Origin of the sequence: Cupriavidus agavae, from assembly GCF_004217045.1 — a bacterium.
Lineage (GTDB): Bacteria > Pseudomonadota > Gammaproteobacteria > Burkholderiales > Burkholderiaceae > Cupriavidus > Cupriavidus agavae.
On sequence record NZ_SGXM01000001.1, the window covers coordinates 2,345,795 to 2,400,589 of the forward strand.

58 protein-coding genes and 1 other RNA gene (2 of these 59 only partly in view) are annotated in these 54,795 nt (G+C 67.2%); 29 read left to right on the forward strand and 30 right to left on the reverse strand.

The window, feature by feature from the left end; translation table 11 throughout:
- From gmhB to EV147_RS10630, 5 genes are all read left to right on the forward strand, one after another.
- A protein-coding gene (gene gmhB, locus EV147_RS10610) for a D-glycero-beta-D-manno-heptose 1,7-bisphosphate 7-phosphatase (protein ID WP_130391032.1) crosses the window boundary here: on the forward strand, positions 1-506 show its 3' portion. It extends 106 nt beyond the left edge of the window; 506 of the gene's 612 nt are visible here — the last part of the coding sequence; the start codon falls outside the window, past its left edge; the stop codon is at positions 504-506.
- Positions 507-523: 17 nt separating this feature from the next.
- The gene (locus tag EV147_RS10615; protein WP_130391033.1) at positions 524-1,285 is read left to right on the forward strand and encodes a lysophospholipid acyltransferase family protein; all 762 of its coding nucleotides are present in this window, start codon (positions 524-526) and stop codon (positions 1,283-1,285) included.
- On the forward strand, positions 1,282-2,163 hold the full coding sequence (locus tag EV147_RS10620) for a M48 family metallopeptidase (RefSeq protein ID WP_130391034.1): 882 nt from the start codon (positions 1,282-1,284) through the stop codon (positions 2,161-2,163). The genes EV147_RS10615 and EV147_RS10620 overlap by 4 nt, the downstream gene beginning before the upstream one ends.
- Before the next feature lie 90 nt (positions 2,164-2,253).
- Positions 2,254-2,661 carry a lactoylglutathione lyase gene (gloA, locus tag EV147_RS10625; protein WP_130391035.1) on the forward strand — a complete coding sequence of 136 codons (408 nt, stop codon included), beginning with the start codon at positions 2,254-2,256 and terminating at the stop codon, positions 2,659-2,661.
- A 12-nt stretch (positions 2,662-2,673) separates the two neighbouring features.
- Complete coding sequence (locus tag EV147_RS10630) at positions 2,674-3,579, forward strand: DMT family transporter (protein WP_130391036.1); 906 nt, start codon at positions 2,674-2,676, stop codon at positions 3,577-3,579.
- Between the two features lie 72 nt (positions 3,580-3,651).
- On the opposite strand, the gene trpS is transcribed toward EV147_RS10630, so the two are convergent.
- Genes trpS through EV147_RS10655 form a run of 5 tightly spaced genes read right to left on the reverse strand, consistent with a single transcriptional unit; the run spans position 3,652 to position 10,649 of the window.
- On the reverse strand, positions 3,652-4,680 hold the full coding sequence (gene trpS / locus EV147_RS10635; RefSeq protein WP_130391037.1) for a tryptophan--tRNA ligase: 1,029 nt from the start codon (positions 4,678-4,680) through the stop codon (positions 3,652-3,654).
- 51 nt (positions 4,681-4,731) lie between these two features.
- Entirely contained in the window at positions 4,732-5,574 is an 843-nt protein-coding gene (gene rsmA / locus EV147_RS10640) for a 16S rRNA (adenine(1518)-N(6)/adenine(1519)-N(6))-dimethyltransferase RsmA (RefSeq protein WP_130391038.1), read from the reverse strand.
- A 3-nt stretch (positions 5,575-5,577) separates the two neighbouring features.
- Positions 5,578-6,672 carry a 4-hydroxythreonine-4-phosphate dehydrogenase PdxA gene (pdxA, locus tag EV147_RS10645; RefSeq protein WP_130391039.1) on the reverse strand — a complete coding sequence of 365 codons (1,095 nt, stop codon included), beginning with the start codon at positions 6,670-6,672 and terminating at the stop codon, positions 5,578-5,580.
- A 20-nt stretch (positions 6,673-6,692) separates the two neighbouring features.
- Positions 6,693-8,162, reverse strand: a complete 1,470-nt coding sequence (locus EV147_RS10650; RefSeq protein WP_130391040.1) for a peptidylprolyl isomerase — start codon at positions 8,160-8,162, stop codon at positions 6,693-6,695.
- Positions 8,163-8,171: 9 nt separating this feature from the next.
- Positions 8,172-10,649 (reverse strand): LPS-assembly protein LptD, encoded by a 2,478-nt coding sequence (locus EV147_RS10655; RefSeq protein ID WP_130391041.1) that lies wholly within the window; start codon positions 10,647-10,649, stop codon positions 8,172-8,174.
- A 180-nt stretch (positions 10,650-10,829) separates the two neighbouring features.
- On the opposite strand from EV147_RS10655, the gene EV147_RS10660 reads away from it, so the two are divergent.
- The 17 genes from EV147_RS10660 (at position 10,830) to EV147_RS10740 (ending at position 25,964) form a co-directional block, all read left to right on the forward strand.
- Positions 10,830-11,888, forward strand: a complete 1,059-nt coding sequence (locus tag EV147_RS10660) for an aminoglycoside phosphotransferase family protein (protein WP_130391042.1) — start codon at positions 10,830-10,832, stop codon at positions 11,886-11,888.
- An 87-nt stretch (positions 11,889-11,975) separates the two neighbouring features.
- Entirely contained in the window at positions 11,976-12,662 is a 687-nt protein-coding gene (locus EV147_RS10665; protein ID WP_235844682.1) for an AzlC family ABC transporter permease, read from the forward strand.
- Positions 12,659-12,982 carry an AzlD domain-containing protein gene (locus EV147_RS10670; protein WP_130391044.1) on the forward strand — a complete coding sequence of 108 codons (324 nt, stop codon included), beginning with the start codon at positions 12,659-12,661 and terminating at the stop codon, positions 12,980-12,982. Before EV147_RS10665 ends, EV147_RS10670 begins: the two co-directional genes overlap by 4 nt.
- Entirely contained in the window at positions 12,979-13,692 is a 714-nt protein-coding gene (gene murU, locus EV147_RS10675; protein ID WP_130391045.1) for an N-acetylmuramate alpha-1-phosphate uridylyltransferase MurU, read from the forward strand. Before EV147_RS10670 ends, murU begins: the two co-directional genes overlap by 4 nt.
- Before the next feature lie 104 nt (positions 13,693-13,796).
- Entirely contained in the window at positions 13,797-15,194 is a 1,398-nt protein-coding gene (locus EV147_RS10680) for an aminopeptidase P N-terminal domain-containing protein (protein ID WP_130391046.1), read from the forward strand.
- A complete protein-coding gene (locus EV147_RS10685) occupies positions 15,191-15,664 on the forward strand; it encodes a hypothetical protein (RefSeq protein WP_130391047.1) in 474 nt (157 codons plus the stop codon). Before EV147_RS10680 ends, EV147_RS10685 begins: the two co-directional genes overlap by 4 nt.
- Positions 15,642-16,886, forward strand: a complete 1,245-nt coding sequence (locus EV147_RS10690; RefSeq protein ID WP_130391048.1) for a UbiH/UbiF/VisC/COQ6 family ubiquinone biosynthesis hydroxylase — start codon at positions 15,642-15,644, stop codon at positions 16,884-16,886. Before EV147_RS10685 ends, EV147_RS10690 begins: the two co-directional genes overlap by 23 nt.
- Positions 16,887-17,107: 221 nt before the next feature.
- Positions 17,108-18,172, forward strand: a complete 1,065-nt coding sequence (dusB, locus tag EV147_RS10695) for a tRNA dihydrouridine synthase DusB (protein WP_130391049.1) — start codon at positions 17,108-17,110, stop codon at positions 18,170-18,172.
- Complete coding sequence (locus EV147_RS10700) at positions 18,169-18,402, forward strand: Fis family transcriptional regulator (protein WP_092291917.1); 234 nt, start codon at positions 18,169-18,171, stop codon at positions 18,400-18,402. Before dusB ends, EV147_RS10700 begins: the two co-directional genes overlap by 4 nt.
- 16 nt (positions 18,403-18,418) lie before the next feature.
- On the forward strand, positions 18,419-19,990 hold the full coding sequence (purH, locus tag EV147_RS10705) for a bifunctional phosphoribosylaminoimidazolecarboxamide formyltransferase/IMP cyclohydrolase (RefSeq protein ID WP_130391050.1): 1,572 nt from the start codon (positions 18,419-18,421) through the stop codon (positions 19,988-19,990).
- 147 nt (positions 19,991-20,137) lie between these two features.
- On the forward strand, positions 20,138-20,683 hold the full coding sequence (ruvC, locus tag EV147_RS10710) for a crossover junction endodeoxyribonuclease RuvC (RefSeq protein WP_130391051.1): 546 nt from the start codon (positions 20,138-20,140) through the stop codon (positions 20,681-20,683).
- Between the two features lie 46 nt (positions 20,684-20,729).
- Positions 20,730-21,902 carry a glycerophosphodiester phosphodiesterase gene (locus tag EV147_RS10715; RefSeq protein WP_130391052.1) on the forward strand — a complete coding sequence of 391 codons (1,173 nt, stop codon included), beginning with the start codon at positions 20,730-20,732 and terminating at the stop codon, positions 21,900-21,902.
- A gap of 58 nt (positions 21,903-21,960) precedes the next feature.
- Positions 21,961-22,542 carry a Holliday junction branch migration protein RuvA gene (ruvA, locus tag EV147_RS10720; protein ID WP_130391053.1) on the forward strand — a complete coding sequence of 194 codons (582 nt, stop codon included), beginning with the start codon at positions 21,961-21,963 and terminating at the stop codon, positions 22,540-22,542.
- Positions 22,543-22,593: 51 nt separating this feature from the next.
- The gene (gene ruvB, locus EV147_RS10725) at positions 22,594-23,661 is read left to right on the forward strand and encodes a Holliday junction branch migration DNA helicase RuvB (protein WP_130391054.1); all 1,068 of its coding nucleotides are present in this window, start codon (positions 22,594-22,596) and stop codon (positions 23,659-23,661) included.
- A 166-nt stretch (positions 23,662-23,827) separates the two neighbouring features.
- Positions 23,828-24,430 carry a hypothetical protein gene (locus EV147_RS10730; RefSeq protein ID WP_130391055.1) on the forward strand — a complete coding sequence of 201 codons (603 nt, stop codon included), beginning with the start codon at positions 23,828-23,830 and terminating at the stop codon, positions 24,428-24,430.
- Positions 24,431-24,497: 67 nt separating this feature from the next.
- On the forward strand, positions 24,498-25,085 hold the full coding sequence (locus tag EV147_RS10735; protein ID WP_130391056.1) for a BPSL1445 family SYLF domain-containing lipoprotein: 588 nt from the start codon (positions 24,498-24,500) through the stop codon (positions 25,083-25,085).
- Positions 25,086-25,220: 135 nt separating this feature from the next.
- Entirely contained in the window at positions 25,221-25,964 is a 744-nt protein-coding gene (locus tag EV147_RS10740) for a queuosine precursor transporter (protein WP_130391057.1), read from the forward strand.
- Between the two features lie 6 nt (positions 25,965-25,970).
- Here EV147_RS10740 and EV147_RS10745 read toward each other — a convergent pair whose 3' ends face one another.
- From EV147_RS10745 to tyrS, 4 genes are all read right to left on the reverse strand, one after another.
- Positions 25,971-26,645 (reverse strand): histidine phosphatase family protein, encoded by a 675-nt coding sequence (locus EV147_RS10745; RefSeq protein WP_130391058.1) that lies wholly within the window; start codon positions 26,643-26,645, stop codon positions 25,971-25,973.
- Between the two features lie 38 nt (positions 26,646-26,683).
- The gene (locus tag EV147_RS10750) at positions 26,684-27,331 is read right to left on the reverse strand and encodes a YbhB/YbcL family Raf kinase inhibitor-like protein (RefSeq protein ID WP_130391059.1); all 648 of its coding nucleotides are present in this window, start codon (positions 27,329-27,331) and stop codon (positions 26,684-26,686) included.
- 67 nt (positions 27,332-27,398) lie between these two features.
- The gene (dtd, locus tag EV147_RS10755; protein ID WP_130391060.1) at positions 27,399-27,869 is read right to left on the reverse strand and encodes a D-aminoacyl-tRNA deacylase; all 471 of its coding nucleotides are present in this window, start codon (positions 27,867-27,869) and stop codon (positions 27,399-27,401) included.
- A gap of 7 nt (positions 27,870-27,876) precedes the next feature.
- Entirely contained in the window at positions 27,877-29,118 is a 1,242-nt protein-coding gene (gene tyrS / locus EV147_RS10760) for a tyrosine--tRNA ligase (RefSeq protein WP_130391061.1), read from the reverse strand.
- Between the two features lie 215 nt (positions 29,119-29,333).
- On the opposite strand from tyrS, the gene EV147_RS10765 reads away from it, so the two are divergent.
- Both EV147_RS10765 and EV147_RS10770 read left to right on the forward strand, forming a co-directional pair.
- The gene (locus tag EV147_RS10765; protein WP_130391062.1) at positions 29,334-30,728 is read left to right on the forward strand and encodes a M23 family metallopeptidase; all 1,395 of its coding nucleotides are present in this window, start codon (positions 29,334-29,336) and stop codon (positions 30,726-30,728) included.
- An 11-nt stretch (positions 30,729-30,739) separates the two neighbouring features.
- A complete protein-coding gene (locus EV147_RS10770) occupies positions 30,740-31,879 on the forward strand; it encodes an anhydro-N-acetylmuramic acid kinase (protein WP_407923211.1) in 1,140 nt (379 codons plus the stop codon).
- 70 nt (positions 31,880-31,949) lie between these two features.
- On the opposite strand, the gene erpA is transcribed toward EV147_RS10770, so the two are convergent.
- The 4 genes from erpA to rplM all read right to left on the reverse strand — a co-directional run bounded on the left by erpA (position 31,950) and on the right by rplM (position 34,031).
- Complete coding sequence (gene erpA, locus EV147_RS10775) at positions 31,950-32,318, reverse strand: iron-sulfur cluster insertion protein ErpA (protein ID WP_130391063.1); 369 nt, start codon at positions 32,316-32,318, stop codon at positions 31,950-31,952.
- Positions 32,319-32,442: 124 nt separating this feature from the next.
- Positions 32,443-32,970 (reverse strand): bactofilin family protein, encoded by a 528-nt coding sequence (locus tag EV147_RS10780; RefSeq protein WP_130391064.1) that lies wholly within the window; start codon positions 32,968-32,970, stop codon positions 32,443-32,445.
- Positions 32,971-33,194: 224 nt separating this feature from the next.
- A complete protein-coding gene (gene rpsI / locus EV147_RS10785) occupies positions 33,195-33,587 on the reverse strand; it encodes a 30S ribosomal protein S9 (RefSeq protein WP_092135941.1) in 393 nt (130 codons plus the stop codon).
- A gap of 15 nt (positions 33,588-33,602) precedes the next feature.
- Positions 33,603-34,031, reverse strand: coding sequence for a 50S ribosomal protein L13 (gene rplM / locus EV147_RS10790; protein WP_130391065.1), 429 nt, complete (start codon positions 34,029-34,031; stop codon positions 33,603-33,605).
- 723 nt (positions 34,032-34,754) lie between these two features.
- Between rplM and EV147_RS10795 the strand changes: the two genes are divergently transcribed.
- Positions 34,755-35,177 (forward strand): OsmC family protein, encoded by a 423-nt coding sequence (locus EV147_RS10795; protein ID WP_130391066.1) that lies wholly within the window; start codon positions 34,755-34,757, stop codon positions 35,175-35,177.
- A 69-nt stretch (positions 35,178-35,246) separates the two neighbouring features.
- Here the strand turns inward: EV147_RS10795 and rnpB are convergent.
- The 4 genes from rnpB to EV147_RS10815 form a co-directional block, all read right to left on the reverse strand.
- Positions 35,247-35,591, reverse strand: an RNA gene (gene rnpB, locus EV147_RS10800) — RNase P RNA component class A.
- A 36-nt stretch (positions 35,592-35,627) separates the two neighbouring features.
- Entirely contained in the window at positions 35,628-36,407 is a 780-nt protein-coding gene (locus tag EV147_RS10805; RefSeq protein WP_130391067.1) for a DUF3025 domain-containing protein, read from the reverse strand.
- 17 nt (positions 36,408-36,424) lie between these two features.
- Complete coding sequence (pyrC, locus tag EV147_RS10810) at positions 36,425-37,459, reverse strand: dihydroorotase (RefSeq protein ID WP_130391068.1); 1,035 nt, start codon at positions 37,457-37,459, stop codon at positions 36,425-36,427.
- Positions 37,460-37,474: 15 nt separating this feature from the next.
- On the reverse strand, positions 37,475-38,770 hold the full coding sequence (locus EV147_RS10815; RefSeq protein WP_130391069.1) for a glycerate kinase type-2 family protein: 1,296 nt from the start codon (positions 38,768-38,770) through the stop codon (positions 37,475-37,477).
- Positions 38,771-38,957: 187 nt separating this feature from the next.
- Between EV147_RS10815 and EV147_RS10820 the strand changes: the two genes are divergently transcribed.
- Positions 38,958-39,788 (forward strand): class II glutamine amidotransferase, encoded by an 831-nt coding sequence (locus tag EV147_RS10820; protein WP_130391070.1) that lies wholly within the window; start codon positions 38,958-38,960, stop codon positions 39,786-39,788.
- Positions 39,789-39,830: 42 nt separating this feature from the next.
- Here the strand turns inward: EV147_RS10820 and EV147_RS10825 are convergent, their stop codons facing one another.
- The 6 genes from EV147_RS10825 to EV147_RS10850 form a co-directional block, all read right to left on the reverse strand.
- Complete coding sequence (locus EV147_RS10825) at positions 39,831-40,565, reverse strand: amino acid ABC transporter ATP-binding protein (RefSeq protein WP_130391071.1); 735 nt, start codon at positions 40,563-40,565, stop codon at positions 39,831-39,833.
- A complete protein-coding gene (gene gltK, locus EV147_RS10830) occupies positions 40,562-41,245 on the reverse strand; it encodes a glutamate/aspartate ABC transporter permease GltK (protein WP_130391072.1) in 684 nt (227 codons plus the stop codon). Before gltK ends, EV147_RS10825 begins: the two co-directional genes overlap by 4 nt.
- A gap of 11 nt (positions 41,246-41,256) precedes the next feature.
- Complete coding sequence (locus tag EV147_RS10835) at positions 41,257-41,985, reverse strand: amino acid ABC transporter permease (RefSeq protein WP_130391073.1); 729 nt, start codon at positions 41,983-41,985, stop codon at positions 41,257-41,259.
- Between the two features lie 65 nt (positions 41,986-42,050).
- On the reverse strand, positions 42,051-42,950 hold the full coding sequence (locus tag EV147_RS10840; protein WP_130391074.1) for a glutamate/aspartate ABC transporter substrate-binding protein: 900 nt from the start codon (positions 42,948-42,950) through the stop codon (positions 42,051-42,053).
- Between the two features lie 313 nt (positions 42,951-43,263).
- The gene (locus EV147_RS10845; RefSeq protein WP_130391075.1) at positions 43,264-44,571 is read right to left on the reverse strand and encodes a Glu/Leu/Phe/Val family dehydrogenase; all 1,308 of its coding nucleotides are present in this window, start codon (positions 44,569-44,571) and stop codon (positions 43,264-43,266) included.
- Positions 44,572-44,682: 111 nt separating this feature from the next.
- Positions 44,683-45,636 carry a LysR family transcriptional regulator gene (locus tag EV147_RS10850; protein WP_130391076.1) on the reverse strand — a complete coding sequence of 318 codons (954 nt, stop codon included), beginning with the start codon at positions 45,634-45,636 and terminating at the stop codon, positions 44,683-44,685.
- Positions 45,637-45,818: 182 nt separating this feature from the next.
- Between EV147_RS10850 and EV147_RS10855 the strand changes: the two genes are divergently transcribed.
- Together EV147_RS10855 and EV147_RS10860 are read left to right on the forward strand one after the other, a co-directional pair.
- The gene (locus EV147_RS10855) at positions 45,819-46,376 is read left to right on the forward strand and encodes a cysteine dioxygenase family protein (protein ID WP_130391077.1); all 558 of its coding nucleotides are present in this window, start codon (positions 45,819-45,821) and stop codon (positions 46,374-46,376) included.
- Between the two features lie 54 nt (positions 46,377-46,430).
- Complete coding sequence (locus tag EV147_RS10860) at positions 46,431-46,889, forward strand: Lrp/AsnC family transcriptional regulator (RefSeq protein WP_130391078.1); 459 nt, start codon at positions 46,431-46,433, stop codon at positions 46,887-46,889.
- Between the two features lie 16 nt (positions 46,890-46,905).
- Here the strand turns inward: EV147_RS10860 and EV147_RS10865 are convergent, their stop codons facing one another.
- From EV147_RS10865 to EV147_RS10880, 4 genes are all read right to left on the reverse strand, one after another.
- A complete protein-coding gene (locus tag EV147_RS10865) occupies positions 46,906-47,679 on the reverse strand; it encodes an ABC transporter permease (RefSeq protein WP_130391079.1) in 774 nt (257 codons plus the stop codon).
- Between the two features lie 2 nt (positions 47,680-47,681).
- Positions 47,682-48,557, reverse strand: coding sequence for an ABC transporter ATP-binding protein (locus EV147_RS10870; RefSeq protein ID WP_130391080.1), 876 nt, complete (start codon positions 48,555-48,557; stop codon positions 47,682-47,684).
- Complete coding sequence (locus tag EV147_RS10875; RefSeq protein WP_130391081.1) at positions 48,554-49,612, reverse strand: ABC transporter substrate-binding protein; 1,059 nt, start codon at positions 49,610-49,612, stop codon at positions 48,554-48,556. The genes EV147_RS10870 and EV147_RS10875 overlap by 4 nt, the downstream gene beginning before the upstream one ends.
- Before the next feature lie 196 nt (positions 49,613-49,808).
- Positions 49,809-51,701 carry an ABCB family ABC transporter ATP-binding protein/permease gene (locus EV147_RS10880; protein ID WP_130391082.1) on the reverse strand — a complete coding sequence of 631 codons (1,893 nt, stop codon included), beginning with the start codon at positions 51,699-51,701 and terminating at the stop codon, positions 49,809-49,811.
- 111 nt (positions 51,702-51,812) lie between these two features.
- Here EV147_RS10880 and EV147_RS10885 point away from each other — a divergent pair, with 111 nt between their 5' ends.
- Positions 51,813-52,217 (forward strand): acyl-CoA thioesterase, encoded by a 405-nt coding sequence (locus tag EV147_RS10885; protein ID WP_130391083.1) that lies wholly within the window; start codon positions 51,813-51,815, stop codon positions 52,215-52,217.
- Between the two features lie 71 nt (positions 52,218-52,288).
- Here the strand turns inward: EV147_RS10885 and EV147_RS10890 are convergent, their stop codons facing one another.
- The 3 genes from EV147_RS10890 to EV147_RS10900 all read right to left on the reverse strand — a co-directional run.
- A complete protein-coding gene (locus EV147_RS10890) occupies positions 52,289-53,065 on the reverse strand; it encodes an enoyl-CoA hydratase (RefSeq protein ID WP_130391084.1) in 777 nt (258 codons plus the stop codon).
- A gap of 39 nt (positions 53,066-53,104) precedes the next feature.
- The gene (locus EV147_RS10895; RefSeq protein ID WP_130391085.1) at positions 53,105-54,061 is read right to left on the reverse strand and encodes a DegV family protein; all 957 of its coding nucleotides are present in this window, start codon (positions 54,059-54,061) and stop codon (positions 53,105-53,107) included.
- A 117-nt stretch (positions 54,062-54,178) separates the two neighbouring features.
- Positions 54,179-54,795: the 3' portion of an acetyl-CoA C-acyltransferase gene (locus tag EV147_RS10900; protein ID WP_130391086.1), read on the reverse strand. It continues 583 nt past the right edge of the window; the window shows 617 of its 1,200 coding nt (coding positions 584-1,200); its start codon lies off the right edge, out of view; its stop codon occupies positions 54,179-54,181.

Consider the following 54,795-nt stretch of genomic DNA (forward strand, 5'->3'; position numbering starts at 1 on the left):
GCAGCCTCGAAGCGATTGCCGCGCTGAACCAGGCCGGCTACCGCGTGGTGATCGCCAGCAACCAGTCGGGCATCGGGCGCGGCCTGTTCGAAATGAGCGCGCTCAACGCGATGCACGAGAAGATGTACAAGGCGCTGGCCAACCTGGGCGGGCGCGTCGACGGCATCTTCTTCTGCCCCCACACGGCCGCCGACAACTGCGACTGCCGCAAGCCCAAGCCGGGCCTGTACGAGCAGATCGGCGAGCGCTTCGGCATAGAGCTGCGCAACGTGCCGACCGTGGGCGATTCGCTGCGCGACCTCGAGGCCGGCGTGGCCGTGGGCTGCGTGCCGCACCTGGTGCGCACCGGCAAGGGCCTGCGCACGCTGGACAAGGGCGGCCTGCCTGCCGCCACCCGCGTGCACGACGACCTGGCCGCGTTCGCGCGCTGGCTGGTGGCCGAAGGCGCCCAGTCCGCGCACGGCTCCCACAAGGCTGCCGCCCCGGCGCCGCAGCCTGCTCCCTGAATTTCCGGTTCCCATCGATGCTCTTCATCCGTTCCCTGCTGTTCGCGCTGTACCTGCTGATCATCACGCCGCCGTATGCGTGCGCCTGCTTCATCGTCTTCCCGTTCGTGAATGCCGAGAAGCGTTTCCGCTTCGTGCGCGGCTGGCCGGTGCTGGTCATCGGCGCCGCCCGCGTGATCTGCGGCATCGACTACCGCATCGAGGGCCGGGACAAGATGATGGCGATGCTCGACAAGCCCGTGGTGCTGCTCTCGAAGCACCAGTCCGCCTGGGAGACCATCGCCTACATGGCGCTGATGCCCAAGCCGCTGTGCTTCGTGTTCAAGCGCGAGCTGCTGTTCGTGCCGTTCTTCGGCTGGGCGCTGGGCATGCTCAAGATGGTGCACATCAACCGCAAGGACGGGACGCGCGCCTTTGCCTCGGCCGCGCGCCAGGGCCGCGAGCGCCTGAACGAGGGCGCGTGGATCATCATGTTCCCGGAAGGCACGCGCACGCCGTCGGGCAAGGAAAACCCGCGCTACAAGAGCGGCGGCGCCCGGCTGGCCGTCGAGACCGGCGCGTGGGTGTTCCCGATGGCGGTCAACTCGGGCCGCTGCTGGCCGCGCAACACGTTCATGAAGTACCCGGGCACCATCACGATCTCGGTGGGCGACGCGATCCCCTCGGCCAACAAGACGGCCGACGTGCTGAACCAGGAAGTCGAGGCGTGGATCGAGGCGGAAATGCGCCGCATCGACGCCGACAGCTATCGCCGCAGCGCCGGCCGGGCCGCCGCATGAAGCTGCTGCGGCCGACTCCCGACAACCCCCAGCTCGAACTGCCGCTGGCCGATTCGCTCGTGCCCGGCGTGGTGCACGAGCCGCCGCAGCCCGACATGCCGGGGCAGCCCGCCGCCGAGCGGCAGCCGGACCCCGCCGCGTGGCCGCCGGCCCAGCCCAACGCGCGGATGCTGCGCGTGGGCGAGCGCACGCTGCACTACGCGCTCAAGCGCTCGTCGCGGCGGACCATCGGCTTCACCGTGGACGATCGCGGCCTGTCGATCACGGCGCCGCGCTGGGTCACGCTGGGCGATGTCGAATCGGCCATTCTGGAGAAACAACGATGGATCTTCGCCAAGCTCGGCGAATGGCGCCATCGTGAGACGCGCCGCGTGCTGCCGACCGTGCAGTGGCGCGACGGGGCATCGCTGCCGTTCCTGGGCCAGCCGATCACGCTGCGCCTGGAATCGCCGGCCGCCGTGCTGATGTTCGACGCCGACACCCGCGTGCTGCATCTGGCGCTGCCCGCGCATGCCGACGACCAGCAGATCAAGGACCGCGTGCAAGGCTGGCTGCAGGCCCAGGCGCGCCGCCTGCTGGCCGAACGGCTGGACCTCTACGCGGACAAGCTCGGCGTGCGCCATACCGGCTTTGCACTGACTTCTGCCGCCACGCGCTGGGGCAGCTGCACCGCCGACGGCAAGATCCGGCTGAACTGGCGCCTGATGCATTTCCCGCTGTCGATGATCGACTACGTGGCCGCGCACGAACTGGCCCACCTCAAGGAAATGAACCACGGCCCGCGCTTCTGGGAGACCGTGGAATCGATCTTCCCCGAGTTCCGCGACGCCCGCGCCGAACTGCGCGCCCATCCGCCCGAACTCCTGCCGACGTTCTGAGCCCCGCCCCGGGGCTTTCCGGCGCGATCCGGCCGACGGGTCTAAAATGGCGGCCTTCGCCCTGACTTCAACCTCACACAGAAGGCCCCCATGCGACTCCTCCACACCATGCTGCGCGTTGGCGACTACCAGCGCTCGATCGACTTCTACACCCGCATCCTCGGCATGCAACTGCTGCGCGAGAGCGACAATCCCGAATACAAGTACCGGCTGGCCTTTGTCGGCTACGGCCCCGAGACCGAGACCGCGGTGCTGGAGCTGACCTACAACTACGGCGTCGACAAATACGACCTGGGCTCGGCCTACGGCCATATCGCGCTGGAAACGCCGAACGCGGCCGAAGCCTGCGACCGCATCCGCGCGGCCGGCGGCAAGGTCACGCGCGAGGCGGGTCCGGTCAAGGGCGGCACCACGGTCATCGCCTTCGTGGAAGACCCGGACGGCTACAAGATCGAACTGATCGAGCGCAATTCCACGCGCGACGCCGCCCGCCCGTAAGCGGCGCCGTCGATGGGCACACCAACAACAACAAGGCGCCCGCTGGACAGCACGGCCATCGGCCTGATGGTGCTGCTGTGCGCCGCATGGGGACTCCAGCAGGTGGTGATCAAGGTCACCGCCCCCCTGATGGGCGCCGTGCTTCAGGCCGGCGTCCGCTCCGCCATCGCCGCGCTGCTGGTGTTTGCGTTCGCCGCCTGGCGCCGCACGCCGCTCTGGGAGCGCGACGGCACCCTGCGCGCCGGCATCGTGGCCGGGCTGCTGTTCGGGGCGGAGTTCTTCTGCATCTTCGTCGGCCTGGGGCACACCACGGCCTCGCGCATGGCCGTCTTCCTCTATACGGCACCGATCTTCACCGCGCTGGGCCTGCACCTGTTCGTGCCGGGCGAGCATCTGCAGCGCAGCCAGTGGCTGGGCGTGGTGCTGGCGTTCTGCGGGATGGTGCTGGCGTTCGCCGATGGCATCGTGGCGTCCACGGCCCAGTCGTCGACACTGCTCGGCGACGCGCTGGGCGTGGTGGCCGGGGCGTTGTGGGCGGCCACCACGATCGTCGTGCGCGGCAGCAAGCTGTCTCACGCGCCGGCCAGCAAGACTCTGCTCTACCAGTTGACGGTCTCGGCCGTGCTGCTGCTCGTGATGGCGCTGGCGGCCGGCCAGATGCACCGCGTGGAGATCAGCGGCTTCGTGGTGGCCAGCCTGTTCTACCAGTCCGTCCTCGTGGCGTTTGCCAGCTACCTGATCTGGTTCTGGCTGCTGCGCCAGTACCTGGCCTCGCGGCTGTCAGTCTTCTCGTTCCTGACACCGCTGTTCGGCGTGGCATTTGGCGTGCTGCTGATGCACGACCAGGTGGGCGTGCGATTTGCCGTGGCGGCGGTGCTGGTGCTGGGGGGAATCGTGCTGGTGAACCGGCGGGGGTGATTCACCTTTCGCTGGTCTTGCCCCCCTCTCCCGCGTCGCGGGAGAGGGGAGCAAACCCCCGGCAAGCCGAGATTACTTCGGGAACGAGAACATTCCCACTGCGCTGCGCACTTCCTCCAGCGTCTGCTGGGTCAGTTCGCGGGCTTCGGCGGTACCCTTCCTGAGCACATCGAACACGTAGGCCGGGTCCTGCGCCAGTTGCTCGCGGCGTTCGCGGATCGGGCGCAGCATTTCCTGCAGGACGCCTTCCACGCGGCGCTTGAGCACCATGTCGCCGAGGCCGCCGCGCTGGTAGTGTTCCTTGAGCGCCTGCACTTCCTCCACGTTCGGGTCGAACGCGTCGAGGTACGTGAAGACCACGTTGCCCTCGACCTGGCCCGGATCTGACACCTTGAGGTGGTTCGGATCGGTGTACATGCGGTGCACGGCCTCGCGGATCTGGTCCGGCGACGCGCCGAGCGGAATCGCATTGCCGAGCGACTTGCTCATCTTGGCCTTGCCGTCCACGCCGGGCAGGCGGCCATACTTGGGAATCAGCGCGGCGGCCTCGGGCAGCACCTCGCGGCCCACCTGATGGTTGATGCGGCGCACGATCTCGTTGGTCTGCTCGATCAGCGGTGCCTGGTCCTCGCCCACCGGCACCAGCACGGCCTTGAAGCCGGTGATGTCCGCGGCCTGCGACGCCGGGTAGCACAGGAAGCCCGCCGGAATGTCACGGCCGAAGCCGCGCGCCTGGATCTCCTCCTTGATCGTAGGATTGCGCTCCAGACGCGCAACTGTGACGAAATTGAGGTACATCAGCGTCAGTTCGGCCAGCGCGGGCAGGTGCGATTGCACCGTGATCGTGGTCTTGGCCGGGTCGATGCCCACGGCCAGATAGTCGAGCGCCACTTCCAGCACGTTGCGGCGCACCTTCTCCGGATCGTGCGCGTTATCGGTCATCGCCTGGGTGTCGGCCAGCAGTACGTACTGCTTGTGCGTCTCCTGCAGCGAGACACGGCTCTTCAGGGAGCCGACATAGTGCCCCAGGTGCAGCGGGCCAGTGGGGCGGTCGCCAGTCAGGATGACGGGACGCGGATCGGTCTTGGTCTGTTCGGTCATGAGCGTCGCAAAAACTTCAAATTTGAACGAAAACGGTAAGGTAGCGCGGCGTCAGGCCGTGCCACGCGCGGCTGGCGCGGCGCTGTTGCCGACGATGCGCGCCAGTTCCACATATTCGGCCACGGCCACTTCCTCGGCGCGGCGGCCCAGGTCGAAGCCCAGCGCGTCGAAATCCACCTGGTCGCGCAGGAACGACAGCGTGTTGCGCAGCACCTTGCGGCGCTGCGAGAACGCGGCGGTCACCACGTCGCCAAGCACATTGGCGTCGCAGGCCGGGTACGGCGAGCGCAGCGTGCCATCCTCGGCGCGCGGCCACGGGATCATGCGCACCACGGCCGAATCAACCTTGGGCGGCGGGTTGAACGAGGCCGGCGGTACGTCGAGCACGTGCTCCATGTGGTAGCGCACCTGCAGCATGATCGACAGCCGCCCGAACGCCTTGCTGCCGGGCTCGGCCACCATGCGCTCCACCACTTCCTTCTGCAGCATGAAGTGCTGGTCATGCACGTGGTCGGCAAAATCCATCAGGTGGAACAGCAGCGGGCTCGAAATGTTGTACGGCAGGTTGCCAACGATGCGCAGCGCGCGGCCGGGCTGCTGCAGCTTGCCGAAATCGAACGCCAGCGCGTCGCCGGCATGGACCGTCAGCCGGTCCTCGTAGCGGCGGCGTAGCCGTTCTACGAGATCGCGGTCCAGTTCGACCACCTGCATGCCGGGCAGCCGCTCCAGCAGCGGGTCGGTCAGCGCACCAAGGCCCGGGCCGATCTCGACGACGATGTCGCTCGGCTGTGGATCGATGGCGTTGACGATGCCGTAGATGATGCCGTCGTCGACCAGGAAGTTCTGGCCGAACCGTTTGCGGGCCACATGGCCCTGATGCACGTTTGAACGCATAGGTCAGTGCCGGCCGCCGGCGGACGCGCCGTTGCCGTGGCGTCCGCTGGCGTGGCCAGCCATGTTGATGGCGCATCGGATCGCCTCGATCATGCTGCCGTGCTCGGCCCGGCCGGTGCCGGCCAGGTCGAGCGCGGTGCCATGGTCCACCGATGTGCGGATGAAGGGCAGGCCCAGCGTGACATTGACGCCGTGGCCGAAGGTGCCGTATTTCAGCGGCGCGAGGCCCTGGTCGTGGTACATCGCCAGCACGCAGTCGGCATCGCGCAGGTGGCGGGGCTGGAACAGCGTGTCGGCGGGATAGGGGCCGCGCGCGTCGATATTGGCATCGGCCATCTCGCGCAGCGCGGGCTCGATGACCTCGATCTCCTCGCGGCCCATGTGTCCCGCTTCGCCGGCATGCGGGTTGAGGCCGGTCACCAGGATGCGCGGGCGGGCGATGCCGAAATGGCGGCGCAGGTCGTGGTCGACGATGCGCAGCGTCTCGGCCAGCATCGGCACGGTCAGCGCGTCGGGCACGGCGCGCAGCGGCAGGTGCGTGGTGGCCAACGCCACGCGCAGCATGGCATTGCCATGGGCGGGCTGCGGACCAGCCAGCATCATCACCACGCGCGGCACGCCGGCGCGCTCGGCCAGGTACTCGGTATGGCCGGTGAACGGGATGCCGGCGTCGTTGATCGTGCTCTTCTGCACGGGTGCGGTGATCATGGCCGCATAACGGCCGTCCTGCAGCCCGTCGATGGCGGCATCGAGCAGTGCCAGCACGTAGCGCCCGTTGCGGGCGTCGAGCTGGCCCGGCTCGCAGGCCACGCCCAGCGGGACGTCCCGCACCTCGACATGGCCGTCCGCGATCCGCCGCTGCCAGGCATGGGCCACGCCCAGCGCCTCGGCACGCGCCATCAGCAGGCGTGCATCACCGATCACATGAAACCGGAAGTCGGCCCCGCCGCCGTGGCCTGCCGCCGCGTCCTGGCCGTTGGTGCCGGCCAGCTGCAACAGGGCGCCGATCGTGATATCGGGGCCGATGCCGGCAGGCTCGCCGGTGGTGATCGCCAGCACGGGCGATGCGGAAGACGGGGCAGGTGCAGGGTCGGGCATGGGGCGAGTGGGGGCGCTGACTAGCGCTGGCGGTTGATCCGGTATTCCACGTACGCCGCGCTGCGCAGCTGGCGCACCCAGTCATCATAGGCGGCGCGCATCTTCTGCTCACGCACTTCGGCGCGGGCGAAATCGCGCTGCTTCTCCGGCGATACCTCGGTTTCGCGGCGGTTCTCCACCTGGATCAGGTGCACGCCGAACTGCGACACCACCGGCTCGGAGATCTCGCCCGGACGCAGCCGGCTCATGGCCTGCTCGAATTCCGGCACCAGCTCGCCCGGCGACACCCAGCCCAGTTCACCGCCCTGCTGGGCCGAACCGTCCTGCGAGTAGCGGCGCGCCGCATCGGCAAAATCGCCGCCGTGCGTGATGCGGTCGCGGATCGTCGCCATCTGGCGCTTGGCTTCCGCCTCGGGCATGTTCGGGCCGGTGCGGATCAGGATATGGCGCACCTGGGTCTGCGTGATGCGGTCCGCGGCGGCCGGCTGCGCCTGGCCCATGCGCTTGGACGCCAGCTTCAGCACATGGAAGCCGTTGGCGGATTCCACCACCTCGGGCACCACGCCGCCGGGCTGCAGGTCGACCACGGCGTTGGCGAACAGCGCCGGCAGGCGTCCGATCTCGCGGAAGCCCATCGAGCCGCCCTGTGCCGCCTCGGGCCCCTCGGAATTGGCACGCGCCAGCGCGGCAAAGTCCGCATTGCCCTGGGCCTGCTTGAGCAGCCCCTCGGCCTTGGCCTTGAGCTGGGCCTTCTGCGCCTCGGAGGCGTCCTCGGGAACGCGCACCAGGATCTGCTGCACGTCATACTCGGCCGGGCCGCTGGCGGCGCCCTGCCCGCTGCGCGCGGCGACGAAATTGTCGATCTCGCCGTCGTAGACCTGCACCTTGGAATCGACCTCGCGCTCGCGCAGGCGGATCACCTGCACCTGCTTGCGCAGCTCGTCGCGGTACTTGGTCCAGCTCATGCCGCTGCCTTCCACGCGCAGGCGCAGGTCGCCCGGCGACATCTTGTTCTGCTGCGCCACCGACTCGATGGCACGGTCCACTTCCTGGTCGGTCACCTTGATGCCGGCGTCCTGGGCCGCCTGCGTCTGCACGCGTTCCATTACCAGGCGCTCCAGCACCTCGCCCAGCAGGTCCGCGCGCGGCGGGATCTGGCGGTTGGCGGCGCGCAGCTGGTTCTCGATCTCGTCGGCACGGTCCAGCAGTTCACGGCGCGTGATCACGCTGTTGTTGACGATGGCCACGACCTCGTCCACCAGTTGCGAGCGCTTCTGGCCCGACTGCGGCGACGGCACGCCCATCTGCGGCTGGCTCGGCGCCACGGTGCTGCCGTTCTGCGGCACGAAGATGCCCTGCGTGCGCGAGCCGGCGCCCGGCGCGCGCAGCTGCGCGGCGGCGGGAGCGGCCAGGGTCACGAGGACAGCCGAAACCAGCAGGCGCTGCCAGGGGTTCAGGCGGGACAACACGGAGAAAGCTTGACGTTTCATCTTGGTCCGTCATTCATAGTGATCGTACGGCGACGCAGGCACCGGTCGCGCGGTGGCCGGCTCGTAGCCGGGCACGTTGAGGCGCAGCATGTTCAGCGGGTTCGACCCCACCTTCGACAGGCCACGGAACTCCACCTGCAGGAAGAACCGGCCAGTGTAGCCGTTCGTGGTGTTGCGGAAGCGCTGGTAGACGAAACGCCCCACCCAGCAGTCGGCCGCATATTCCAGGCCGGCCAGCGCGTCCACCAGCTGGCTGGCGGACTGGTCGTAGGCCACCCGGCCAATCCCGTAGGTACGCTGCGTGATCGGCCACTGGCCCGACAGCTCCACCTGGTCGATCGCGGTATTGTCAGTGACTGACGTCGCGCGGCGGTAGCGGTAGCCCACGTTCAGCACCTTGCGCGACTCCGGACGCCACGTGAACGCCACGTTCGAGTAGTTGACGCGGTTGTCCTCGGGGTTCCACTGGATGCCCGCGTCCAGATAATAGCCGCGGAACAGCTGGATGGTGGTGGCGGCCAGCAGGTCCGAATAGCTCGGCTTGGTGTCCGTCAGCGTCCCGCCAATCTGCACGCGCTGGCCGGTGAAGTCCACCCGCTGGGCAATCGTGCCGCGGAACCGCTCGACGCCGGTCTCGGCTTCGATCAGGCGCGTGGTCAGGCCGGCCGTCAGCTTGTTGTTGTCCGCAATGCGGTCGTAGCCGCTGAACGGGTTCTCGGTGAAGATCTGGCCGTAGCTGAAGTCAGACTGCACCGTGTCGAAGACCGGGAACTGGCTCTGGTCGCGGAACGGCGTGTAGACGTAGAACAGGCGCGGTTCCAGCGTCTGGGTGTAGTTCACGCCAAACAGCCGGCTCAGGCCCGGCGCGTCGCGCTCGAACGTCATGCCCGAGTCCAGGCTGACGGTCGGGATGGCGCGGCCCATCGTGTTCGAGACACCGGTGGTATTGGTGCCCACGTCCATGTCGTACTGCGCCGCGTTGAAGATCACCTTCGGCGTCACGTACCAGCCCGGCCGGATGATCGGATAGCTGATCGTCGGCTGGAAGTAGGCGCGGCTGCCCTCCGGCTGCTGCAGGCCCGTGGACGTGAGCGGGATGCGGAAGCGCGTGTAGTCGGTGTCGATCGCAATGTCGAAGCCGCCGAAGTCATAGCGGTTGTACTTCGCATTGAGCTGCGGCTCGCGCTCGTACGACGGCTCGCTGGGGCGCAGCGTCTGGAACTTCTGCACGCGCGCCAGGAACGTCCAGTAGTTCCAGTTGTAGATCACGCCGCCTTCCTGCGTGTACTGGCGCAGCGTGGACTGCGAGACGGTACGCGTCAGGTCATCCGGGTACTGGTCATCCGAGACCTTGCTGATGTTGGCGTACGCCACCATGCCCGGGATGATCTGCTGGTTGTGCTGGAACGAATACGCCCAGCGGTCCCGGCCGGCCTTCTTGTCGTCGGGCAGGAACTCGGCCCGCAGGCGGCCGCTGTAGCCATCGCCCAGGTAGCGGAAATCGCCGCCCAGCTGCACGCCGCGCTCCGACAGCAGGCGCGGGAACAGCGTCAGGTCGCGGTTCGGCGCCAGGTTGAAGTAGTACGGCACCGTCAGGTCGAACCCTGACTTCGAGCTGTACCCCATCAGCGGCGGCAGCACGCCGCTGCGGCGGTCGTCGTTGAGCGGGAACGTGAAGGCCGGGGCGCCCGCCACGGGCACGCCGAAGAAGTGCAGCACGCCGCCATAGGCGGTACCCACCTCGCGGTCGCTGTCGAGATCGAGCTTGCGCGCGCTGAAATACCAGTCCGCGTTGTCGGGCGAACAGGTCGTGTAGGTGGCTTTCTTGAGCGTGCTGCGGTCCGGATCGAGAAAATCGACGCGCTCGGCGCTGCCGGCGCCGCCGGTCTGCTGGAAATAGTAGTCCGGCGACAGCATGTGGCCTTCATTGGCCTCGATCCGCATGCGGGCCTCGGGGCCCACGGCCAGCGTGCCGCCCTGCGACATCCGCACGTTGCCCGTGGCATGGGCCTGGTCGGTGTCCTGGTCGTAGGTCAGCTTGTCGCCCTTGACCACGGCGCCGTCGCGGCGCAGCTCGGCGTTACCTTCCAGTTCGACGCCCTTCTCGTTGTAGCCGGTCATCCGGTCGCCCGAGATATAGGCCGGGGCGTTCGGGTTGGACGGCGTCGAGCCCTGCGTGGCGCCCAGCGGATTGTTGCCGGTCGGCGCGCCCTTGGCGGCCGGCTCGGCCAGGCGCGGCACCAGTTCGCCGGCCTCGGGCGGCGGCGGGGCCTTGTCGGGCGCCTGGGTGAAGGTCGGCTCGGACAGGTCGATGTCCGGAATCGACGACGCGGCGCCATACTGGGCGTGGGCGTTGACCGAAAGGCCGGCCATGGCCAGCACGAGCGGTCGCAGGGCGCCCGCGGGCATGCGGACGCGCCGGTGCTTGCCGTCGCGCGCGGGCGGTCGGGTGGCCGGATGATGCGGTGATCGTCGTTGTTCGGTCATGCAAACGGTTGTCGGTCGGCTCGGCAACGGGCGCGGCGCGGGCTGCCGCAAAGCGGGTCCCGCTCCCTGCAGCCCCAATGCCAGAGCGGGCTGCGGGGCAACAAAGGCCCCTCCCGGGGGCCACCCGGCGCCCGGGTCTGGTCGGGTATTATACGGGGCATCGTATCCTCCCTTTCCGGCATGGCAGCACATATTCCCGACCCGGGCCACGACCCGCGCATCGAACAACTGAAATCGTGGGTAGCCGGGCTTGGCGCGGCATGGTCGATCGACCCCGCCTCGTGCGCGCCGGCATCGGCCGACGCGAGCTTCCGGCGCTATTTCCGCGTGCGGACCGGCCACCCGGCCCACCCGACCGCCATCGTCATGGACGCCCCGCCCGCCCACGAGGACTGCCGCCCGTTCATCCACGTGGCGAAGCTGTTCGGCGACGCCGGCGTGACCGTGCCCACCGTGCTGGCGCAGGATCTCGACCAGGGCTTCCTGCTGCTGGCCGATCTTGGCAGCCAGACCTACCTGTCGCGCCTGGACGCCGCCTCGGCCCGCCCGCTCTACGGCGACGCCGCCGCCGCGCTGGTGCGCATCCAGCTGGCCACGCGCCCGGGCGAACTGCCGGCGTACGACCGCGCGCTGCTGCAGCGCGAGCTGGACCTGTTCCCCGAGTGGTACGTGGCCCGGCACCTCGGCATCACGCTCGACGAGCGCCAGCAGGCCGACCTGCGCGAGGTCTTCGACGCGATCCTGGCCAACAACCTGGCCCAGCCGCAGGTCTACGTGCACCGCGACTACCACTCGCGCAACCTGATGGTCCTGCCCGAGGGGGCGTCCGTGGGCGCCAACCCCGGCATCCTCGATTTCCAGGACGCCGTGATCGGCCCGATCACCTACGACGCCGTGTCGCTGTGGCGCGACGCCTATATCGAATGGGACGAGGAACAGCAGCTGGACTGGCTGATCCGCTACTGGGAGCAGGCACGCAAGGCCGGCCTGCCCGTGGCGCCGGATTTTGGCGATTTCTACCGCGACTACGAATGGATGGGGCTGCAGCGCCACCTCAAGGTGCTCGGCATCTTTGCCCGCCTGTACCACCGCGACGGCAAGGACGGCTACCTGGCCAACCTGCCGCTGGTGCTCAAGTACACCCGCAACGTGGCCGGGCGGTATTCCGAACTGCGCAAGCTGGTGCGGCTGCTCGATGCGTTCGAAGGCACCGAGCGCCCCACCGGCCTGACGTTCTGAGCCGTGGCCCATTCCACTGACCCGGCTGCCGGTCCGGCCATCACGCGCAGCGGCGAATGGTGGGCCGGCGCGCGGGCGCTGGCGCCGATGCTGCTGGGCGTGGTGCCGTTCGGGCTGATCTATGGCGTGCTGGCGGTCAACGCGGGCATGCCGGCGTGGCTGGCCTGCGCGATGAGCGCGATCGTCTTTGGCGGCGCGTCGCAGATGATCCTGACGCAGCTCTGGACCGCCGGCACGCCGGCGCTGGTGATCGCGTTCACCGTGGCCATGGTCAACCTGCGCCACGCGCTGTATTCGGCCACGATCGCCCCGTCGCTGGCACCGCTGCCGCGCCGCTGGAAGGCGCTGGTGGCCTACCTGCTGACCGACGAGGCGTTTGCCGCCATGACGCGCCGGCTCGGCGACACCGGCCCGCGCGCCCGCTATCGCCACTGGTTCTACTTTGGCGCGGGTTTCTCGCTGTGGTCGAGCTGGCAGGTCTCCACGCTGGCCGGCGTGCTGGTGGGGGCCCAGGTGCCGCGCGACTGGCCGCTCGATTTCTTCCTGCCGCTGACCTTCATCGCCATCATCGTGCCCAACCTGAAGCACCGCGCCCAGGTGGCCGCCGCGCTGGTGGCCACGGCGCTGGCCGTGGCCTGCTACGCGATGCCGCACAAGCTCGGCATCATGGCGGCGGCGCTCGGCGGCATTGCCGCCGGCATGCTGCTGCTGGGCCGCGACCGCCACGGGCATGGCGCCGAGGCGCAGCGCGAGCGCCGGGAGCCCGCCGCATGAGCACGACGACCCTGCTGTGGGTATTCATCGTGGCCGGCATGGCCACCTACCTGATCCGCCTGTCGTTCATCGCCGTGGAAGGCCGCGTGCGGCTGCCGGCGTGGTTCCGCACGGCGCTGCAGTTCGTGCCGGCGGCGATGCTGTCGGCGCTGATAGCGCCGGACCTGCTCATGCGCGACGGCAACCTTTACCTGAGCCCGCTCAACGCGCGGCTGGTGGCCGGCCTCGTGGCCATCGTCATCGCCGCCCGCACGCGCAGCGTGGGCTGGACGATCGCCGGCGGCATGGCCGTGCTGATCGCCATGGAGACCCTGATTTGAAAGCCATGATCTTTGCCGCCGGCCGCGGCGAGCGGATGCGTCCGCTGACGGACACCACGCCCAAGCCGCTGCTGCCCGTGGGCGGCAAGCCGCTGATCGTCTGGCAGATCGAGGCGCTCGTCCGCGCCGGCTTCACCGATATCGTCATCAACCACGCGTGGCTGGGCGACCAGCTCGAAGCCGCGCTTGGCGATGGCGCCCGCTTCGGCGTGCGGCTGCACTGGTCGGCCGAGGGTACGGCGCTGGAAACCGCTGGCGGCATTGCCCAGGCGCTGCCGCTGATTACCGGCCCGGAAGGCCCGGACGGCATCTTCCTGGCGGTGTCGGGCGATATCTTCTGCGATTTCGACTACCGCACGCTGCTGCCGCGCGCCGGGGCCATGGCCGGGGCGGAGCGTCCACGGATGCACCTGGTCATGGTGCCGAACCCGCCCTTCCACCCGCGCGGCGATTTCGTGCTGGACGCCGAAGGCCGCCTGGCGCTGCCCGGCCCGGACGCCGGCGGCGAGTCACTGACCTTCGGCAATATCGGCCTCTACGACACGCGGCTGTTCCATGAGATCGTGCCGGGGCAAAAGGTGGCGATGACCCCGTACTACCGCGCCGCGATCGCCGAGGGCCGCGCCACCGGCGAGCGCTTCGACGGGCGCTGGGAGAACATCGGCACGCCCGGACAACTGGCCGCGCTGGACCGCAGCCTGCCGGCCTGAGCGCCTCAAACGGCACGCGCTGCCTACGCAGCACGTGCCGACCGGTTTAGAATCGGCACATTCCCTCAACAGCCCCGCTCCGGCCCCGCGCCGGGCCACCGTTCATGTCCGCACCCGATTCCGCTTTCCTCGGCGCCTGCCGCGAACGCCGCGCCCGAGTGCTGCAACACCTGCGCACCCACGGCGGCGGCGTGGCCATCGTGCCCACCGCGCCGGAAGCCATGCGCAACCGCGACAGCGACTATCCGTACCGGCACGACAGCTATTTCTATTACCTGACCGGTTTCACCGAGCCCGAGGCCGTCCTCGTGCTGGTGGCGGGAGCGCCCGGCCAGGGCGGCGACCGCAGCATCCTGTTCTGCCGCCCGAAGCACGAGGAACGCGAGATCTGGGACGGTTTCCGCTACGGCCCCGAAGGCGCGCTGGCGACATTCGGCTTCGACGAGGCGCATTCGGTCGAGGAAATCGACGCGCTGCTGCCGCCGCTGCTGGCCAACCGCGCACAACTGGCGTACCCGCTGGCGGCGGACACCGATATCGACGTCAACGTGCGCCGCTGGCTCGACGCCGTGCGCATGCAGGGCCGCGCCGGCGTGGCCGCCCCCTCGGTAGCGGTCGATGTCCGCACGCTGCTCGACGAGATGCGCCTGTTCAAGGACGCCGGCGAGGTGGCCACGATGCGCCGCGCGGCCGAGATCTCGGCGCAGGCCCATGTACGGGCCATGCGCGCGTCGCGCGCCGGGCTGCGCGAGTACCACCTCGAAGCCGAACTGCTCTACGAATTCCGCCGCCATGGCGCGCAGAGCGTGGCTTACAACTCGATCGTGGCCACCGGCCCCAACGCCTGCGTGCTGCACTACCGCGCCGGCCCGGCCGAACTGCGCGACGGCGACCTGTGCCTGATCGATGCGGGTTGCGAACTGGACGGCTACGCGTCGGACATCACGCGCACGTTCCCGGTCTCGGGCCGCTTCACGCCGGCCCAGCGCGAACTGTACGACCTGGTGCTGGCGGCGCAGGAAGCCGCCATCGCCCAGACACGCGCCGGCGTGCCCTACAACGTGCCGCACGACGCGGCCGTCAGGGTACTGGCGCAGGGCATGCTCGACACGGGCCTGCTCGACCGCAACAAGGAAGGCACGCTCGATGACGTGCTGGCCAGCGGCAGCTATCGCCGCTTCTACATGCACCGCACCGGCCACTGGCTCGGCATGGACGTCCACGACGTGGGCGAATACCGTGTACCGGGCCCGCTGCCGGCCGGCCAGGAAGGCGAGCGCCCGTGGCGCCCGCTCGAAGCCGGCATGGTGCTGACCATCGAGCCGGGCATCTACGTGCGCCCGGCCGAAGACGTGCCCGAGCGCTACTGGCATATCGGCATCCGCATCGAGGATGACGCCGTGGTGACGGCGGGCGAATGTGAACTGATCACGCGCGGCGTGCCTGTGAAGGCCGACGAGATCGAGGCACTGATGCGCGGCAACGGAGGATCGTCGCGATGAAGGCATTGTTGAGCAGGCTGTTTAACACCGGTACGACCCGGCACCGCACCGCGGTGCCCCAGGTGGACCCGAACCAGCCTTTCGTGGTGAATCTCTACGATGACCGCCTGGTCGTGCACCGGCCGGACGGCCAGCGCGAGGAACTTGCCTGGGACGCGCTCGAACGCGTGGTGATCCGCGTGTCGGACCGCGAGCCCTGGGCCGGCAAGCCGTGGCTGATCCTGGCCGGCGACGCCGAGAGCCAGCAGGGCTGCGTGGTGCCGATGGCCGCGGCCAATTTCGACGCGCTGCTGCAGCGACTGCAGCAACTGCCGGGCTTCCACCAGCAGAAGCTCGATAACGCGATGCGCGACGCCGGTGCCGGCAAGACCCGCACCGACGCCAATCTCTGGAAGCGTGGCGAGGCCGCACCGGCCGCCGCCGCGCCGGCGCAGGAGGCACCCAGCCATGACACCGCAGGCCAGCCCTGACACGCACGCCGGCACGGCTGCCGTGCCGTGCGACATCGCCATCGTCGGCAGCGGGCCCGTGGGGCTGGCGCTGGCGGGGCAACTGCTGCGCTGCACGCCGCTGCGCATCGCGCTGATCGACGCCGCCACGCCCGCGCGTGCGGCACGCGATCCGCGCGCCATTGCGCTGTCGCACGGCAGCCGCCAGTTGCTCGAACAGATCGGCGCCTGGCCGGTGCCGGCGCAGGCCATCGAGCACATCCACGTCTCGCAGCGCGGCCGGTTCGGCCACGTGAAGCTGCACCGCGAGGACTACGACGTGCCGGCGCTCGGCTACGTGGTCAAGTACGGCGACCTGTGCCAGACGCTGGAGCGCGCGCTGGCGCGGGCGTCAGAGGCGGCGCCCGGCCGGCTGCAGCGCGTGTTCGAGACCCGGATCGACAATATCGAACAGGACGCCTCCGACACGGTCACGCTGACCGGAACCTCCCATGCCGACCATGATGGCCTGCCCGTGGCCTACACCGCCTCACTGGCGATCCAGGCCGAAGGCGGCCTGTTCCACCAGCAGGCGCAGCGCCTGGCGCGCGGAACCGAGGCCAGCCGGCGGCGCGACTACGGGCAGACCGCCATCATCTGCCATGTGACGTGTACCCAACCCCAGCCCGGCTGGGCGTGGGAGCGCTTTACCGAGGAAGGCCCACTGGCGCTGCTGCCGCACGAGGAACACGGCGCCACCGGCTATGCGCTGGTGTGGTGCTGCCCGCCGGAGCAGGCCGAGCGGCGGCTGATGCTGTCCGAATCGGATTTCGCCGAGGAACTGGGCCGCGCATTCGGCACTCGCATGGGCCGCTTCACGCTGGCCGGCAAGCGCCACGCGTTTCCGCTCGGGCTCAACGCGGCGCCGGTGACCGTCAGCGGACGCGTGGCGGCCGTCGGCAATGCGGCGCAAACGCTACATCCGGTGGCAGGTCAGGGCCTGAACCTGGGCCTGCGCGACGCCTTCGCACTGGCCGATTCGCTGCGCGCGGGCGGCACGCCCGGGGCATTGCAGGATTTTGCGCGCCGCCACCGCGTGGACCGGGCGATGACGATCGGCATCACGGACCTGCTGCCGCGCGTGTTCGGCGTGGGCGGGTCGCTGGCGGCACATGCGCGCGGCGCCTCGCTGGCGGCGCTGGCCTGCCTGGCACCGGTGCGCCACACGCTGGCACGCCACATGATGTTCGGCGCCCGGCGCTAGACGCGGCACCCGACCGCTCCCGAACCCTGCGTCGAACGCCGCCTCGAACGGTTCCTCGACGATATTTGCTCATTTATTGGGCAACCCGGCCGGTTTGGCGGTAAAATCCCGCCCTCGCACATGACCCCAGGCAGCCGGCAACCAGTCCGGCCGGGGCATGTTTTCGCTTCCCCGCCGCGCGCGCGGCACCGGAAGCCAGCCCTACAGCCCAGCCCGCCGCCGTGCAGATCGGTCCGCATATCCTTCGCAACAACCTCTTCGTCGCCCCCATGGCCGGGGTGACGGACCGGCCGTTCCGCCAGCTGTGCAAGCAGCTCGGGGCCGGCTATGCGGTCTCGGAGATGGTGGCGTCGAACGCCCAGCTCTGGAAGAGCGAGAAGACCATGCGCCGCGCCAATCACTCGGGCGAGGTGGAGCCGATCTCGGTGCAGATTGCCGGGGCGGAGCCGTCGATGATGGCCGAGGCGGCCCGCTACAACGTGGACCGTGGCGCGCAGATCATCGACATCAACATGGGCTGCCCGGCCAAGAAGGTCTGCAACGTGGCGGCCGGCTCGGCGCTGCTGCAGAACGAGCCGCTGGTGGTGCGCATCGTCGAGGCCGTGGTGGGCGCCGTGGGCGACCGCGTGCCCGTGACGCTGAAGATCCGCACCGGCTGGGACCGCGAGCACAAGAATGCCCCGCGCGTGGCGCGCATGGCCGAGGATGCCGGCATCAGCATGCTGACCATCCACGGCCGCACGCGTGCGGACCTGTACCACGGCGACGCCGAATACGAGACCATCGCCGCCGTCAAGGCCGCGCTGCGGATTCCGGTGGTCGCCAACGGCGACATCACGTCGCCGCAGAAGGCGAAGCACGTGCTGGCCGTGACCGGTGCGGACGCCATCATGATCGGCCGCGCGGCGCAGGGACGCCCGTGGCTGTTCCGCGAGATCGAGCACTATCTGAAGACCGGCGAGCTGCTGCCGTCGCCCGAGGTGGCCGAGATCCGCGCGATCATGAATCATCACCTGGCGGACCACTACGCGTTCTACGGCGAGTTCACGGGCGTGCGCACCGCCCGCAAGCACATCGCGTGGTACACGCGGGGGCTCAAGGGCGCAAACCTGTTCCGGCACCGGATGAACACGCTGGAATCTACCGGCGCGCAACTGGAAGCGGTCAACGCATTCTTCGACGAGCAGGCGGCCATTTCCGACCGCCTGGTCTATGACGACGAGAGCGCGCCGGAGGCAGGACAAGACATCGACAACAACAAGAAACGGGAACCGCTTGCCGCATGAGCCGCAACGCTATCGACCAATGTATCCGCGACAGCCTGGATACGTACTTTCGCGACCTGGACGGCGAAGAGCCGTCCAACATGTACAACATGGTGCTGGAGGCCGTGGAACGGCCCCTGCTGGAAGCCGTGATGGCGCGCGCCGAGCGCAACCAGTCGCTGGCGGCCGCCTATCTCGGCATCAACCGCAACACCCTGCGCAAGAAACTGCAGCAACACGGATTACTTTGAAGCGTCTCCCCCAGCCATGATCAAGCAAGCACTCCTCTCCGTTTCCGACAAGACCGGCATCGTCGAATTCGCGCGTGAACTGAACGCGCTCGGCGTCACGCTGCTTTCCACCGGCGGCACCGCCAAACTGCTGGCCGACGCGGGCCTGCCCGTCACGGAAGTGGCCGACTACACCGGCTTCCCCGAAATGCTCGACGGCCGCGTCAAGACGCTGCACCCGAAGGTGCACGGCGGCATCCTGGCCCGCCGCGACCTGCCCGAGCACATGGCCGCGCTGGCCGAGCACAAGATCCCGACGATCGACCTGCTCGTGGTGAACCTGTACCCGTTCCAGCAGACCGTGGCCAAGGACGACTGCACGCTGCCCGACGCGATCGAGAACATCGACATCGGCGGCCCGACCATGCTGCGCTCGGCGGCCAAGAACCACCGCGACGTGACGGTAATCGTCGACCCGGCCGACTACGCCGTGGTGCTCGATGAAATGCGCGCCAACGCCAACAGCGTCGGCTACGACACCAACTTCCGCCTGGCCACCAAGGTCTTTGCCCACACGGCCCAGTACGACGGCGCGATCACGAACTACCTGACCAGCCTCGGCAGCGACAAGTCGCACCAGGGCCGCAGCAGCTACCCGCAGACGCTGAACCTGGCCTTCGAGAAGGTGCAGGAAATGCGCTACGGCGAGAACCCGCACCAGTCGGCCGCCTTCTACCGCGACCTCAAGGCCGTGGACGGCGCGCTGGCCAACTACGTGCAACTGCAGGGCAAGGAACTGTCGTACAACAACATCGCCGACGCGGACGCCGCCTGGGAGTGCGTGAAGTCGTTCGATTCCGCTGCCGCCGCGTGCGTGATCATCAAGCACGCCAACCCGTGCGGCGTGGCCATCGGCGCCAACGCGCTGGAAGCCTACGACAAGGCGTTCAAGACCGATTCGACCTCGGCCTTCGGCGGCATCATCGCCTTCAACGTGGAACTGGACGAAGCCGCCGCGCAGGCCGTGGCCAAGCAGTTCGTGGAAGTGCTGATCGCGCCGTCGTTCAGCACGGCCGCCCGCAATGTGTTCGCGGCCAAGCAGAACGTGCGCCTGCTGGAAATCCCGCTGGGCCGCGGCATGAACCAGTATGACCTGAAGCGCGTGGGCGGCGGCCTGCTGGTGCAGGGTCCGGACGCCCGCAACGTGCAGCCGTCCGAGCTGCGCGTGGTGACGCGCCGCCATCCGACGCCCAAGGAAATGGACGACCTGATGTTCGCCTGGCGCGTGGCCAAGTTCGTCAAGTCCAACGCCATCGTGTTCTGCGGCAACGGCATGACGCTGGGCGTCGGCGCGGGCCAGATGAGCCGCGTGGACTCGGCGCGCATCGCCAGCATCAAGGCCCAGAACGCCGGCCTGACGCTGGCCGGCTCGGCCGTGGCCTCGGACGCCTTCTTCCCGTTCCGTGACGGCCTGGACGTGGTCGTGGACGCCGGCGCCACCGTGGTGATCCAGCCGGGCGGCTCGATGCGCGACGACGAGGTGATCGCCGCCGCCGACGAGCGCGGCATCGCGATGGTGCTGACCGGCACGCGCCACTTCCGGCATTAAGGCGTAGGCAAGTTCCGGCGCGCTCGTGCCGGAACGGCTTGCCCTCTCCCCCAACCCCTCTCCCGCTTGCGGGAGAGGGGAGCAGTTCTCCGCAGTTCAAGCTATTGCGGCGTACACTACGCCCATCCCTCTTTCCTCCCCCGCTTCATGCGTATTCTCGGCATCGACCCCGGTCTGCGGACCACCGGCTTTGGCGTGCTCGAAAAGCACGGCAACAAGCTTGCCTACGTGGCATCGGGCACGATCCGCAGCAATGGCGACGAAAGCCTGCCGCAGCGCCTGAAGACGCTCTATGACGGCATTGCCGAGGTGGCGCGCACCTACGCCCCCGACTGCGCGGCGATCGAGAAGGTGTTCGTCAACGTCAACCCCCAATCCACACTGATGCTCGGCCAGGCCCGGGGCGCCGCGATCTGCGGGCTCGTCGGCCAGGGCCTGCCGGTGTTCGAGTACACCGCGCTGCAGCTCAAGGTGGCCGTGGTCGGTTACGGCCGGGCCAACAAGGAGCAGGTGCAGGAGATGGTGATGCGGCTGCTGGCGCTGTCGGGACGCCCGAGCAGCGATGCGGCCGACGCGCTGGGCATGGCGATCTGCCACGCCAACGGCAGCGACACGCTCGGCACGCTGGCCAACATGGCGCCGGAGCTGGCGCGCAAGGGCATGCGCGTGCGGCGCGGGCGGCTGGTGGGCTGAGCGCCGGGCTTACAATCTGGCTCTTGCCCACGCAGGAAGCCTCCGGATGCCGTCTCTCGCCTCGCTTCGCCTTGCCCTGGCCGTCACCACGGCCGCGTTCATCGCCGGTTGCGCCACCCCGCCGCAAGCGCCGCGTACCGCGGCGCCCTCGCCCGCGCCAGCCGCGCCGGCTCCGTCCGTTGCCACGCCCGCCACGCCGGCGCCGAAGCCGCTCGTGATCGCCCACCGTGGCGCCAGCGCGCTGCGGCCCGAGCACACGCTTGCGGCCTACCAGAAGGCCATCGACGACGGCGCCGACATCATCGAGCCCGACCTGGTCGCCACGAAGGACGGCGTGCTGGTGGCGCGCCACGAAAACGACATCACGGGCACCACCAACGTGGCCGACCTGCCCGAATTTGCCGAGCGCCGCCGCATCAAGGTCATCGACGGCGAGCGCATCGACGGCTGGTTCACCGAGGATTTCACGCTGGCCGAGCTGAAAACGCTGCGCGCCCGCGAACGCATCCCGAAGCTCCGCCCCTACAACGCCAAGCTCGACGGCCAGTTCGAGGTGGCCACGTTCGACGAAATCCTGAAGCTCGCGGACCAGGCGGCGGCCCGGCGCGGCAGCCCGATCGGCCTCTACCCCGAACTGAAGCACCCGAGCTACTTCCGCGGCATCGGCCTGCCGCTCGAAGAAAAGCTCGCCACGGCGCTGCAGGCCAGCGCCTACGCCCGCGCCGCGCCGGTCTACGTGCAGTCGTTCGAGGTTGGCCCGCTGCGCACCATGAAGCGGCTGCTGGGCGCGTCCATGCCGAACGTGCGGATCGTGCAGCTGATCGGCAACCCGCGCGGCCGCCCGGCCGACTGGCGGCTGGCTGGCGACAGCCGCACCTATGCATCGATGCTGACCCCGCTGGGCCTGCGCGAGGTGGCCACCTACGCCAACGGCATCGGCCCCGAGAAAAGCCTGGTGATCCCGCGCGACGCGCAGGGCAACCTGGCCGCTCCCACGGCGCTGGTCACGCACGCCCACGCGGCCGGCCTGACCGTCCACCCCTACACGTTCCGCCCCGAGAACAGCTTCCTGCCGAGATCGCTGCGCGCGCCCGGCGACGACGCCACGCGCAGCCCCGCCGGGCTGGAGCGCGAGATCCAGGCGTTCGCGGCGGCCGGCGTGGACGGCGTGTTCACCGATGACCCCGCGCTGGGCCGCAAGGCCGTGGACGGGCGATAACCCCGGCAAGGCGCGCTACCACGCTACACTTGCGGCCACTCTTTCCCTCGCACCCATCATGATCGGACGCATCGCCGGCACCCTGCTCGAAAAGAATCCCCCGCATCTGCTGGTCGACTGCCATGGCGTCGGCTACGAGATCGATGTGCCGATGAGCACGTTCTACAACCTGCCGGCCGTCGGCCAGCCCGTGACGCTGCTCACGCAGCAGATCATCCGCGAGGACGCGCACCTGCTGTTCGGCTTCGGTACGGCCACCGAGCGCAACACGTTCCGCGAGCTGATCAAGATCACCGGCATCGGCGCGCGCATGGCGCTGGCCGTGCTGTCGGGCCTGTCGGTGCCGGAACTGGCGCAGGCGGTGACGATGCAGGAGACCGGCCGGCTCACGAAAATCCCCGGCATCGGCAAGAAGACGGCCGAGCGGCTGCTGCTCGAACTCAAGGGCAAGCTCGGCGCCGAACTGGGCCACGCGCCGGGCTCCACGCCGGTTGCCGACAACGCCGCCGACATCCTCAACGCGCTGCTGGCGCTGGGCTATTCCGACAAGGAGGCCACGCTCGCCGTCAAGCAGGTACCGGCTGGCACGGGCGTGTCCGAAGGCATCAAGCTGGCGCTCAAGGCGCTGTCGAAGGGCTGAGGCGCCCGCGCCGGGCAGCGTAGAATGGCGCCATTCCGCATCTGACCTGCCATGATCGAAACCGACAAGCTGACTGGTGACCGCCCGCCCGAGCGCGTCATCGCCGCCACCCCCGCCTCGAAACAGGAGGAAGCGTTCGAGCGCGCCCTGCGCCCGAAGCTGCTCGACGAGTACGTGGGCCAGGAGAAAGTGCGCGGTCAGCTCGATATCTTCATGCACGCGGCCCGCAAGCGCCATGAGGCGCTGGACCACGTGCTGCTGTTCGGCCCGCCCGGCCTGGGCAAGACCACGCTGGCCCATATCGTCGCGCGCGAGATGGGCGTGAACCTGCGCCAGACCTCCGGCCCCGTGCTGGAGCGCCCCGGCGACCTGGCCGCGCTGCTGACCAACCTCGAAGCCAACGACGTCCTCTTCATCGACGAAATCCACCGGCTGTCCCCCGTGGTGGAGGAAATCCTGTACCCGGCGCTGGAGGACTACCAGATCGACATCATGATCGGCGAGGGCCCCGCCGCCCGCTCGGTCAAGCTCGACCTGCAGCCGTTCACGCTGGTGGGCGCCACCACGCGCGCCGGCATGCTGACCAACCCGCTGCGCGACCGCTTCGGCATCGTGGCCCGTCTGGAGTTCTACACGCCCGACGAACTGGCGCGCATCGTCACCCGCTCGGCACACCTGCTCAACGCCGTGATCGAGCCGGCCGGGGCGCTGGAGATCGCGCGCCGCGCCCGGGGCACGCCGCGTATCGCCAACCGCCTGCTGCGCCGCGTGCGCGACTTTGCCGAGGTCAAAAGCGACGGTACGATCACACGCGAAATGGCCGATGCCGCCCTGGCGATGCTCGACGTCGATAGCGTCGGCTTCGACCTGATGGACCGCAAGCTGCTCGAAGCGGTGCTGCACAAGTTCGACGGCGGCCCGGTGGGCGTGGACAACCTTGCCGCTGCCATCGGCGAGGCGCGCGACACGATCGAGGACGTGCTGGAGCCGTACATGATCCAGCAAGGTTATCTGCAGCGCACACCACGCGGCCGGGTGGCCACTGCCGCCGCGTACCGCCATTTCGGCCTGGCGTCGCCCACGGCCTCGCGCGACGGCGAGATGTTCGACGCGCCCTGAGCGCGTACGGGCCTCCGGGCGCCTCGCGCTGCACGCGCAGAATCGCCATTTAAACGGTTTCGGCAACCATCAGAAATTTTTTCGAAGTGGATTGCCCCGCTATGGCCCGTTGTCCACAATGACTGCACCCGTTTTTACAATGCGCCACTGCGCGCTAAGGACAGTCATGAACCAGCGAGCCAGCCATCCCCTCTCCCTGCTTTGCGCCGCAGCCTGCCTGGCCTTCGCCATGGCCGGGCCTGCCCACGCCCAGAAGTCCGCGACCGGCCCCGCGCCGATCGGCGTGGCCGAGGAAGCCGTGGTCAGCGGCAAGGTCGTGGAAGTCGATCCCGACGCCAAGGGCGTGCTGGTGCAGGGGCCGCGCGGCAACCTGATCGCGCTGATGGCCGGCGACGAAGCCAAGAACATGGGCAATGTGAAGAAGGGCGACATCGTCACGCTGACACGCGGCGCCGCCGTGGTGGCCGCGCTGGAACCGGTAGGCAGCAAGGATACGGCGCTGATGGAGCAGGTCGAGCGCGTCTCGCGCGCGGCCGAAGGCGGCAAACCCGGCGTGATGCGCGAGGTCACGACCACCGTGACCGCCGAGATCACCAACGTCGACGCCAAGAAGCGCACCCTGACGTTCCGCGGCCCGCGCGAGACGCTGCGCACGGTCAAGGTCAATGACCCGGCGATCGACCTTGCCGGCATCAAGAAGGGCCAGATGGCCAAGATCGTGGTCAAGGAAGTGGTGTCCATCACCGTCAAGTCGCCGACCGCCGGCTGATCCGCACATGGCATGCCGTGGCGGCCGGTTGCCGCCAGCGCAGCACTTGTCCCAAAGAGGAGACTTCATGGATCGACGTCAGTTTGTCACCCGGGTGGCCGGGTCGGGCCTGCTCGTGGCAACCGCCGGCTTTGCGGCCGGCTGCACCACCACGGGCGCCAGCACGCCCACCGACGTGGCCGCCCGGCGCAGGGAAATCGACGAGGGCGCCGACGGCGCGCTGAACCGGCTCTACAGCTCGGTCAACGGCGCCCGGGAGCTGGCCAGCCGCTCGCAGGGCATGCTGGTGTTCCCGCGCGTGCTGGCGGGCGGCCTGGTGATCGGCGGCGAATACGGCGATGGCGCGCTGCGCAGCAAGGGCGCGACGCAGGGGTACTACCGTACCGTATCGGGCACGATCGGCCTGACGGCCGGCGGCCAGTCGCGCTCGGTCATCATCCTGTTCATGACACCCGAGGCATACAACAAGTTCGTGCAGTCCAAGGGCTGGACCATCGGCGCCGACGCCAGCGTGGCACTGGCCAAGATCGGCGCCAATGGCACCATCGATACCGTGACCGCCCAGCAGCCGGTGATCGCGTTCGTGCAGACCAATGCGGGCCTGATGTTCGACGTCTCGCTGAACGGCTCCAAGATCAGCAAGCTCGATCTGTAGCAGGCCGCTCCCAGGCAGCCCCGACCGATCGCAGACGCCCGGCTCCGGCCGGGCGTTTCTTTTGCGGCACACCGGGACCACGCGCTGGCCGTGCCGCTGGCATAATCGCCCGACACCAGCGCCCCGCACCCGTCCATGCCCCCGTCTCCCGCCTCACCCGCCGCGCCGCAGTCCGCGCCCCACACCGGCCGCGTCTACCGCTACTACGACCTTGTCATGGTGGCCTTCGTCACGGTGCTGCTGTGCTCGAACCTGATTGGCGCGGCCAAGGCGGCGCAGGTCACGCTGCCGTGGATCGGCGCGGTGACGTTCGGGGCCGGGGTGCTGTTCTTTCCGGTCTCGTACATCTTTGGCGATGTGCTGACCGAGGTCTACGGCTACGGGCGCGACCGCCGCGTGGTCTGGGCCGGGTTTGCCGCGCTGGCATTTGCGACGTTCATGGCGTTCGTGGTGCTGCGCATGCCCGTGGCGCCGTTCATGAGCGACTACCAGAAGAGCCTGGAAGACGTGTTCGGCAACACCTGGCGCATCGCGCTGGGCTCGCTGGTGGCGTTCTGCTGTGGCAGCTTCACCAACAGCTACGTGCTGGCCAAGATGAAGCTCTGGTCGGGAGGCCGCTGGCTCTGGACACGCACCATCGGCTCCACGCTGGCCGGCGAACTGGTCGATTCCTCGCTGTTCTACGTGATTGCGTTCTACGGCATCTGGCCGCTGGAGAAGGTCGTCCAGGTGGCCGTGGCGCAGTATGTGCTGAAAACGGCCTGGGAAGTGGTGATGACGCCGGTTACCTACCGGGTGGTGGCGTTCCTGAAGCGCGCCGAGAACGAGGACTGGTACGACCGCGACACCAACTTCACGCCGTTCCGGCTCAGGGTCTGACGCCGCTCAGGGCACGCGCCGGTCCACCTCGTCGAGCGTCAGAGACTCCAGGTGGCCGATGTCGGCCCATTGCAGCAGCGTCAGCGCGGCGGTGTCGCAGCGCAGGCGATTGATGCTGGCGTTGAGCAGTTCGTGCTCGCGCGGCGCTTCGAGCGTCATGCCGGTTGCCTCGCGGTACAGGCAGTCGAGCACGCCGCCATGCGCCACCAGCGCGATCCGCTCGCCCGGATGGCGGCGCGACAGTGCCAGCGCAATCTCCACCGCCCGCTCGTGAAACGCGCGCAGCGACTCGCCGCCCGCCGGCGCGTAGTCGGGCACGCGCGCCTGCCAGTTGGCGAAATCCTCGGGCCGCTTCTCCGCCACCTCGGCATAGGTCATCGTCTGCAGGTCGCCGTAGCAGCGCTCGCGCAGCCGCGGCTCCGGGCGCACCGCCAGGCCAAGCCTGCGCGCCAGCGGCGCCGCCGTTTCCATCGCCCGGCCCAGGTCGCTCGAATACACCGCATCGATCGGCTCCCCGGCCAGCGCGCCAGCCAGTGCCTCGGCCTGCGCGCGTCCGGTATCGTTCAGCGGGATATCGACCTGGCCCTGCAGCCGCCGTTCACGGTTCCAGGCCGTCTCGCCATGCCGGATGACGATCAGATGGGTGAAGGCCAGCGTTTGCGGCCCGGTGCTTTGCGACATGCCGGTTCCTTGGGGGCGATGGACGGCGGTCCGGTTGGTTATTTGACGAGGCGCGGATTGAGCGTGTACGTGCCGGTGTAGCTGGCCTCGGCCAGCACATGGCCATGGATGGCCTGGCGCACGTCGGCCCCGGTGAACTTGCCTTCCACCGGCACGCGGTCGATATCGAGCGCGTAGACCGTGAACACGTAGCGATGGACGATCGAATCGTTCCACGGCGGGCACGGGCCGTCATAGCCGAAGTAGTCGCCCTTCATGTCCGGGTCGTTGGCGAACCAGCCCGTGTAGTCGTTCAGGCCATGGCGCAGGCCGCCGGCGGTGGCGGTACCCACCAGCGCCTCGGGGCCCGGCTTGCCGCGCGCAATCACGCCATCGCTGTGCGTGCCGGCCGAAATCGTGTTCAGGCCCGGCGGGATATCGATCAGCACCCAGTGGAAGAAATCCACGCGCGGCAGCGATTCCGGTACCTCGCGCCCCGCCTGGTTTACGTCGTCGCCACGGCTGGGCACGTCCGGATCATGGACGATCAGCGCGAACGAACGCGTGGCGGCCGGAAAGTCTTCCCAGTGCAGGTCCGGGTTGCGGTCGCTCGACAGCGTCACGTGGCTGGCCGCGTCGGGCACGCAGAACGCGAATTCGCCAGGAATCGGCGCGTTGTCGGCAAATGCCTTGCTCCAGAGTTTCATGTGGATCTCCTTCGACTTGGGATTCGGTTGCAGCGGAGGCGGCGCTCGTTCTGGCGTTTTTACGATGTCACGCCGTGCCGGCCGGCGGCACGCGCAGCCAGAACGTCACCGGGCCGTCATTGGTCAGGCTGACCTGCATCATCGCGCCGAACTCGCCGGTCTGGACCAACGGGTGCGCGGCGCGTGCACGGGCCACGAAATGATCGTACAGCCGGCGGCCGTCCTCGGGCGAGGCGGCCGGGGTAAAACTGGGACGGGTGCCGCTGTTGGTGTCGGCGGCCAGCGTGAACTGCGAGACCACCAGCAGCCCGCCGGCGTTGCCCTGCCCGTCGATGTTCTGCACCGGCAGGTTCATCTTGCCGCCGGCATCGGAAAACACCCGGTAGGCCAGCAGCTTGGCCAGCAGGCGCTCGGCCTGCGCCTCGGTGTCGCCACGTTCGGCGCACACCAGTGCCAGCAGGCCCGCGCCGATCTCGCCGGTGGTACGGCCCGCCACGGTCACGCGCGCCTCGGCGACGCGCTGGATCAGGGCAATCATGCGCCGCTCAGGCCAGCGTCACGCGCGCGAAGCGGCGCTTGCCCACCTGCACCACGTACGTGCCGGCTTCCACCTTGACGGACTTGTCGGCCACCACGGCGCCGTCGATCCTGACGCCGCCTTGCTCGATATTGCGGTTGGCCTCGGACGTCGACGGCACGAGATTGGCCTGCTTGAGCAACTGGGCGATGGCCAGCGGCGCGCCGCCGAGGCTCACGGCCGGGATATCGTCCGGAATGCCGCCGCGCGCGCGGTGGTTGAACGCCTCCAGCGCGCTCTCGGCCGCGGCCTGGCTGTGGAAGCGCGTGACGATCTCCTGCGCCAGCAGCACCTTGCAGTCGCGCGGGTTGCGGCCGGCGGCGATCTCCTGCTTCATCAGGTCGATCTCGGCCAGCGGGCGGAACGACAGCAGCGTGAAGTACTGCCACATCAGGTCGTCCGAGATGCTCATGAGCTTGCCGAACATCTCGTTCGGCGCCTCGGTCACGCCAATGTAGTTGTGCTTGGACTTCGACATCTTCTCGACGCCGTCCAGCCCCACCAGCAGCGGCATGGTCAGGATGCACTGCGACTCCTGGCCGTACTCCTTCTGCAGCTCGCGCCCCACCAGCAGGTTGAACTTCTGGTCCGTGCCGCCCATTTCCAGGTCGGCCTTGAGCGCCACCGAGTCATAGCCCTGCATCAGCGGGTACAGGAATTCATGTACCGAAATCGGCACACCGGAACGGAAGCGCTTGGTGAAGTCGTCGCGCTCCATCATGCGGGCCACGGTGTACTTGGCGGCCAGCTGGATCATGCCGCGCGCGCCGAGCGGATCGCACCACTCGCTGTTGTAGCGGATTTCGGTGCGCGCCGGGTCGAGCACCAGGCTGGCCTGCTTGTAGTAGGTCTCGGCGTTGGTCTCGATCTGCTCGCGCGTCAGCGGCGGGCGCGTGGAATTGCGGCCCGACGGATCGCCAATGGTCGACGTGAAGTCGCCGATCAGGAAGATCACCTGGTGCCCCAGGTCCTGCAGCTGGCGCAGCTTGTTCAGCACCACGGTATGACCCAGATGGATGTCCGGGGCGGTCGGATCGAGCCCGAGCTTGATGCGCAGCGGCACGCCGGTGGCCTCGCTCCGGGCCAGCTTCTGCAGCCATTCGGCCTCGACCAGAAGCTCGTCGCAGCCGCGCTTGGTGATCTCCAGTGCGCGCATCACCGACGGCGTAAGTGGATAGTTGGCCGCGGCGGCCGGGGACACTTCACTCATGGCGTAAGTCTTTGAAATCTTTAGGGAAACGGCTACGGATGACAGAATCGTTTCTGATATACTTCGCAGCTTCTCGACCGACAGATTATCGTCGGTGACCGCCTCGGAGGCGGCTCGCAGAGGACGCCCGCACCGCACCTTGGGGAAGGAAGGCAGACGAGAAATATCGTCAGCGGCAGCGGCCCTTGCAATACAGAAAGTTGGAATTCTACGTGATGTGGTCTAGTCTCCGCGAAGTTTTCGCGCGTGAGCTGGTAGTCCTGGTTGACCCGACAAATCCCCAGCACACACGCCGCCGCAAGCAGCTGACCGTCGCCATCGGCACGGTCTTCACGCTCGGCATGGCCGCTGCCATGGGTGTTGCGCCGCGCAACGCCTACGATGATCCGCTCGCCCCGCGCGTGCAGCAGTCGCTGCGCATGCCCGACCTGCGCGCGCAGCTCGAACAATTGACCGAGGCGTCCGATGCCGGCGTCTATGTCCGGCAGGAACGCATGCAGCGCGGCGATACCATCGCCACCCTGCTGCGCCGTCTCGGTGTCGATGATCCCGACGCGCAGGCGTTCATCGTCAAGAACCCTACCGCGCGCGGGCTGTTCAACCTGAACCCCGGCCAGGCCGTGCAGGCCGAAATCGACAGCAGCAACCTGCTCGTCTCGCTCCAGGCCAACCTCGGCGGCGACGCCAGTGCCTCGCGCGAGCTCGTGATCGAGCGCGTGGCGCCGCGCAAGGAAGGCGGCGACTACACGTACAAGGCGCGCATCGCCGCGGTGGACAACGACCTGCACTACGAAATGGCCTCCGGCGCGATCGACGCCCACGGCTTCTTCAGGTCGATGGACAACGCCAACGTACCCGACGAAGTGGTCAACCAGATGATCTCGATCTTCTCTGGCGTGATCGACTTCCACCACGACATTGCCCGCGGCGACCGCTTCCGCATCGTCTACGAGGCCGGCTTCCGCGATGGCGCGTTCGTGCGCAACGGCCGTGTGGTGGCGATCGAGCTGATCAACCGCAACACGCTGTACCAGGCCCTGTGGTATGCGCCGGAAGACGGCGAGCCGGGCGCGTACTACACGTTCGACGGCCGCAGCATGAAGCGTCCGTTCCTGCGCTCGCCGGTCGCGTTCACGCGTGTGTCGTCGGGCTTCGGCGGCCGCGAGCACCCGCTGCACCACAAGTGGGCACAGCACAAGGGCGTGGACTTCGCCGCGCCGCAGGGCACCAAGGTACTGGCCACGGGCGACGCCACGGTGCAGTTCGTCGGCCAGCAGAACGGCTACGGCAACATCATCGTGCTCCAGCACGCAAACGGCTATTCCACGTTCTACGCCCACCTGTCGCGCTTCGCCAGTCTGCGCGAGGGCCAGCATGTCTCGCAAGGCGAGCTGATCGGCTACGTGGGATCGACGGGCTGGGCCACCGGGCCGCACCTGCACTACGAGTTCCGCTACAACAACGTGCCGCAGAATCCGATGACTACGACGCTGATGGAAGCGCCGACGCTGACCGGCAAGTCGCGCACGGAATTCCTGAGCTACTCGAGTGCCATGTTGAGCCGCATCAACATGCTGCGCACCTACAATGTGCTGACCGCCAGCAACTGAGCTTCGCCCCCATGTCCATGCCCCCCGGCTCCAGCGACTGTTTCATCGGCCTGATGTCGGGCACCAGCATGGACGGCGCCGATGGCGTGCTCGTCGATTTCTCGGCGGGCCAGCCGGCGGTGCTGGCGGCCGCCCACGCGCCGTTTCCCGAGCCGCTGCGCGAAGCATTCGCGGCGCTGCAGCAGCCCGGCGAAGACGAGATCCACCGGGAAGCGCTGGCGGCCAACGCCCTGGCGCGCGTCTATGCCGCCTGCGTGGACGAACTACTACGAAAAGCCGAGGCCACTGCCAGCCAGATCACCGCGATCGGCGCGCATGGCCAGACCATCCGGCATCGTCCCGGCCTCTATGACGGCACGGGTTACACGCGCCAGAGCCAGCACCCCGCGCTGCTGGCCGAACTGACCGATATCGATGTCATCGCCGATTTCCGCAGCCGCGATATCGCGGCCGGCGGCCAGGGCGCACCGCTCGTACCGGCCGTCCATGCGGCGCTGTTCGGCGCCCGCGACGAGACCCGCGTGGTCTGCAACATCGGCGGTATCTCCAATATCAGCATTCTCCCGGCGGCGAACCGGGGCCGTCCGGTTACGGGCTTCGATTGCGGTCCGGGCAACGCGCTGCTCGACGACTGGGTGCAACGCCATCGCGGCGTCCCCTATGACGATCGGGGTGCCTGGGGCGCCACCGGCCGCGTGGACGAGGCGCTGCTGGCGCAACTGCTGGCCGAGCCCTACTTCCGCGCACCGCCGCCCAAGAGCACCGGGCGCGACCTGTTCCACCCGGGATGGCTGCAGGGCATGCTCGACGGCCTGCCCGCGCCGCTGGCGCCCGCCGACGTGCAGGCCACGCTGACCGTGCTGACGGCCACCGCCATTGCGCGCGACGTGCAAGCCCATGCGCCGGACGCCCAGCGGCTGATCGTCTGCGGCGGCGGTGCCCTCAATGACGAACTGCTGCGCCGGCTCGGAGAGCTGCTGCCCGGCAAGGCGGTGCAACTCTCGGACGACTATGGCGTGCCGGTCTTGCAGGTGGAGGCGCTGGCCTTCGCCTGGCTGGCGCGACAGTGCGTGCGCCGCGCGCCGGGCAATGTGCCGACCGTCACGGGCGCCGCAGGGCCGCGCGTGCTGGGCGCGATCTATCCACGCTGATATCGACTGGCGGGCGGCAATAAAAAAAGCGCACCGGTTGGTGCGCTTTTTTTGGCGAAACAACTATGCGTCAGACCGAGAACGACGAGCCGCAACCACAGGTGGTCGAGGCGTTCGGGTTCTTGATCACGAACTGGGCGCCGTTGATGTCTTCCTTGTAGTCGATCTCGGCGCCGACCAGGTATTGGTAGCTCATCGAGTCGATCAGCAGGGTGACGCCGTTCTTGACCATCTGGGTGTCGTCTTCGTTCACGTCCTCGTCGAACGTGAAGCCATACTGGAAGCCGGAGCAACCGCCGCCCTGCACGAACACGCGCAGCTTCAGTTCGGCGTTGCCCTCTTCCTCGATCAATTGCTTGACCTTGTCGGCCGCGCTGTCAGTAAAGACGAACGGTGCCGGCACGTCCTCGGTAACGGGTGCCTCTGCGACTGCGTTCATGGGGAATTCTCCTGGTTAGGTACGCCCGTATTCTAAGCGCTACTCTGAAATCGTGCCGAAACCCCTTGATTTCAAGGGGCACTGGGGCTATTGCGACGCGACGGTCACTCCCGGCCGCGTCGGCTCAGGCCGCGGACTTCTCGCGCAGCGGTTCTTCCTCGGTGACCTCGCTGACGTCGCTGACGTCGGTAACCGCCTCGGCGGCCACGTCAACGGTCTGCGCCGGCTCGGCTTCCTGAGCCTGGGCGGCCTCCGGCTCCGAGGGGACGGCCTGATGGGTCAGGGCACGAACCTCGGCCTGCACCAGCGGGATCAGCCGCCCTTCGACCAGCGCGCCCTGCTGCATTTCAAGCGCCGCATAACGCACTTCTCCATAGACTCGCGCATGGGCCTGCAGTTCGAGCAGTTCAGCGGCATGGACCGGGCCGGTGACGGTGCCATTGAGCACCAGATGTTCCACCCGGACTTCGCCCTCGACCGCGCCCTTCTCGCTGATCACGAGCATGCTCGACTTGCCTTCGATTGCCGTGACATTGCCGCGCACGCGGCCGTCGAGACGCAGTCCGCCGGAAAACGCCACATCCCCCTCGATGACGGTGTCCTGACCGATCAGCGTATCGATGTTCAGGCCTTTTTTCTTCGAAAACAGCATCTTGTGACTCCTATTGCTTTGCGCTGGGGCGTGGATTCCGCAGGTCCGTGATTGTATCGCCGCATGCACGGCAAGCCGATGAAATGCTTCAAGTACTGATATTGGCAATACTGAACACTGCAACAAAATATCCGCGGCGGCCGGGCGAAAAAAAACCGCACGAACCTCCGTGCGGTTTTTCCGGCCTTGCCGGATCCGGCGAACCGGACCCAGGCAATGACACATCAGCGCTTCGAGAATTGCTTCCGACGACGTGCCTTGTGCAGACCAACCTTCTTACGCTCGACTTCACGTGCATCGCGGGTAACGTAGCCAGCCTTCGACAGGGCCGACTTCAGCGTTGCATCGTAGTCGATCAGGGCGCGGGTGATGCCGTGGCGAACAGCACCGGCCTGGCCGGTTTCGCCGCCACCGGTCACGTTGACCTTGATGTCGAACGTTTCGGCGTGAGCCGTCAGTTCCAGCGGCTGGCGCACGATCATCAGCGAGGTTTCGCGGGCGAAGTACTCGTTGATGGGCTTGCCATTGACGACGATGTCGCCCTTGCCCGACTTGATGAAGACACGAGCCACGGCGCTCTTGCGGCGGCCAGTACCGTAATTCCAGTTACCGATCATGGATTGTGGCCCCCGTTAGATTTCCAGCACCTTGGGCTGCTGTGCGGTATGCGGATGCTCGGCTTCGGCGTAAACCTTCAGCTTCTTGATCATCGCATAGCCCAGCGGACCCTTCGGCAGCATGCCCTTGACAGCCTTTTCCAGGGCGCGGCCCGGGAAACGTTGCTGCATCTTGCCGAACGTGGTTTCGTAGATACCGCCCGGGTAACCCGAATGGCGATAGTACTTCTTGTCCTGTTCCTTGGTACCCGTCACGCGCAGCTTGGCCGCATTGACGATGATGATGAAATCACCGGTGTCGACGTGAGGAGTGAATTCCGGCTTGTGCTTGCCGCGCAGTCGGCGTGCCACTTCGCTGGCAACACGGCCGAGGACCTTGTCCGTCGCGTCAATCACGTACCAGTCGCGCTTTACCTCTGCAGGCTTGGCGGAAAAGGTCTTCATGATTTTTCCTGATTAGAAAACTGCCCGATGTGACGGTCGCCGTTTTAGCGTCCTGTCGTCGGCCGGTCCTGAGGACCTGACCTTCCTGCTTGTATCTGCAGGCTCTCCCTGAATCTTTTTCCGGGGGCAATGACCGGAAAGCCGACGATTATAACGGGCGGCGGCCCGATCGCACAAGCAAAGATTCAGGAAGTCGTCAAGTGCGCGTGGCGGCGCCCCGTGGCGCGTACCGTGCAGACCTTGCAATGGGCGAAAAAAAACCCAAGTCTGTCTGACTTGGGTTTGAATCCACCAAAGGAGGAGGGTGGAGGAGACACCGGGCGATCGACGGGGCCGGTCATGGCGGGCGGTGCGGTCGGCGAAGGGGTCTCTACCCGGATTCGCTTTCGCACTCGGCGCGCTCTTCATGCGCCGTCGTTCGATGGAATGGATTATACATACGGGCTTCCGGGAAGCAAGAAAATCTACACTGCGAAATCAACTTCCATAATATGGAATGGCATATAGCGCACTGAATTTGCTGGCAAATTCAATAAAAACAATGACTTGCCGCTATATGCAAAGTGCGGCATCGGCGCGACAGTAGAGGAAACCCTCTGATTTCTAGGGGAAATCCCGCACCCGGGACCGTGCCGGCAGTTGGCCTATACTCGCGGAAAGCAAGACACCTGTCTGCGCGCAGGTGAACGCAAAAACACAATCACGAACCGAGGAACGAACAAGATGGAATGCAAAGTGACATGGTCGGGCCCGGAGGGCATGAGCTTCATCGCCCAGACCGGCAGTGGCCACCTGGTGGCGATGGACGGCGCGCCGGACGGCGGCGGCAACAACCTGGCACCGCGCCCGATGGAAATGGTGCTGCTGGGCACCGGCGGCTGCACCGCCTATGACGTGGTGCTGATCCTCAAGCGCGGCCGGCAGGATGTGCGCGGCTGCTCGGTCAAGCTGCAGGCCGAGCGCGCCGACGCCGATCCAAAGGTATTCACGAAGATCAATTTCCACTTCACCGTGACCGGCAAGGGCCTGGACCCGGCCAAGGTGGAGCGCGCCATCGAGCTGTCGCACGAGAAATACTGCTCGGCGTCGATCATGCTGGCCAAGACGGCCGAGATCACGCATACCAGCGAGATCGTGGAAGGCTGACCCTCGCCGTTTCGCCAGAAAGTGAAACGCCCGGCCGTGTCGACGACACGCCGGGCGTTTTCGTATGCGAAGCAAAGCAGGCCGATAAGCCGGATTCTGTGCACGCCGGGCACCCTTGCGGGCCCCCGCCATGTGACAACCATTCCTCTAGACCGGCCGTTACCGGACGGTTCCAGCTCCCTACCCGCAGACTCAGCGGGCCGCCTCAACGTCTGCCTATTTGGGATTGCTCCAGGTGGAGGTTACCGCGTTTCACCCTTCCCGCCGGCCGAAGCCGGCGGCAAGACTCGTCTCTGTGGCCCTGTTCCGCACGTTGCCGTGGATGGCTGTTAGCCAACACCCTGCCCTGTGGAGTCCGGACTTTCCTCCCCTCGCCTCCTTGCGGAGACAAGCAGCGATTGTCTGGCCTGCTTTGCGGGCCGCAGTCTATCACCGAACCGGGCGGACTGGTCAGCCGGGCGCCGCCGGCAGCCGCCGCCCCGGCCGGAAAACCGTCACATCGTCATAGAACGAAGGATCGGCGTTGCCATCGCACCAGCCCGGAATGCCCATCACGGGCAGCGGCGAGAAGCTGCGTCCGCCGGCCAGCCGGCCAGCTTCGGCTGCGCCGGCCAGTGACGCCGCCAGCAGGGCGTCGAGCCGGTCCGGCGGCGTATCCGGCGGCGCCCGCAGCCGCCAGGCGTGGGCCGTGATCGCCTTGTAGGGCTGCGCGAGCTTTTCGAGCAGCGCGTGGCCGAACGAGACGACCGTGCAGGCCTGGTGCCAGGCGTCGCGGCGCGTGACGAACAGTTCGCGCCAGCCAAACCCGGCCAGGGCGCCTGCCAGCGCGTCATCGCACGTGAGCAGGATCACGGCGTTTTCGTCGAACAATGTCGCGGCATCGCGCAAGCCGCCACGGATCTGCCGCACGCCATCGCGGGCAATGGCCTCGGCCTGCAGCCGGTTCAGCAAGCGCTTGGTTTCGGGAAAGTGCAGCCAGATCAACGCGTTGAAGGCGTCGTGGAGGTTGTCGCGCGTCGGCACCTGGCCGGTGGCGAAGATATGGGATTCGTAGGCGACGCCCTCGGCCAGCGATGACTGCGGCACGAACCGCAGCGGCAGGCCCTGCGCGTTACGCAGGGCGCCGGCCCGGGCGTTGAGCGCCATCCGGAGGTCGGTCTGGCGAAACAGCGATGCGGACACGGCGAATGGCGCCAGCCACGGCCGCGTCCAGTCGACATCCGGCAGCAAATCGCGCCGCCTGTCGCTCAGCTGGCCTTCCAGCGCATGGTTTCGCCGGCCCGCAGCGGCACCAGCGTGGTCTCGCCGTACGGCAGTTCGGCCGGCAACTCCCAGTCTTCACGCGTCAGCGTCAGCGTACCGGTATTGCGCGGCAGGCCGTAGAAGGCGGGGCCGTTGAAGCTGGCGAACGCTTCGAGCTTGTCGAGCGCGTCGGCGGCCTCGAATGCTTCGGCGTACAGCTCCATCGCGTGCAGCGCCGTGTAGCAGCCCGCGCAGCCGCAGGCGTGCTCCTTGAGCCCCTTGGCGTGGGGCGCGCTGTCGGTGCCCAGGAAGAAGCGATCGCTGCCGGAGGTGGCGGCCTTGACCAGCGCGGCGCGGTGCGTCTCGCGCTTGAGCACCGGCAGGCAGTAGTAATGGGGACGGATGCCGCCCAGGAAGATCGCGTTGCGGTTGTAGAGCAGGTGATGTGCCGTAATCGTCGCAGCGATCGGACCCTTGGCCTCGGCCACGTACTGCGCCGCGTCGGCCGTGGTGATGTGCTCGAACACGACCTTCAGTTCGGGGAAGTCGCGGCGCAGCGGTTCCATCACGCGCTCGATGAACACGGCCTCGCGGTCGAACAGGTCGATGTCGCTATTGGTGACTTCGCCGTGCACCAGCAGCGGCATGCCCGCGCGCTGCATGGCTTCCAGCGTCGGGGCGCAGCGCTTGATGTCGGTCACGCCGGCATCGCTGTTGGTCGTGGCGCCGGCCGGGTAGAGCTTCACGGCGTGCACGAAGCCGCTGGCCTTGGCGGCGACGATTTCCTCGGGCGGCAGGTTGTCGGTCAGGTACAGCGTCATCAGCGGCTCGAACGCCATGCCGGCCGGCAGCGCGGCCAGGATGCGGTCGCGGTAGGCGGCGGCCTGCGCCACCGTGGTGACCGGCGGCTTCAGGTTCGGCATGACGATGGCGCGCGCGAACTGGCGGGCGGTGTCGGGCAGCACGGCGGACAATGCCGCGCCGTCGCGCAGGTGCAGGTGCCAGTCGTCCGGGCGGGTAATCGTAATCTTCTGGGTCATGGGGACAAGCAACAACTAGAGAATCAGGATGGCGCGGAAATCGTTCACATTGGTCCGCGTGGGGCCGGTCACCACGAGGTCGTCCACGGCCTGGAAGAAGCCCCAGGCATCGTGCGCGTCCAGACTGTGCCGGGCCGATACGCCGGCGGCTTCGGCCCGGGCCAGCGAATCGGGGCCCAGCAGCGCGCCGGCATTGTCTTCGGAGCCGTCGATGCCGTCGGTGTCGGCGGCAATCGCATGGATGCCGTCGGCGCCGCCCAGTTCGATGGCCAGCGACAGCAGGAACTCGGAGCAACGCCCGCCGCGCGCGCCACTGACGCCGGCCGGCAGGGTGACCGTGCACTCGCCGCCCGAGATCAGCGCCACGGGCGCGGAGAACGGCGCATTGTACTTGCGAATTTCGCGCACCAGCGCCGCGTAGACACGCGCCACCTCCTGCGCCTCGCCGGTCACGGTGTCGCCCAGCAGCACGGGTTCGATACCCTGGCGGCGGAACAGCGCCGCCGCGGCCTCCAGGCTGCCGTGGGCGGTGGCGATCATGCGGTTGTCGACGCGGCCGAAGAGCGGATCGCCCGGCTTTGGCGTTTCGTCGATCTCGCCGCGCGCCCCGCGCTCCAGGTGTGATTGCACGCTGGCCGGCACGGTGGCGCCAAAGCGCTTCAGGATGCCGAGCGCGTCGGCATAGGTGCTCGGATCGGGTACGGTCGGGCCCGAGGCGATGGCGCTGGGGTCATCCCCCGCCACATCGGACACGATCAGCGTGGTCACCGGCGCGCGGCTGGCCTGCGCCAGCCGGCCGCCCTGGATGCGCGAGACGTGCTTGCGCACGATGTTCATGTCGGTGATCGGCGCGCCGCAGCGCAGCAGTTCGCGCGTGGTGGCCTTCAGATCGGCCATCGGGATGCCTTCGGCCGGCAGCGACAGCAGGCTGGATCCGCCGCCGGAGACCAGCACGATCAGCCGGTCCTCGGGCCCAAGCGACCGGACGCGCGCCAGGATATCGGCGGCCGCCTGTTCACCGGCCTCGTCCGGCACCGGATGGCCGGCTTCGATCACGCGGATATGCTCGGTCGGCAGGCCGTGCGCGTAGCGCGTGACCACCACGCCTTCGAGACTGGCGCGGCCGGCGTAGGCGCGCTCTACGGCCAGCGCCATCGACGCGGCGGCCTTGCCGGCGCCCACCACCAGGGTGCGGCCGCCGGCATGCGGCGGCGGCAGGTGGTCGGCCACGATCTGCAGGGGGTCCGCGGCAGCAACCGCGGCATGGAAACTTTCGAGCAACAACGTGCGGGGGCAGCCCTGGAAGTTCATCGTGCCTGGCTCCAGGGAAGGTCCGTTCCGATTCCGTCTCCGGGAATGACAGCGATCTTGTATTGACTCATGGCTGGGAAGGGAGGGGGCTGGCGAGTGCCGCGCTTGGCAGCGTCCGGCACGCGAAGGATAATGGCCCCATTCTATTGCAAAGCGGCAGCCCCCTGCCGTTCACGGTGCCCTCGCCATGTGCCAGCTGCTAGGCATGAACTGCGCCACGCCGACCGACGTGACGTTTTCCTTTACCGGCTTTGCCGCCCGGGGCGGCCTGACGGACCACCACGCCGACGGTTTCGGCGTGGCGTTCTTCGAGGACAAGGCCTGCCGCCTGTTCATCGACAACCAGTCGGCGGGTACCTCGCCGGTGGCGGACCTGATCAAGCGCTACCCGATCAAGTCGAAAAACGTGATCTCGCATATCCGCAAGGCCACGCAGGGCACGGTCCGGCTCGAAAACTGCCACCCGTTCATGCGCGAACTCTGGGGCCGGCACTGGATCTTCGCCCACAACGGCGACCTGCACGGCTTCGCGCCGTTCCTGTCTGGCGTCTACCAGCCGGTGGGCGATACCGACAGCGAACTGGCGTTCTGCACGCTGATGCAGGGCCTGCGCAAGCGGTTTCCGGGCTCGCAGCCGCCGCTCAACGAACTGGGCCATGCGCTGGCCGATATCACGCGGGACATCACGCTGCACGGCGTTTTCAATTTTCTACTATGCAACGGGCAGGCGCTGTTCGCGCATTGCTCCACGCGGCTGTATTACATCGTGCGGCAGTGGCCGTTCTCCAAGGCGCATCTGATCGATGCGGACCTGTCGATCGATTTTGCCCAGGTCACCACGCCGGACGACCGCGTGGCCGTGATCGCCACCGCGCCGCTGACCGACAACGAGACGTGGACGCAGTTCGCCCCGGGCGAGCTGATCATGTTCGAGAACGGGAAGCCCGTCATGACGTGGACGGTACCGATTCCGCCCGAGGTGCAGGCGAAGAATGCCGCGAACGCGGCTTGTACTTGAGGGGTGTCCCCTCTCCCGCGCGGCGGGAGAGGGGAGCAAACATCAGTGCTGCAGGATCTTTGAGAGGAACTGGCGGGCGCGTTCGGAGCGGGCTTCGATGTTGCCGAAGAACTCTTCCTTGGCGCAGTCTTCCACGATCTTGCCGGCGTCCATGAAGATCACGCGGTTGGCCACCTTGCGGGCGAAGCCCATCTCGTGGGTCACGCACATCATGGTCATGCCTTCGTTGGCCAGCTGCACCATCACGTCGAGCACTTCGTTGACCATTTCCGGGTCAAGTGCCGAAGTCGGCTCATCGAACAGCATGCAGATCGGATCCATCGACAGCGCGCGGGCAATTGCCACGCGCTGCTGCTGGCCGCCCGACAGCTGACCGGGGTACTTGTCCGCCTGGCTCTTCAGGCCCACGCGTTCCAGGTACTTCAGGCCCTTGGCGTTGGCTTCGTCCTTCGAGCGGCCCAGCACCTTCATCTGCGCGATGGTCAGGTTCTCGGTGATCGACAGGTGCGGGAACAGTTCGAAGTTCTGGAAGACCATGCCCACGCGCGAGCGCAGCTTGGGCAGGTTGGTCTTCGGGTTGCCCACCGAGGTGCCATCCACGAGGATGTCGCCCTTCTGGAACGGCTCCAGCGCGTTCACGGTCTTGATCAGCGTCGACTTGCCCGAGCCCGACGGGCCGCACACCACCACCACTTCGCCCTTGGCCACCTTGGTGGTGCAGTCGGTCAGCACCTGGAAGGCGCCGTACCACTTGGAAACGTTATTAATCTCGATCATACGGCCACCTTTTTCTGATAACGCTTGACCAGCAGCGAAGCGGAGAAACAAATGATGAAGTACACGAGGCCGGCGAACAGCAGCATTTCGACGATGCGGCCGTCACGTTCGCCAATGCCGTAGGCCTGGCCGAAGAAGTCCGCCAGCGCGCTCACGTAGACCAGCGAGGTATCCTGGAACAGGATGATGCCCTGCGTCAGCAGCAGCGGCACCATGTTGCGGAACGCCTGCGGCAGGATCACCAGCCGCATGGTCTGGCCATAGGTCATGCCCAGCGCCTGCGCGGCGAACATCTGCCCGCGCGACACGCTCTGGATACCGGCGCGGATGATTTCCGAGTAGTACGCGGCCTCGAACAGCGAGAACGCGATCAGCGCGGAAGTCATGCGCAGATCCGATGCGGCCGACAGGTTGAACACCTTCTGCAGCAGCTGCGGGATGATCAGGAAGAACCACAGCAGCACCATCACCAGCGGGATGGACCGGAACAGCGTCACGTACGCCTGCGCGAACCAGTTCAGCGGCTTGACCGACGAGAGCCGCATCATCGCCAGGATCGTGCCCCAGACGATGCCCACGATCACCGCCGTGACCGTGATTTTTAAAGAAACGGCCATGCCCTCGCCGAGCACGTGCAGCGTGGACGCGTTGATCGAGCTGAAATCGAATTCGTATGCCATGTTCCAGCTCCTTACTTGCTGCCGATGAAGCCCGGCACGCGGGTACGGCGTTCCACCCAGCGCATCAGGAACATCACCGTGAAGTTGATCAGCGCGTACAGCACCGTGACCGCGATGAACGACTCATACGGGCGCGCCGTGTAGTCCACCAGCTGGCGGCCCTGGGCGGCCAGTTCCAGCAGGCCGATGGTCGATGCCACCGCCGAGTTCTTGAAGATGTTCAGGAACTCGGAGGTGATCGGCGGCACGATGACGCGGAAGGCCATCGGCAGCAGCACGTGGCGGTACGTCTGGGCCAGCGTGAAACCCATGGCCAGGCCAGCGTTTCGCTGGCCGCGCGGCAGCGAGTTGATACCCGAGCGCACCTGTTCGCAGACCCGGGCGGCCGTGAAGGTGCCCAGGCAGACCATGGCGGCCAGGAACTGCTGGGTGAACGGGTTCATCTGCTTGATGGCTTCGCCGCCCGGCAGTAGCTCGGGGCCCACGAAGTACCAGATGAACAGTTGCACCAGCAGCGGAATGTTCCGGAAGATCTCGACGTAGGTGGCGGCAAACCCCGACAGCCACTTGTTCGGGACCGTGCGCAGCACGCCCAGCACCGAGCCGAGAACAAGGGCGATCACCCACGACGACAGGCCCAGCGCGATCGTCACCTTGAGACCGGAGATCATCCAGTCCAGGTACGTCTCGTTGGAAGCGGCCTGCTCGAGGAAGACTCCCCAGTGAAAAGCGTAATCCATAGTGCGTCCTCAAAAAGAAACGGAAGGACTGCTCCTTCCGTTTCGCACTGCGCCAATCGCTAAGATCAGTCGAGTGCCTTGTCGTTCGGGTTCTTGAAGAGCGCCTTCATGTCTTCCGACAGCGGGAAGTCCAGGTTCAGGCCCTTCGGAGGCACCGGCTGCTGGAACCACTTCGTGTACATGGTGTTGATCGAACCATCCTTCATCAGGCCGGCGATCACGGTATCGGACAGCTTCTTGAACGGCACGTCGTCCTTGCGGATCATGCAGCCGTACGATTCACGCGATTGCGGCTTGCCCACCACGATCCAGTCGTTCGGGTTCTTGGCCTTGGCGCGTTCGCCGTAGAGCAGCGCGTCGTCCATCATGAACGCCACGGCACGGCCCGATTCCAGCGTCAGGAACGACTGGCCATGGTCCTTGGTGCTGATGATGTTGATGCCCAGCTTCTGGTCGTCGTTCATCTTGCGCAGCAGGCGCTCGGACGTCGTGCCAGCCGTGGTCACGACATTCTTGCCCTTCAGGTCGGCCCAGTCCTTGATGCCGCCGTCCTTCTTCACCATGATGCGCGTGCCGATGATGAAGATGCTGTTCGTGAACGAGGCCTGCTTCTGGCGCTCGAGGTTGTTCGTGGTCGAGCCGCACTCGATATCGATCGTGCCGTTCTGCAGCAGCGTGATGCGGTTCTGCGACGTGATCGGAATTTCCTTGACCTGCAGGTTCGGCAGCTTCAGCTGGTTCTTCACGGCTTCCACGATCTTCATGTTGATATCGTAGGAATAGCCGACCTGGCGCACGCCGCCCAGGTTGTAGTTGAAGGGGATCGAGGATTCCCGCACGCCCAGCGTGATGACACCCGTGTCCTTGATCTTCTGCAGCGTACCCGTCAGCGGCTCAGCTGCCTGCGCGCTCGCGCACAACACCCCTGCCGCAATCATCAGGCCTGCCAACTTGGCAACATTCATAACATCTCCTTGACCTTGAAGAGAAAGGCGGGACTGTATCAGACTGTCCCACCGGCGAAACAGTATTGCTTAGCTCGTCACCCAAGACAACGGGTTTTTCCCCTAACTGGTGCCGCATCGGGCAGGGTTTCGCGGCATTGCGCCAAAATGAGACACAAGTGCGCACCGATACTTGGCATCGTTTCAAACCCCTGATAACAAAAAACGCGGCAATCGGAGCCATCCGATCGCCGCGTTCCCGGAGCAGCGGGAAACCGGTGGTTTTTGCTGCATCGCAGCAAACCGGTTCCCGCGTGTCATGCCCGCCCTCGCCTCAGGGATACAGGCCGCGCATTTCGCGGGCCTGGAGGATGCGCGTACAGGCAACGATGAATGCCGCCGTACGCAGCGTGACCTTGTTTTCCTGGGCAACCTGCCAGATTGCCCGGAAAGCTTCTTGCATGATCCGTACCAGGCGCTCGTTGATCTCCTCCTCGGTCCAGAAGAAGCTCGAGAAATCCTGCACCCACTCGAAATAGGACACCGTCACGCCGCCGGCGTTGGCAATCACGTCCGGGCAGACCAGGATATTGCGCTCGCGCAGGATATCGTCGGCCTGCGGCGTGGTCGGGCCGTTGGCGCCCTCGATGACCAGCTTTGCCGTGATCTTCGGCGCGTTCTGGGCCGTGATCTGGCCTTCCAGCGCGGCCGGGATCAGGATGTCGCAGTCGACCTCCCAGAACTGGTCGCCCTTCAGGACTTCGGCCTGGAAGCCGTCGATCGTGCCGCTGTGCGACGCGTATTCCATCATTGCCGGCACATCCAGCCCGGCCGGGTTGTACAGCGTGGTGCGGTGGTCCTGCACCGCCACCACCTTCGCGCCGGCCTCCTGGAACAGCCTGGCGGCCACGGCGCCCACATTGCCGAAGCCCTGCACGGCCACGCGCGCACCCTTGACGTCCATGCCGAGGTTGCGGGCGGCTTCCGAACCCACCACGAACACGCCACGGCCGGTGGCCTCGTGGCGGCCCAGCGAGCCGCCGAGCGAGATCGGCTTGCCGGTCACCACGCCGGTGGACGTGCTGCCCGAGTTCATCGAGTAGGTATCCATCATCCAGGCCATGACCTGGGCGTTGGTGTTGACGTCCGGCGCCGGGATGTCCTTGTTCGGCCCGATGATGATGTTGATTTCGCTGGTGTAGCGGCGCGTCAGGCGTTCCAGCTCGCCCTTGGACAGCGTGCGCGGATCAACGCGGATGCCGCCCTTGGCACCGCCGTAGGGCACGTTCACGGCCGCGTTCTTCACCGACATCCAGGCCGACAGCGCCATCACCTCGGACAGCGTCACGTCCTGGTGGAAGCGCACGCCGCCCTTGCCGGGGCCGCGCGACAGGTTGTGCTGCACGCGGTAGCCCTCGTAGTGGGCAATGGTGCCGTTGTCCAGCTCGATGGGTACGTCGACGATCAGCGCGCGCTTGGGGCGCTTGAGGGTTTCGACCCAGCGTGCCAGCGAGCCCAGGTAAGGCGTGACACGGTCGACCTGCTGCAGGTAGATGCCCCACGGGCCGAGATTGTCGGCATTCAGGTAGGAAGGCAGGGCATGGGCGTTCGAGACGTTGTACGTCGGTGCTGCGGAAGACATCGTAGGTTTCCGAGTGAAGGTGACTCGCAGGATATCGGCGCCACCCCGCGCCGATCCAATGCCGTTTGTTCATCCCGCCCGGCACGGTTATGCAAGGCGCGCATAACGTTGTCAGCCAGCCGGGGCGGTCAGCGCGGCCCAGACCTTGTCCACGAACTGGCGCTTGCGGCGTTGCGGCCCGCCGCGCCGCTCCGAGCCGTTATCGGACGGGCGTTCCCGGTACAGCCGGATTTCCATGTCGATCGACTGCGGCAGCCCGCGCGCCGCCTCGGCCCGGACCAGGCGGCCGGCGGCCACGTCGTCGCGCACCGCGCTTTCTGGCAAAAATGCCATGCCGTGGCCGGCCAGCGCCATGACCTTGAGCGCCTCCGCCATATCGGTCTCGTAGCATTTGTCGAGCTTCAGGGTGTCGGCGGACTCCGCCAGCAGCATGTCCACCATCCGTCCGAGGAAGGCATTGGGCGTGTAGCTCAGGAACGGAACCGGCTTCTTGTCGGTGCCGGGCAGGCGGAACAGCGGGCGTCCGGTGGCGTCCGGCACGCTGTACGGCGACAGCCGCTCCGTGCCGAGCACGAGCATGTCGTAGTGCGCCGGGTCGAGCTGGATGGCCTGCCGGGCGTGGTGGTAGACCATGACCAGGTCGCAGCCGCCTTCCACGAGCATCAGCACCGCGTCATGGACATTGAGCGCCCGCAGCCGGCAGGGCAGCGTGCCGACCTTGCGCTCCACACCCTTGAGCCATTCCGGGAAGAACGTCAGCGACAGCGTGTGGGGCACGGCAAATTCGAGCACCTGGGCGTTGGCCGAGCGCTGCCCGCGCATCAGCGCGCGGGTCTCGCTGACCTGCGCCAGCATCGCCAGCGCCTGCTCGTAGAACACCTTGCCGGCCGGCGTCAGGCTGGTGGGATAGCTCGACCGGTCGATCAGCTCGGTGCCTACCCACGCCTCGAGCGACTGGATCCGGCGCGAGAACGCCGGCTGCGTGACGTGCCGCAGCTCCGCCGAGCGCGAGAAGCTGTGCGTCTCGGCCAGGCTGACGAAGTCTTCAAGCCATTTGATTTCCATGCCGCGGATTATCGCCTGCAGGCCGGGACCGCGCACCGGCACGGAAATATTTTTCCTCGCATCCGACCATCTGTAGAACAGGATTACACTATCCGGGCATTCTGGATCGTTTTTTGCAGGTTTGTGCTCGGAGGAGGCCACTAAGATGGATGCCATCGCATACCAACCAGAACAAGCGAGCCATGCAAGCGACCGCCACCCCCTTCGTCACCCCGGTTCCCGCCGTCCCCGGACCCCTGGCCCTGCTGGCCACCGGCATGGACGCCACGCTGTCCCACAGCGCGCGCACCGTAGCCGAGCACCTGGCCGCCAGCCTGACCGATACCGACGCGCTGCTGGCCAGCCTGCCGCCCGGCGCGCTGGCAGGCAGCCCGGACCGCTACACGCGGCATCTGGTGTACGCCGATCCGTACGAACGTTTCTCGGTCATGCTGCTGATCTGGCGTCCGGGCCAGCACAGCCCGGTGCACGGCCATCGCGCCTGGTGCGCCTACCGCGTGCTGCGCGGCACGCTGGCCGAACGCCACTACCGCTGGAACCCCGAGAACCGCACCGCCACGCAGGTGGGCGCCGCAACACGGGAAGCCGGCGACACCTTCAGCGTGCCGGCCGGGCTGCAGCATATCCACGCGCTCGGCAACGACAGCCACGACATCGCCGTTTCCCTGCACATCTACGGCGTGGATCGGGACAATATCGCCACGGGCGTCAACCTGCTCGTGGATACCATTGTCAGCTGACCCCCTGCCATGAGGCGGCGGGGGCTGGCATTCACCCCCCTACCGTGACATCCCATGGACCGCTATGACCGCCAGATCCTGGACATCCTCCAGGAAGATGCCGCCGTGCCCGTCGCCGAGATCGGCGAGCGGGTCGGGCTGACCTCCACGCCCTGCTGGCGCCGCGTGCAGAAGCTCGAAGAATCCGGCGTGATCCGCAAGCGCGTGGCGCTGCTCGACGCCGCGAAGCTCAACGTCGGCGTCACCGTCTTCGTGTCGATTCGCACCAGCCAGCACAACGTGAAGTGGCTCAAGGCATTCCACGGCCTGGTGGCGTCGATCCCGGAAGTGACCGAGTTCTACCGGATGGCGGGCGATACCGACTACCTGCTGCGCGTGGTGGTGCCCGATATCGCCGCCTACGACGCGGTGTACAAGAAGCTGATCCAGGGCGCGGAGCTGGCGGACGTGAGTTCGAGCTTCGCGATGGAGCAGATCAAGTACACCACGGCGCTGCCGCTCGACTACGCCTGAGCGGCGCGCGCGGCCGTCAGCCCCGGTGAGCCCAGCCCGTCATGCGTTTCTCGATCACCGCAAACAGTTCGTACATGAGCATCGCCATCACGGCGATGACCACCAGCCCCGCAAACGCCAGCGGCATCTTCATCGCCGAACCGGCCGAGACCAGCAGGTAGCCGATCCCCTCGTTGGCGGCGTTCATTTCCGAGACCGTGGTGCCGACGAAGGCCAGCGTGATGGCCACTTTCAGCGAGGCGAAGAAGAACGGCATGGCGCGTGGCAGGCCCACCTTGAGCAGCACGTCGCTGCGCCTGGCGCCGAGCACGCGCAGCACGTCCTCCAGTTCCGGTTCGAGCGTAGCCAGCCCCGTGGCGATGTTGACCATGATCGGGAAGAACGAGATCAGGAAGGCCGTGATGATCGCCGGCCCGGCGCCCAGGCCGAACCAGACCACGAGGATCGGCACGAAGGCGGCCTTGGGCAGCGCGTTGAACGCCGTCATCAGCGGGTACGTGGCCGCGTAGGCGAGCCGCGACGAGCCCATCAGCATGCCCAGCACCACGCCCACGACGATGGCCAGCCCGAAGCCGACCATGGTCGTCCAGAACGTGCGCCAGGCGTGGGTGGCAATCACGCCGCTGTATTCGGCCAGCGAGGTGACGATGGCGGACGGGCTCGGCAGGATGAAGTCCGAGACGTTGAACACCAGGCAGGCGCCCTGCCACAGCAGCAGGAAGGCGCCGAGCAGGACCCAGGGGGCGACGCGCTGCACGCGCTTCGCCTGGAGAGAGGACATCGTGGCCATGATCAGTGTTGGTCGTGCTGGTTGCCGGGCTTGTGGCCGATCTTCTCGCGCAGTTCGTGCACGCGCTCGGCGAACGGCTCGGTATAGGTGATGTCGAGCGGACGCGGGCGTGGCAGGTCGATCTCGCGGCGCAGCAGGATGCGGCCCGGGCGCGGGCTCATCACGTAGACCGTGTCGGCCAGGAACACCGCTTCGCGCAGGTCATGGGTGACCAGGATCACGTTGAAGCGCTGGGCCTGCCAGAGGTCACGCAGCACGCACCAGAGTTCCTCGCGCGTGAAGGCGTCGAGCGCGCCGAACGGCTCGTCCAGCAGCAGCATGCGCGGCTGGTGGATCAGCGCCCGGCAGATCGACGCCCGCTGCTGCATGCCGCCCGACAACTGCCACGGGTACTTGTCCTCGTAGCCCGCCAGGCCCACGGTCTTCAGCAGCGCGCGGGCACGCTCCACATACTCGCCGCGCCGCTTGCGCATGGTGGAGCGGTACGGCTCGACGATTTCAAGCGGCAGCATCACGTTGTCGAGCGTGGTGCGCCACGGCAGCAGCGTGGGCGCCTGGAACGCCATGCCCACCTGCTGCAGCGGCCCGGCGACCTTCGCGCCGTTGATGCTGACTACGCCGCGCGTGGCGGGACGCAGGCCGGTGGCCAGCTTCATGAACGTGGACTTGCCGCAGCCGGACGGACCGACGATGGCAATGAACTCGCCCGCCGCCGCCTGCAGCGAGATGTCCTCGACCGCGAACTCGCCACGGCGCGCGAGTTCGTCGTCGTACGCCAGCCACACGCGGTTGAAATCGACGAACGGCTTGCCGGACCCAGCGGCCGCGGCGGTTGCTGCCGCCGGGTCCGTGGACAACAGGGCTTCCGTCGCCGTCATCGCAGCACGTCCAGTTCGGCCGCGGACGGCAGGTAGGCGTCGGTCCACAGTGCGTCGGGGTTGATGCGGCCCTTGGTGCCGAACGCGTCGGCCACCTGCGAGGCCATCAGCGACAGGCGCGGCTTGCTCACGCGGCCGAAGCCCTCTGCCCTGGCGTCGGGCGACTTCACCACGCTGTCGAGCGCGAGCCTGAGGCGCTTGACCTCAAGCTTCTCGTCGATGATGCCGTCCCGTGCCTTGACCGCCTTGATGCCCTCCTCGGGATGCGCGATGACCTCCTTCGCCGACTTCGAGAACGCGCGCAGGAACGCCTTGACCGCCTCGGGGTTGCTCTTCAGGAACTGCTCCGAGGTAATGATCGCGTTGCCATAGAGCTTCACGCCATATTGCGGGTACGGCAGCACCACGATGTCCTCGTCCTTCACGCCGCGCGCGTTCAGGTTCAGGATCGACGTGAACGAGAACCCGGTGATGGCGTCGAGGTCGCCACGCGTCAGCATCGTCTCGCGCAGCGTGGGGTCCATCGCCTGCCAGTTGAACGAGGCGGCCTGCAGGCCGTTGGCCTTGGCGAAGATCGGGAAGGCACGGCGGCCGGCGTCGAACACCGGGGCGCCGAGCTTCCTGCCGGTCAGGTCCTTCGGTGCCTTGATGCCGGACTTCTTCAGCGCGAGGATGGCGGCCGGCGTGTTGTTGTAGACCATCATCACGGCCACGGGCTTGTTCTTCGCATCGGGATTGTTGCCGTAGAACTCCATCACCGAGGCCAGGTCGGCAAAGCCCATGTCGTACGTGCCAGAAGCCACGCGGTTGACCACGTTGCCCGAGCCGTTGCCCGCGTCGATCGACACGTCGAGCTTCTCGTTCTTGAAGTAGCCCTTCTGTTCGCCGAGCAGGAACAGCGCCGACGGTCCTTCGAAACGCCAGTCGAGCTGGAAGCGGACCTTGGTGGCGGCTTGCGCCTGCGCGGTGCCTGCGCAAAGTGTTGACAGCACCATCGTGGTGCCGGCCAGCGTGCACAGCTTCAGCAGATGACGGCGCAGGGGGGATTGCGGCATGAACCTTCTCCAGTCGTTGATCGTTCTGGAGGGTGCTTTTCGCAAGGGGCGTGCCAGCCATTGCAGCGGCATGCCCGCACCGAAGCGACGCATGGCCGCGGTGCATTGGCACACCAGGATTGTGCGGCCGTGCGTGTCAGCACGGGTTGCCGCTGGCGATTGTCAACAATCGCCAGCGGCGGCTATGGCTCAGGCGTCAGGCGTCCTGCGTCTCGTCGCCAGCGTCGATGGCCAGTACGTCGGTGTCCGGCGCGCCATGGGCGGCGTTGCGTGCCTGGATCTGCCACATGCCGGCATAGCGGCCGTTGGCACGCATCAGCTCCGCGTGGGTGCCACGCTCGACGATGCGGCCGTGATCCATGACCAGGATCTGGTCCGCATGCACCACGGTCGAGAGCCGGTGCGCGATCAGCAGCGTGGTACGGTTCTGCGCCAGCCGCATCAGTTCGGCCTGGATGGCCTGCTCGGTGCGCGAATCCAGCGCCGAGGTGGCTTCGTCGAACACCAGGATCGGCGGGTTCTTGAGCAGCGTGCGCGCGATGGCCACGCGCTGCTTCTCGCCACCGGACAGCTTCAGCCCGCGCTCGCCCACGGGCGTGTCGTACCCCTGCGGCAGTTCGCTGATGAAGTGGTCGATCTGGGCGGCGCGGGCGGCCTCGATCACCTCCTCGCGCGTGGCATCGGGCCGGCCATAGGCGATGTTGTAGTAGATGCTGTCGTTGAACAGCACGGTGTCCTGCGGCACGATGCCGATCGACGCACGCAAGCTGGCCTGCGTCACCGCGCGCGAGTCCTGCCCATCGATCTCGATGCCGCCCCGGTTCACGTCATAGAAGCGGAAAAGCAGCCGGGCCAGCGTGGATTTTCCCGACCCGCTGTGGCCGACCACCGCGGTGGTGGTGCCCGCCGCGATCGTGAAATCCACATCGTCGAGGATGGTCCGGTTCGACTCGTAGCCGAATCCCACATGACGGAACCGCACTTCCGCCCCATTGACCCGCAGCGGCGCGGCGCCGTCGGCATCGGCCACCTCCTGGTTGGTGCCCAGCAGCACGAACATGCGGTCCATGTCGGTGGTGGCCTGCTTGATCTCGCGGTAGATCACGCCGAGGAAGTTCAGCGGGATATAGAGCTGGATCATCAGCGTGTTGACCAGCACGAGGTCGCCCAGCGTCAGCTTGCCCGCCGCCACCCCCACCGTGGCACGCCACAGGATCAGGATCAGCCCCACGGCGATGATCGCCTGCTGGCCGAAGTTCAGGAACGACAGCGAATTCTGCGAGCGGATGGCCGCCGTGCGGTAGGTGCGCAGGTTCTCGTCATAGCGCCGCGCCTCGTACTCCTCGTTGCCGAAGTATTTGACGGTCTCGAAGTTCAGCAGCGAATCGATCGCCTTCTGGTTGGCGCGCGAGTCCAGCTCGTTCATCTTGCGCCGGAAGTGCGTGCGCCACTCCGTGACCACGATCGTGAACGCGATGTAGCCCACCAGCGCGCACAGCGTGATGGCGGCGAACCAGATGTCGTAGTGCAGCAGCAGGAAGCCGATCACCAGCGACATTTCCACCAGCGTGGGCAGGATGCTGTACAGCGAGTACGAAATCAGCGACTGGATGCCGCGCGTGCCGCGCTCGATGTCGCGGCTCATGCCGCCGGTCTGCCGCTCCAGATGGAAGCGCAGCGACAGCGCGTGGAGGTGCCGGAACACCTGCAGCGCGATCTCCCGCACCGCGCTCTGCGTCACCTTGGCAAAGAGGATCTCGCGCAACTCGGTGAACAGCGTGCCCGAAAGCCGCAGCAGCCCGTAGGCGACGATCAGCCCGGCCGGCACCACCAGTAGCGCCGTGGCATTGCCCGGCGCGATGTTCATCGTGTCGACGAGCTTCTTCATCAGCACCGGCACGCCGAGGTTGGCCACCTTGGCGGCCACGAGGCAGGTCAGCGCCAGGATGACCCGCCACTTGTAGTGCCAGACATAGGGCAGCAGGTTGCGGACGGTCTGCCAGTCGCTGCGGGGGGCGCCGGCGCCCTGGAACAGGGATTTGGCCGGCTCGGCGGGGGCGGGCTCGGCGGTCGTGGAGTAGCGGCGCATACGTTAGAATTCAGGCCAATGCCGCGATTGTCGCAGAGATCGCCCGGTCCGGCAGACCATCACCCCCGCCCCATGAATTCGCCGTACTTCCCGCTTTCCTCGATCGCCGACATGTCCAAGACCGCCCCGCTCTCCGAACTGCCCCCCGGCAAGAACCCCGCGCTGCGCGTGGTGCCGATGCCCGCCGACGCCAACGTGCACGGCGACGTGTTCGGCGGCTGGATCATGGCCCAGGTCGACATCGCCGGCTCGATTCCGGCCGTCGAGCGCGCCCAGGGCCGCGTGGCCACGGTGGCCGTCAACTCGTTCCTGTTCAAGCACCCCGTGTTCGTGGGCGATCTGGTCAGCTTCTACGCCGATGTCGTCAAGACCGGCCGCACCTCGATTACGGTGGAAGTGGCCGTCTACGCGCAACGCATGCGCCACAGCCATGAGATCGTCAAGGTGACGGAAGCCACGCTGACGTATGTGGCAACCGATGAAGACCGGATGCCGAGGGTGTTGCCGGTGGTTTGAGGGGTGGATTTGCCTTGTTCCCCTCTCCCGCAATGCGGGAGAGGGGAGCACACCGATCGGGGTGCAACGTCTCAATCGAACTTCGAGAAATCCGGCTTCCTCTTCTCGAAGAACGCCGTGAATGCTTCCTTGGCTTCAGGCGCCAGCAGCATGCGGCGGAATACCTCGCCCTCCTCGCTCATCTTCTTTTCCACGGCCGGTACGTCGTCGCCCTTCATCAGCCGCTTGGTTTCACGCAGCGACGATGCGGGCAGCGCCGCGAGTTTCCGCGCCTGCTGGCGCACGTAATCCGACAGCTCGGCGATCGGTAGCACCTTTGTGACCAGCCCGATGGCGTGCGCTTCCTGCGCGCTGAATGCCTCGCCCAGCAGCAGCTTCTCGGCAGCGCGCTGGTAGCCCATCAGGCGCGGCAGCAGCAGACTCGATGCGGCCTCGGGGCACAGGCCCAGTTGCGCGAACGGCAGCGACAGCTTGGCCGTCTCCGATGCATAGACCAGATCACAGTGCAGCAGCAGCGTGGTGCCAATGCCCACCGCCGCGCCGCTCACCGAGGCCACCACCGGCTTGCTGGCGTGGCTGATGGCGTGCAGGAACTGGAACACCGGGGCCGGCGTGCCGTCTCCGCCGTGGGTCGGCGGGCGCTTCATGAAGTCCTCAAGGTCGTTGCCGGCCGTGAAGATCTCCGGCTTGCCCTCGATCACGATCACGCGCACGGCGCTGTCGGTCTCGGCGGCGCGCAGTGCGTCGGCCATGGTCTGGTACATCGCGGCCGTGATCGCGTTCTTCTTGTCGATGCGGTCGAAACCAATGGTCAGGACGCCCTGGTCGATGCGGGTGGCAATGCTCATGTCTTCCTCGTCTCGGTCGGTATGGGATGCACGCCGCGCTCACACGAACGGCGGCGGCATTTCGGAAAGATAACTGAGCCCGAACGCGCCGGCGCCCACATTGAGCGCCACGGTCAGACTCATCGGCGCGAGCATCAGCTCAACGCCGTGCCGGGCGGCGGTATCGGCCAGTGACTGCCAGGCTGGCCACGACGTCACCTCGTCGATATCGCCCGCATACGCGGCGCCCACGGCCGGCGTCAGCAATGCGCCGGCGCGGATGCATGCTTCCACATGGCCCAGCAGGCGGCGGATGCCATCCTCCGGCCCACGTGCCTTGGCAATGGCCTCGGTCTCGCCGCGATGCATATGGATCACGGGCCGGATATTGAACGCGCTGCCCAGCATGTAGCGGCCCCAGGTGATGCTGTTCTCGCCCTTGAGCTTGGCGCGCGTGTACATGTACAGCAGTTCGTCCGGGATCAGGAACATGTGGGCCGCGTCGCGCAGGCGGTTCTCCACCGCTTCCACCACGGCGGCCGCGCTCGCGCCCTCGCCCAGCATGCGGGCGGCCTCGCGCACGATCAGCGCCTGGCCGGGGCCGATCGCGCCCGTATCGATTACCGTCAGGTCGAACAGCCCGCTGCGGCCCGCATCCTTGCGCAGCTTGAAGCTGCGCGCCACAGTGCCCACCACGGCGCCATTCGCGTTCGCGTAGAACTTGCTGCGGCTGCTGGCAATCGTCAGCAGGATCGCGCGGTCGCAGCCGGCCACCACGTTGCGTAGCAGGTGGTCCTCCAGTTCGCGTTCAAGCAGAGGGATCGATTCGGCGTAGTGGTCCTGCTTGCCGACCAGATATTGGCGGTAGAGGTCGGGCAGCGCGTCCTCGTCGCGCGTGTCCGCCAGGAAGCGGTCCCCAGCGCGGATGCGGAACGGAATCGTGCGGACGCCAAGCGCGTCCATCATCGCGCGCGGCATGTCGCATGCCGCGTCGGCCAGAATGGCTGTCTCCTGCATATTGTTATGTTCCTCCGGGTCAGTGCGTCAACGTGTTGGCATCTTCGTGTCCATACATTTCTTCATCTGATCGAAGGCGGGGGCGGCCACCCGTGGACGGCCGCCCCGCTGGCGCGTTTAAACGCGCTCGAAGATTCCGGCGGCGCCCATGCCTGTACCGACGCACATGGTCACCATGCCGTACTTGAGGTTGTGGCGACGCAGCGCGTGCACCACAGTGGCCGAACGGATCGCGCCCGTGGCGCCGAGCGGGTGGCCCAGCGCAATGGCTCCGCCCATGCGGTTCACGCGGGCCGGGTCGAGTTCCAGGTCACGCATCACCGCCAGCGACTGTGCGGCAAACGCCTCGTTCAGCTCGATCCACTCGATCTGGTCCTGCGTCAGGCCACCGGCCTTCAGCGCGGCCGGAATCGCGGCCTTCGGGCCAATCCCCATGATCTCGGGCGGCACGCCACGCACCGCGAACGACACGAAGCGCGCCAGCGGCAGGAGATTGAACTGCTTGAGGATCTTCTCGGACACGAGGATCAGCGCGCCGGCACCGTCCGACGTCTGCGAGCTGTTGCCGGCCGTGACGCTGCCCTTGTTGGCGAACACCGCGCGCAGCTTGCCCAGCCCTTCGAGCGACGTGTCGGGGCGCGGGCCTTCGTCGAGCGACACCGTGCGCGTCTTGACGCCCACCTGCCCCGAGGCGAGGTCCGGGAACTTCTCGACCACCTCGATCGGCGTGATCT

What these genes read in the sequence shown, in the direction of transcription:
- gloA (WP_130391035.1), top strand. Translation starts at nt 2,254, where the DNA reads ATGCGACTCCTCCACACCATGCTGCGCGTTGGCGACTACCAGCGCTCG.
- EV147_RS10655 (WP_130391041.1), bottom strand. Translation starts at nt 10,649, where the DNA reads ATGACCGAACAACGACGATCACCGCATCATCCGGCCACCCGACCGCCC.
- EV147_RS10665 (WP_235844682.1), top strand. Translation starts at nt 11,976, where the DNA reads ATGCTGCTGGGCGTGGTGCCGTTCGGGCTGATCTATGGCGTGCTGGCG.
- EV147_RS10795 (WP_130391066.1), top strand. Translation starts at nt 34,755, where the DNA reads ATGGAATGCAAAGTGACATGGTCGGGCCCGGAGGGCATGAGCTTCATC.
- EV147_RS10730 (WP_130391055.1), top strand. Translation starts at nt 23,828, where the DNA reads ATGAACCAGCGAGCCAGCCATCCCCTCTCCCTGCTTTGCGCCGCAGCC.
- EV147_RS10690 (WP_130391048.1), top strand. Translation starts at nt 15,642, where the DNA reads ATGACACCGCAGGCCAGCCCTGACACGCACGCCGGCACGGCTGCCGTG.
- EV147_RS10700 (WP_092291917.1), top strand. Translation starts at nt 18,169, where the DNA reads ATGAGCCGCAACGCTATCGACCAATGTATCCGCGACAGCCTGGATACG.
- EV147_RS10680 (WP_130391046.1), top strand. Translation starts at nt 13,797, where the DNA reads ATGTCCGCACCCGATTCCGCTTTCCTCGGCGCCTGCCGCGAACGCCGC.
- EV147_RS10615 (WP_130391033.1), top strand. Translation starts at nt 524, where the DNA reads ATGCTCTTCATCCGTTCCCTGCTGTTCGCGCTGTACCTGCTGATCATC.
- rsmA (WP_130391038.1), bottom strand. Translation starts at nt 5,574, where the DNA reads ATGCGTTCAAACGTGCATCAGGGCCATGTGGCCCGCAAACGGTTCGGC.
- EV147_RS10885 (WP_130391083.1), top strand. Translation starts at nt 51,813, where the DNA reads ATGTCCAAGACCGCCCCGCTCTCCGAACTGCCCCCCGGCAAGAACCCC.
- gltK (WP_130391072.1), bottom strand. Translation starts at nt 41,245, where the DNA reads ATGGCATACGAATTCGATTTCAGCTCGATCAACGCGTCCACGCTGCAC.
- EV147_RS10765 (WP_130391062.1), top strand. Translation starts at nt 29,334, where the DNA reads ATGTGGTCTAGTCTCCGCGAAGTTTTCGCGCGTGAGCTGGTAGTCCTG.
- EV147_RS10770 (WP_407923211.1), top strand. Translation starts at nt 30,740, where the DNA reads ATGTCCATGCCCCCCGGCTCCAGCGACTGTTTCATCGGCCTGATGTCG.
- EV147_RS10890 (WP_130391084.1), bottom strand. Translation starts at nt 53,065, where the DNA reads ATGAGCATTGCCACCCGCATCGACCAGGGCGTCCTGACCATTGGTTTC.
- EV147_RS10865 (WP_130391079.1), bottom strand. Translation starts at nt 47,679, where the DNA reads ATGGCCACGATGTCCTCTCTCCAGGCGAAGCGCGTGCAGCGCGTCGCC.
- EV147_RS10750 (WP_130391059.1), bottom strand. Translation starts at nt 27,331, where the DNA reads ATGAAACTCTGGAGCAAGGCATTTGCCGACAACGCGCCGATTCCTGGC.
- EV147_RS10820 (WP_130391070.1), top strand. Translation starts at nt 38,958, where the DNA reads ATGTGCCAGCTGCTAGGCATGAACTGCGCCACGCCGACCGACGTGACG.
- EV147_RS10715 (WP_130391052.1), top strand. Translation starts at nt 20,730, where the DNA reads ATGCCGTCTCTCGCCTCGCTTCGCCTTGCCCTGGCCGTCACCACGGCC.
- EV147_RS10835 (WP_130391073.1), bottom strand. Translation starts at nt 41,985, where the DNA reads ATGGATTACGCTTTTCACTGGGGAGTCTTCCTCGAGCAGGCCGCTTCC.
- trpS (WP_130391037.1), bottom strand. Translation starts at nt 4,680, where the DNA reads ATGACCGAACAGACCAAGACCGATCCGCGTCCCGTCATCCTGACTGGC.
- rpsI (WP_092135941.1), bottom strand. Translation starts at nt 33,587, where the DNA reads ATGATCGGTAACTGGAATTACGGTACTGGCCGCCGCAAGAGCGCCGTG.
- EV147_RS10855 (WP_130391077.1), top strand. Translation starts at nt 45,819, where the DNA reads ATGCAAGCGACCGCCACCCCCTTCGTCACCCCGGTTCCCGCCGTCCCC.
- EV147_RS10740 (WP_130391057.1), top strand. Translation starts at nt 25,221, where the DNA reads ATGCCCCCGTCTCCCGCCTCACCCGCCGCGCCGCAGTCCGCGCCCCAC.
- EV147_RS10825 (WP_130391071.1), bottom strand. Translation starts at nt 40,565, where the DNA reads ATGATCGAGATTAATAACGTTTCCAAGTGGTACGGCGCCTTCCAGGTG.
- EV147_RS10630 (WP_130391036.1), top strand. Translation starts at nt 2,674, where the DNA reads ATGGGCACACCAACAACAACAAGGCGCCCGCTGGACAGCACGGCCATC.
- EV147_RS10780 (WP_130391064.1), bottom strand. Translation starts at nt 32,970, where the DNA reads ATGCTGTTTTCGAAGAAAAAAGGCCTGAACATCGATACGCTGATCGGT.
- pyrC (WP_130391068.1), bottom strand. Translation starts at nt 37,459, where the DNA reads ATGACCCAGAAGATTACGATTACCCGCCCGGACGACTGGCACCTGCAC.
- purH (WP_130391050.1), top strand. Translation starts at nt 18,419, where the DNA reads ATGATCAAGCAAGCACTCCTCTCCGTTTCCGACAAGACCGGCATCGTC.
- ruvB (WP_130391054.1), top strand. Translation starts at nt 22,594, where the DNA reads ATGATCGAAACCGACAAGCTGACTGGTGACCGCCCGCCCGAGCGCGTC.
- EV147_RS10650 (WP_130391040.1), bottom strand. Translation starts at nt 8,162, where the DNA reads ATGAAACGTCAAGCTTTCTCCGTGTTGTCCCGCCTGAACCCCTGGCAG.
- dtd (WP_130391060.1), bottom strand. Translation starts at nt 27,869, where the DNA reads ATGATTGCCCTGATCCAGCGCGTCGCCGAGGCGCGCGTGACCGTGGCG.
- EV147_RS10845 (WP_130391075.1), bottom strand. Translation starts at nt 44,571, where the DNA reads ATGTCTTCCGCAGCACCGACGTACAACGTCTCGAACGCCCATGCCCTG.
- EV147_RS10895 (WP_130391085.1), bottom strand. Translation starts at nt 54,061, where the DNA reads ATGCAGGAGACAGCCATTCTGGCCGACGCGGCATGCGACATGCCGCGC.
- EV147_RS10815 (WP_130391069.1), bottom strand. Translation starts at nt 38,770, where the DNA reads ATGAACTTCCAGGGCTGCCCCCGCACGTTGTTGCTCGAAAGTTTCCAT.
- ruvA (WP_130391053.1), top strand. Translation starts at nt 21,961, where the DNA reads ATGATCGGACGCATCGCCGGCACCCTGCTCGAAAAGAATCCCCCGCAT.
- erpA (WP_130391063.1), bottom strand. Translation starts at nt 32,318, where the DNA reads ATGAACGCAGTCGCAGAGGCACCCGTTACCGAGGACGTGCCGGCACCG.
- EV147_RS10850 (WP_130391076.1), bottom strand. Translation starts at nt 45,636, where the DNA reads ATGGAAATCAAATGGCTTGAAGACTTCGTCAGCCTGGCCGAGACGCAC.
- EV147_RS10735 (WP_130391056.1), top strand. Translation starts at nt 24,498, where the DNA reads ATGGATCGACGTCAGTTTGTCACCCGGGTGGCCGGGTCGGGCCTGCTC.
- EV147_RS10660 (WP_130391042.1), top strand. Translation starts at nt 10,830, where the DNA reads ATGGCAGCACATATTCCCGACCCGGGCCACGACCCGCGCATCGAACAA.
- pdxA (WP_130391039.1), bottom strand. Translation starts at nt 6,672, where the DNA reads ATGCCCGACCCTGCACCTGCCCCGTCTTCCGCATCGCCCGTGCTGGCG.
- EV147_RS10870 (WP_130391080.1), bottom strand. Translation starts at nt 48,557, where the DNA reads ATGACGGCGACGGAAGCCCTGTTGTCCACGGACCCGGCGGCAGCAACC.
- EV147_RS10880 (WP_130391082.1), bottom strand. Translation starts at nt 51,701, where the DNA reads ATGCGCCGCTACTCCACGACCGCCGAGCCCGCCCCCGCCGAGCCGGCC.
- EV147_RS10745 (WP_130391058.1), bottom strand. Translation starts at nt 26,645, where the DNA reads ATGTCGCAAAGCACCGGGCCGCAAACGCTGGCCTTCACCCATCTGATC.
- tyrS (WP_130391061.1), bottom strand. Translation starts at nt 29,118, where the DNA reads ATGAGTGAAGTGTCCCCGGCCGCCGCGGCCAACTATCCACTTACGCCG.
- EV147_RS10860 (WP_130391078.1), top strand. Translation starts at nt 46,431, where the DNA reads ATGGACCGCTATGACCGCCAGATCCTGGACATCCTCCAGGAAGATGCC.
- EV147_RS10875 (WP_130391081.1), bottom strand. Translation starts at nt 49,612, where the DNA reads ATGCCGCAATCCCCCCTGCGCCGTCATCTGCTGAAGCTGTGCACGCTG.
- EV147_RS10620 (WP_130391034.1), top strand. Translation starts at nt 1,282, where the DNA reads ATGAAGCTGCTGCGGCCGACTCCCGACAACCCCCAGCTCGAACTGCCG.
- ruvC (WP_130391051.1), top strand. Translation starts at nt 20,138, where the DNA reads ATGCGTATTCTCGGCATCGACCCCGGTCTGCGGACCACCGGCTTTGGC.
- EV147_RS10670 (WP_130391044.1), top strand. Translation starts at nt 12,659, where the DNA reads ATGAGCACGACGACCCTGCTGTGGGTATTCATCGTGGCCGGCATGGCC.
- rplM (WP_130391065.1), bottom strand. Translation starts at nt 34,031, where the DNA reads ATGAAGACCTTTTCCGCCAAGCCTGCAGAGGTAAAGCGCGACTGGTAC.
- EV147_RS10685 (WP_130391047.1), top strand. Translation starts at nt 15,191, where the DNA reads ATGAAGGCATTGTTGAGCAGGCTGTTTAACACCGGTACGACCCGGCAC.
- EV147_RS10840 (WP_130391074.1), bottom strand. Translation starts at nt 42,950, where the DNA reads ATGAATGTTGCCAAGTTGGCAGGCCTGATGATTGCGGCAGGGGTGTTG.